We start from the raw sequence: 57,671 nt of genomic DNA on the forward strand, positions 1-57,671 counted from the left end.
CGTTCTTGCATTATCCTTCATTCGAAACGAAAGATCAGCAAACAGCAGCATATTTGTTTTCCGCCAGAAGATGGAATCCCTGTTCTTTAGACTGCGAATCACATAAACACTTAATTGGGTAAACAACAGATAGGTACCTATGATAACCACAATAATAACTGGCACCATAACAACGAAGACAAGGGATCCTTTCGCGATCAAAGCAAAGAAGTAACCAATCCCGAGCAATACAATGGCTGTTATGGTTAAAAAAACAGAGGCCCTTGGTTCTCCTTTGGACTTCTTATCTCCTTTAATCAGGTTGATTAACTTTCCGCTGCGCAGAACATAAGAGACAACAAATGAAATGAACAGAAACAAAGTAGTGAAAGATACAAACGACATGATCATTGCCTTCAATGGCATATAGAAATTCAGCTCAGTTCCGATAATCAGAACGTTTTCAGCTGTTAGTAGAATTCCTTTTGCAAAGACTAATCCAAGAGCTATGCCCCCTATTGTTGCAAAAAATCCGATTAGCATGTTTTCACAAAATACCATCGAACGGATTTGTCTTGTGGACATGCCTAGCATCATCAATAGCCCAAATTCTTTCTTGCGAGATTGCAAAAAAGAGCTCATCGAATACATAACGAAGAAAAAAGAAAAGACATAAATGATGCCTGAAGCCACATTAAGACCAAAGGTTGCTTTGGAATTCACTGCTTCTCCGTTCAGCGCCGGATGGAAAGCAAAGATGGCAAAAGTGAAAAATACCATCACCATGAACATACTACTCAGAAAATAAGCCGCATATAGCCTCTTATTGCGAGTGACGTTATTAAACGCGAATTGACGAAAGGTCATTTGCGTTACCTCCCAATAAAGAGAGTGTATCGATAATCTTCTGGAAGAAAACCTGACGATTATCGCCGCGATGAATTTCGGAATAAAACTTTCCATCTCGGATGAAGACGACTCTGTTGCAATAACTGGCTGCTTGAGGGTCATGCGTTACGAGCATCATCGTTGTCTGTTCGGTTTGATTGATGGATTCAAGCATTTCCATAACATCTTTAGATGCCTTTGAATCCAGATTTCCTGTCGGTTCATCTGCAAGCAATAGCTTAGGTGTATGAATCATCGCCCTGGCAACTGCCGCTCTCTGCGCCTGCCCGCCAGATATCTCGTACGTACGTTTTTTCATAATTTCGGTAATCCCAAGTTTCTTGGCAATTTCATTTGCCTTTTGCTTCATCTCGCTGACTTTTTGACCGTCCAACGTCAAAGGTAGGACAATGTTTTCTTCAACGGTTAACGTATGTAGGAGATTAAAGTCTTGAAACACAAATCCCAGCTCACGCCGGCGGAATTTAGCTAAGTCGTTTTTGCTTAGATGATGCGGATTATGGCCAGCGATTAGGATTTCGCCCGTTGTCGGTTCATCAATGGTTGCGATCATATTGAGTAAGGTTGTTTTTCCGCTTCCAGACGGACCCATAATTCCAACAAATTCACCTGATTCAATGGTCAAATCGATATCCGATAAAGCGCGGTAGGCGATCTTCCCCTCATAAATTTTACTTGCTTGTTTCACTTTCAGCATCATGAAAGCTCCTTTCAAATAATCATCATTCGATCTGTGATTAGTGTACCGCTATCGACCGAGTTCAACTATTGATTCATCTTTCACTTTCCTTACACGGTTGTAAGGTTTTGCGATGACACGAAAATAATTCGAAATGTCGTGCCTTCAGAAACTTTCGTATCAAGTTCTATCCGGTGCCCAAGATGTTCGGCTGCTTCTTTCGTTAAATAAAGCCCCATTCCCGTTGATTCTCTGAATTTACGCCCATTTTCCCCTGTATAAAAAGGGTTGAAAATACGGGTTTTATCGGTATCCGGGATGCCTACTCCGAAGTCAGTTACCTCTAATACCGCTTCTTTATCTTTCTCGTACAGGGAAATGATTAGTTTCTTACTTTTCCCTGCTGAATACTTCACCGCATTATTGACTAATTGTGAGAGCATAAAAAACAGCCATTTTTCATCCGTCTCTACGACGATTCCTTCCTTCATCTCCTGCAGTTGAGGATACACCTGATTACGGATATAGAATCGTTTATTTTCCTGATTCACTTCATTCACGATTTTGGACAGAACGACAGGTTTGACATGAAAATCCTGCTCAATGGTTCGAAGGCGCGCCATATACAGAATCGTATTTAACCCTGTCTTCATTCGTTCCGTCTCTTCGCGAATATAGGAAGAATCCGGTTCATCCAAGTTTCGAGCGGTGAGTTCGATGACGGACAGAGGTGTTTTCATCTGGTGTACCCATTGGTCCATGAACTTCAGATGCTCCTCCTGTCGATGTTCTGCCGTTTTGATTTGTTGCTGGTAATGCTTATACTGATTTCTCAACAGCTTATTGAAAGCTTCCGACACAGGGGTTTGCTCCGTTTTCTGGAAGGAATCATCCAATGACTCAAGCGGGTTGCTGAGGCGCTGATAGAAACTGCGGCGGCTATAGTAATGGTAGAACAGATAACAGCCAAGAAAGAAAAATCCGAGGAAAATGGCATAAAGAGCCGGCGCCATATTGCGATATCCATCGAGCCAGTAAATGCCTAGAATCGTGATAAATTGAATAATCTGCAAGACCAGCAATAGAGAATGCTCTTTGATAAATAACTTCATTGATCTCCCGCCTTCGTCCATGTAACGTTCAGACGATATCCGGCGCCCCTTACCGTTTCCACCGCATCTTCTATGCCTAACTCATGGAACTTTTTCCTGACACGAGTAATGTTTACATTGAGTGTATTTTCATCTACATACGATTGATCGTCCCATAGTTTCTCAAGTAAATCTTCACGGCCAGATACGCGTGGATAGCGCTCCATCAGACTTTCGATGATGTCGGCTTCTTTTTTTGTGAGGGAAGCAGCTTTTGTACCGAATAGGAACTCCAGCCTTTCTGGATAAAGCTTAAGTCCATCTCTTTCCAATACCCGCTCACCAACCTTCACCGCGTATTCCCCGTAAGCACGCCGAAGATGACTGCGAATTTTCGCTAACACAATTTCAGAATGAAACGGCTTCGTAATAAAGTCATCTCCGCCATTTTCCAGCGCCATGACCTGATCCATCTCACCTGTTCGCGCTGATATAAATATCACAGGACAGATCGATTGCGTGCGAATCTGCCGGCACCAATAATACCCGTCATAGCTGGGTAGATTGATATCGAGAAGCACAAGTTCCGGTCTATTTTTATGAAAGTCATCCATTACGTGATCGAAATCAGCTACTGATGTTACGTTATAGCCGTATTTTTTTATGTAAGACTGCAAGAGTTCAGCAATTTTAGGATCGTCTTCTACTATCATAATGGTTTGCATATCTGTCTCTCCTTCTGATTGGCGGCACACTTTTAGTATGAATAAAAAAGATTGCCAAGTAAACAATATCCAAATAAATGACAATATCAGGAGGAATTATCATGGTTGGCATATTGGAAGCAGCAATTACTACAATTAAATCTTTAACAGATGAAGAAAAACCCCAACCTCTTCATGTAGGAGAGGTGATGGCTTGTTGGATTTACTTAGCAGGCCTTGAAGTAGCCAAAGTAACTGTTCAAGCGGGTATAAATACTACGAGTGATGAGGATCTGAAAGCCATACTTAAGGAAGATTTGGAACTCAATAACAATCAACGGGAACGTCTCTATGATTTCATGCTCAAGGAAGGAATAACTTTACCGCCTGCTCATGAAGATATGCCTCAATCAGATCCTAATAGTATTCCGCTTGGCGTTAAATTGACGGATGAAGTACTTGCCAACGAATTATCTTTTAAAATCGTTAGTTTGATTCTCCGTGCCGCAGGTGCCAATGCAGAATCGATTCGGACCGATTTCGGCTTAATGTTTCTTCAATTCCAAGCGGAAAAAGTGATGTTGGGGGCAAAATTAAAACAATTAATGATGAAACGCGGGTGGATTAAAATACCGCCGTTTTACATTCCACCCGGTTCCCAACAAACATCAACTTAACACTTCATGGGGCCACCTTTTAAGTTTTAAACACTTAGGGAAGCCCCTTAAATATTTAGAACTCCGTTTCGCCAATCCACCTCACATCTGTGAGTATTAATACCCCTGTTATTCTCCGCTTATCAAGGATTCCCACCACACTTGCACACAACTCGCCTGTTTCGCCTTTCCAAGAATCCCGACATCAATTACCATCGCACTTCTTCTCCCTTTTAGGACCTCGTGTTTCAATTCCTGTCTTTATGTTTATATTATTACTACGGCTTTTTTGATCGGAGAGGAAATTTCTGATTTAAGGTAGTCTGATTTCAACTAAACAACAGGAGGTAACCATGCACATTGTTGAAGTCAATAATTTGACGAAGGTATTCGGACAAGATCCTCAGAAGGCTCTCTTCCTTCTTGATAAAGGATGGTCCAAAAAGAAAATATACGAAGAAACGAAGCATACCATTGGTGTCAACAAGGTTAATTTCACCATTCAGGCGGGCGAAATCTTCGTCATTATGGGATTGTCAGGAAGCGGTAAATCTACGCTCGTCCGTTTATTGAATCGTCTTATTGAGCCCACCTCTGGAACGATTCTCATTGATGGCGAGAATATTGTGTCGATGAACCATGAACAGCTTCGTCAAGTCAGGCGAAGAAAGATCAGCATGGTTTTCCAGAAATTCGCGTTGTTCCCGCACAAAACGATCATTGAGAATGTGGAGTTTGGGTTGGAGATTCAAGGCGGCTCCAAGCAGGCCAATCGGCAAAAGGCGCTAGAATCACTAGAGCTTGTTGGTTTAAAAGGATTAGAGGACAGCAGTCCAGATCAACTGAGCGGAGGCATGCAGCAGCGGGTTGGACTTGCGCGCGCTTTAGCGAATGATCCGGATGTCCTTCTTATGGATGAGGCATTCAGCGCATTGGATCCTTTAATTCGTAAGGATATGCAGGATGAACTGCTGGAGCTACAGGATAAAATGAAAAAAACAATTATTTTCATTACGCATGATTTGGATGAAGCCTTGCGAATCGGTGACAGGATCGCTCTGATGAGAGATGGTTCTATTGTCCAAATTGGAACTCCGGAAGAAATATTAATGAATCCTGCGAACAAGTATGTGCAGCGATTCGTAGAGGATGTCGATCTGTCCAAAGTATTAACGGCTGCATACGTGATGCGCAGGCCAGAAACAATCACTCTGGAACGCGGACCAAGGGTTGCTTTGCAGTTAATGCAGGATAGTGGCATATCGAACCTGTACGTTGTGGACAAAGCAAAACGGCTCATTGGCGCCATTACGGCAGAAGATGCCGCTATGGCTGTTCAAGGTGGTAAAACGATTGGGGATATCGTTATCCGTGATGTGCCTACCGTCCCGCCTGAGATTCATTTGAATGAATGCTTCGAGCTTATTAGTACTGCCAAAATTCCAGTTACTGTGGTCGATGAAAAGGGACGTCTATTAGGCATTATTGTTCGCGGCGCCGTTCTAGCTGCCATTGCCGGCACCCAGGATACTACTGACAAGAAGGTGAACCCCTAATGATGCCTAAAATTCCTTTGGACCGCTGGGTGGAATCCTTCATCCGTTGGTTGAATACTAACTTAGCATTCCTCTTCGACTTCTTCTCTTCCATCATTAGTGGGATCGTAGGTGGATTTACTTTCCTATTTCATGCCTTTCCCGCTATTGTTGTTATCGTACTGCTAACGCTCCTTGCTTATTATTTTGGCAAGTGGCGGCTGGCGCTATTTACTGTGCTTGGATTGCTGCTAATCCTGAATCTCGGATACTGGGACCCCACGATGGACACATTGGCTTTGGTTTTAACCTCTGCCCTTATTTCCATCATTCTTGGGCTGCCGCTCGGAATCTGGTGTGCCAGAAACCGCTCTGTGAGGAGTACACTGACCCCGGTGCTGGATTTTATGCAGACGATGCCGGCATTTGTTTACCTCATCCCAGCGGTTACTTTTTTCGGTCTTGGTGTGGTTCCAGGCGTTATTGCCTCGGTTATTTTCTCTATCCCGCCGACCATTCGTTTAACGAACCTCGGTATTCTGCAGGTACCTGCCGATTTAGTGGAAGCTGCGGATGCATTCGGGTCAACCCCGGCTCAGAAGCTTTTTAAAGTTCAATTTCCACTGGCATTGCCGACTATATTAGCTGGGATTAACCAGACCATCATGCTGTCTTTGTCGATGGTGGTTATTGCTTCAATGATCGGAGCGCAGGGCGTCGGATCGGACGTATACCGGGCGGTGACGCAATTAAAGACGGGACAAGGGTTTGAGGCAGGACTTGCTGTTGTCGTTTTGGCGATCTTGCTGGATCGACTGACACAGAGCGTTATTAGCAAGAAAAGAAGAGGGAACAAGTCTTTCGCACTTAAAAAGCCAATAATAATCGCAGCCATAGCCGCTTTCTGCATCGTTGCTGTCTTTATAGCGATTGGGAAGAAGGCCCCTGTTTCGACAAGTGCTTTTGTCGGAGACCAGGTGGGTTACAGCATTATTGGCATTGACCCCGGTTCCGGCTTAATGAATGCTTCTGAACAAGCGCTTAAGGCCTATAATCTTACCTCTTGGAAGCTAATTGAAGGATCTAGTACGGCTATGACAGCTGCCCTTGATAGAGCTTATAAAGAAGGCAAGCCAATCATTGTGACCGGCTGGACGCCTCACTGGATGTTCTCTAAGTACGATCTAAAATATTTGGCGGATCCGAAGAACGTATTCGGCGGAGATGAAGAGATTCACTCAATTGTACGTCTCCATTTGCAAACCGATCAGCCTTCGGCCTACCAATTCCTCGATAATTTTCAGTGGAAGCCTGCTGATATGGAGCAGGTGATGGCGAAAATCAAAGACGGCCAGAAACCGGAGGAATCCGCTTCGCAGTGGGTGGAGACTAACCCGGATAAAGTGAATGCATGGATTAACGGTATTCCTACAGTGGAAGGGAAGAAGTTAAAACTTGCCTATGTAGCATGGGACTCCGAAATTGCGAGTACAAATGTGGTTAAATACGTACTGGAGAGCAAGTTGGGATACCAAGTAGATATGCTTCAGGTGGAGGCAGGACCCATGTGGGCGGGTATCGCTAGCGGGGACGCGGACGCCATGGTGGCAGCTTGGCTGCCAACCACGCATAAAGACTATTATGAGAAGTTTAAAGGTAAATTCGAGGACTTGGGACCCAATCTGATTGGAACCAAGCTCGGTCTAGTCGTACCGAAATATATGAACCTTACTTCCATTGAGGATCTGGTTAAAAAATAAAGAGTACGGCATAAACAAAAAGACTGGATAAGTATATACTTGTCCAGTCTTTTTGTTCGAGTGTCACCTTCTCAAATGTTCACCACACTATTTGTTCTATGATGACGAATGCTTCTTTAGGAATATGGATAGTTCTTCACCGGATACAGGTCGGCTAAAAAAGTATCCTTGTGCCTCGTTACATTGTCTCTGCCTAAGGAAATGTAACTGCTCCTGCGTTTCAACACCCTCCGCAATCACTTTTAAATCCAGATTGTGCGCCATATCGATAATGGTATGAACAAGTGCTGCATCCTTTGAATCCTCAAAAATATTGCTTGTAAAAGAGCGATCGATTTTTAAGCTGTCGATGGGGAAAAGCTTCAAATAGCTTAAAGAGGAATAGCCTGTTCCAAAATCGTCAATGGATAGATGAATACCCATGGCTTTTAGTTTTTGCATTGTCGTAATTGCATACTTCGAATCTTGGATGATGCTTTCTGTTAGTTCAAGCTCAAGATATTGAGGGTCAAGTTCCGTTTCTTTTAAAGTTTTACTGACGATCTCAACTAAATTATTTTGCTGAAATTGACGGGAAGAAATATTTACAGCGATGCGTAAAGGAGGATAACCTGCATTTTGCCAAATTTTATTCTGGTGGCATGCCTCATAAAGCACCCATTCGCCTATTGGAATGATTAATCCAGTTTCCTCCGCTAAAGGGATAAACTCATCGGGAGGGATATTTCCCCACTCCGGATGCTGCCAGCGGATCAAAGCTTCTACACCAATTACCTTACCAGAAATGACATCAATCTGCGGTTGATAATAAACCTTAAACTCACCGCGTTCCAAACCTTTGCGGAGTCCCATCTCTAGCTTCATTTTTCGAGATACCGCTTCATTCATATCGGGTGTATAAAATTGGAAATTGTTTTTCCCTTGCTCCTTTACACGGTACATCGCTGTATCCGCGTTCTTGATCAAGGTCTCTATATCCCTGCCATCGGATGGATACAAACTGATCCCAATCGATGGGGTTACAAACATCTCGTGATCGCTTAACACAACCGATCGCGTGAATAAGTTGACTATATTTTGGGCTTTTTTCGTAATCTCATCAGAAGTTGTATTGGGGAGAAGCACAATAAACTCATCTCCACCTTGGCGTGAAACGGTATCCATTTTACCCATACAGTCTCGAAGTCGCTTGGCAACCTCAATCAATAAACGATCACCCATGGCATGTCCTAATGTGTCGTTGATATATTTGAATCGATCCAAATCGATAAACATAATCCCTATGATCTGTTTATTTTCACTTGCCTGATCCAACGCTTGCGTTAGGCGATCATTGAGTAAGCGTCGATTCGGTAGTCCCGTCAAAGAATCAAGATATACCATTTGGTTGATTTTCTCTTCGGCTTTTTTGCGTTCCGTAATATCTCGAATGATGCTGCTGAAGTAGGTGTTTCCATCCTCTACCCAATCAGCAATAGAAAGTTCGATTGGAAATTCACTTCCGTCTTCTCTCAGCCCTTGTAATTCGACGGTTTTCCCAATAACGTGAGGTTTACCTGTGGAAAGGTAACGTTCCATTCCTTTTTTATGAGCTTCTCTGTATCGTTCAGGTATTATGATTTGTAGCATTTTACCTAAAACATCTTTTTCTTGATACCCAAAAATGAGCTGGGCTCCGGTGTTCCATGAAATAATGATACCCTTGCTGTCGGCTAAAATAATGGCGTCGTTAGCGGACTCGATCACGGAACGGAATTTTCTTTCTGAACCTAAAGATTGCGACTCAAACCGATTTTCAACAAAAGTACTGATAAACACCAATCCCAAAATGATCAGCATACCAATTCCAATCGAATACGCTAGAAGGGTATTATCGAACGATGATCCCGACATGCTGATATGTTGATGATCGTGTTTGAACGATGCTGCCGACATTCCCGTGAAATGCATACCCGATATAGCTACCCCCATAATGAGGGCACTTCCTGCTTTTCTCCACCCAAAACCCGGTTTATTCGAGTTTTCTTTCGCCAAAAATAGTAGAAGCAACGCTACTAATGAGACGACAATAGCGATGATGGCAGAAAGAGCCCATAGAAAACGATTATACGTAATTGCTGCTTCCATAACCATGGCTTCCATACCGATATAATGCATAGAAACAATTCCAGTCCCAATGAAAAGGGCACCCGTGATAACTTGAAATTTGCGCATAGAAGGTTGGCTTATAATATATAGTGCTAGCCCCGACGATAAAATTGCAGGAATAATCGAAACAATGACCAACATTACATTGTAGGTAACCGGAATAGACAAATGGAACGCAAGCATAGCTATAAAATGCATAGACCAAATGCCCAACCCCATAGCAAAAGCTCCGCCAGATAACCATATGTAACGTGCATTGCCTTTTGCTTTATATATACGGATTCCTAGATCCAATGCAGCAAACGAAGCAATTATTGCGATAATTATAGAAAGAAGGACTAAGGGGAAGTCATAGGTGTTTGAGAGTGTCTCCATCATGAATATTTAAATCTCCTTATTTGTCTGAGAAAACGACAATATCCAATTATATTCGACTATTATATTCGCCTAGTTTCCTTCTATTCCCTGCTTGAATAATTCTAGCTTTATGAAAGGAACATAAAAGAACAGGCCAGGAAAAAACTCTCCCGACCTGTTCTTTGACTACTTCATTTTCACCAACGAATGCCTTCAGATTTTGATTATATTCTCATCAAAGCTCGTCGCTCCGCTTGTGGTTTACATTGATCACATACGCCTAGTACCTGACCGCTTTCTGATGAATAAAAATAAAGACGCTTGGCTTTTTTTCGACAAAAGCTACAAGTTTGTTTATTCACCGAATTCTTTTTTTGTTTAAGTGATAATTGAACTACTTTCCTTGTCTCCAGTTTGTCTCTAGCCTTGCGTGCAAACATAAACATAAAAAATAGAACGCATATTAATATAATGATTAAAAATAACCAATACATGGCTGATACCTACCTTTGGCATGACCTATTCAGTTATTTTCCTTAAAGCATCATCTAATGCATAGATAACCTTGTCGCACCAACTATCAAATTCCTTATCCTCTGTTTGATGTTCAGGATGGGCTAAAATATAGGCGATCGTTTGCCTAATCCCTTGATCAAATCGCGTGCTTGCAACAAATTCAGGAACAAGTCGTTTCAGCTTTGAATTATCAAATACGACCGAATTAGCCTTATCTCCTAGCAACCCGCCCCTGTAATCCTCCTTACTGCAGGCAGCCAGAAAATCAGATGAAACATGGACAGCTTTGAGCTTTACTCCAAGAGCATCAGCAATGACCCCGTAAATTTGATTCCAGGTAACCGTCTCATCTGAAGTAATATGAACGGACTCACCAATCGCATGAATATTGCCCATTAAACCAATAAAACCTTTAGCAAAATCACTATTGTGTGTCATGGTCCACAGGGATGTACCATCTCCATGAATGATCACGGGTTTGTTCTCCAGCATTCGCTTAGCAACCTGCCAGGTACCCTTACTTCCATGTACACCAAGTGGAATCGAACGTTCACTATAAGTGTGACTTGGTCTTACGATCGTTATCGGAAAGCCATTCTCACGATACTTTCTCATTAAATATTCTTCACACGCAATCTTATTTCTGGAATACTCCCAATAGGGATTTGATAAAGGGGTTCCCTCTGTAATTCTATAGTCGGACAACGGCGTTTGGTAGGCAGAGGCAGAGCTTATAAACATAAATTGTTTCGTTTTACCCTTAAATAAGCGATAATCTCTTTCCAACTGAGCCGGTTCAAATGCTATGAAATCAGCAACGACATCAAACTCCAGGTTCTCAATAAGCTTAGATACTTGGTCTTCATCATTAATATCCGCTTTCATAATATTTACGCCCGCTGGCAAGTCCTCATTCCTTGTGCCTCTATTTAGAAGATAAAGCTCGCATCCTTTTACTAACAACTGCTTAGTGATTGCTGAACTGATCGTCCCTGTACCTCCGATAAATAGCGCTTTCATGTAAAGCCACCTCCGTTAATTTGGATATATGCCATTCGGTTTTGCAGAGCTAGTTACACAAACATTCGACGTTGCTATTACAAAACCTCCCTTAGGAGCCTTGAAAAAAGGACATGTGGTAATCTTACCCACATGCCCAGCAAGCGCTCAATCCATGGGACATGAGCGTGGATACAACGCGGATTAGAGACGAGTAAACCATCTTCCTATCTTCCCTTCTTTTATATTGCAAGGGAAGCAGGAGCATTATAATAGTTTTACCTTCAGCCCCCTTAATTGGGGGTTATTCTGCTTCATAAAACACGTGACACCGCTAGGGGCGAAATCTTCAAAATTTGCCGGATAATCGGCGTAATACCACTGACCATAAACTCAATGGCAATCACCATAACAATGAGCCCCATTAAACGCATTAGCACATTATTGCCTGTTGGCCCAATCCATCGATAAATAGCCGTTGAATGAACAAGAACAATGTATGTAAGCAACAGTACAACCGCAATGACAACGATTAATATAATCTTTTCTATAAAATTTGTCGTAGATTCCATAAGAACAATGCCATTCGTAATTGCACCAGGACCACAAATCATTGGAATAGCCAACGGAGTTATGGAAATATCATTTACATATGTATCGACATCCGCTTTATCAACCTTTGTACGAACAAGTCGTGCCTGAAGCATATCCTGTCCCATTAAAATGAAGATAACCCCACCGACAATCTTTAAACTGTTAATTGAAATGTTAAAAAAGTGAAATACCCATTCGCCCGTAGTTGAAAAAATAAGCAATGTAAAAAATGAAACAATCACTGCTTTACGAGCGGTATAGACTTTCTTCTGAGCTTCCAGGTCGGCTGTCATCGACATAAAGATTGGCATGATGGCAAGTGGATTAATAAGTGTGAAGAATGAAGTGAGACTTAGCAATAAAAATGATGTGTAAAGATCCATGTTGTATCTCCTGACTTGTTAATGTATGAATAGACAAGCATTACCTATTATACCCCCATAACGGTTTAATAAGGACGAATTATTTCAGCCACAGGAAGTATTAGAGCATGCAGGAGTGAATGTAACCATTGCTTGTACTTCAACATGAGGGTTTTTCCCAAGAAAGAAATTGTATGATTTTCCAAATGTGATATCATTGTAATATCATTAAATAGGGTACTGCCGCAAGATGATGAACGAACAACTGCTTTGATCAAAAAGAATAAGGAGTGAAGCCACATGGTGAGTCAAGGTTCAATCACGGCTATGATCATTCAGGTTATTCTAGGAATTGTAATTTCTTTCTCTCTGCTCATTTATTACCGCAGTACACTTAAGATTTCTTACCGTGCTGTCGGTGTAGGAATCCTTATCTTCATCGTTTTCTCGCAGTTATTAGAGCAGGTGCTGCATGTCTATATGTTTTCAGGTAACCAAACAACGGCAGAGTGGCTGAAAAATCCGTGGATGGTAGCCATATACGGCGGTTTAGCCGCGGGTATATTTGAAAACGTGGGACGTTGGCTTGGCTTCTCGTTTCTATTAAAAAAGCGTCAAGAGCGCAAAGACGGCATTGCTGTAGGTATAGGTCATGGCGGTATTGAAGTATTGATAATAGGCGTAGGTACAGGCATACTAGGAATCGCATTAGCAACAATGATTAACGCTGGAACCTTCGAGCAAGCTTTTGGCACCCAAACACCATCCGAGCAAATTACTCTTTTCCAGGGCCTCAAAGACCGATTGATCCATACACCGCAGAGTGAATATTGGTTGGGCGCGTTCGAGCGCATCCCAGCGATATGTATCCAAATTGCACTTTCATTAACTGTTTTGTACGGGATTCGAACACGAAAGGCCGTGTATTTGCTTTATGCTGTTATACTTCATGCTCTAATCGATTTTTTTGCGGGCTTGTATCAAGGTAAAGTTTTACCGTTGTGGGTAGTCGAATGTATAGTATGGGTATGGGGTTTCGGTGCTGTCATTGTGATTGTGAAATCAAAGGAATGGTTTGCAAAATTGGTACCTTCTTCAGAAATAAGAAAGGGTGACTCTCCGGATAAACAACTGTATGGTTGAGAGCACAACTTAATGTGCATCAGAGACCTTTTCGTGAGATAGTCCGACATCCCCTCGCTGCTTACATCCGTATACAAAAAGAGACCCATAGACGAAACACTTTTTTTAAGTGTCCAGTCTATGGGCATCCGCTTATTGATCAATCTGTTCGTATTTCGTCACCAGTTTGAGCACTCACTGGAACAGCCTTGCCAACTCCGAAAACGTAAAAACTAATCACAACAATACCTAAGAAAACAATCCCGCTAATAAGGGAGATGCGTGTATCATCATTAATCCACATACCAACCAATACCATAAGCAAAAAGGCAATGGTTACATAGTTTGTCACTGGGGCGAGAGGCATTTTGAACGGATGATTATCCAATTCAGCTGCCTTTACTTTTCTGAATTTCATTTGACTGATCAGAATAACAAACCACGGTACCATACCGGGAAGTACGCTGGCGCTGTACACATGGACAAACAGATTTTCCGGTGAAATATAGCTTAAAATCACACCAATGCCCAATCCCACAAGCACACCAATCGTTCCCAGCAAGGGCACGCCGTTATGAGATAGCTTCGTAAATATTTTCGGTGCCTGTCCATTTACTCCTAATGTATAAAGCATGCGCCCTGCGCTATAAATCCCACTATTACAACCTGACATGGCAGACGTGATGACGACAAAGTTAATGATCCCCGCGGCTGCAGTAATCCCAATTTTCGCAAACGTTGCCACGAATGGGCTGCCGATTGCCTGTAATTGATTCCAAGGGTAAACTGTTACAATCACAAAAATCGCACCGATATAGAAGATCAAAATACGCCAAATAATACTTTGAGTCGCACTCATTAACGTTTTTTGTGGGTTCTTGGCCTCGCCCGCAGTAATCCCGATAAGTTCAACGCCTTGATAAGCCCCAATCACCAGCGAGAGTGCAAAGAAAAAGCCTGACCAACCACCGGTAAAGAAGCCCCCATGTCGCCACAGATTAGATAACCCGATAGCATTGCCTCCGTTGCCAATCCCAAAGAAAATCACACCAATCCCTGCAACAATCATCAAAACGATGGTTACGACTTTAATCATGGAAAACCAAAACTCAAATTCACCGAATGATTTAACAGAGAAAAGGTTGGCTGCACCGAGAATCACCATTGCGATAATACCTGGTATCCAAGCAGGTAAATCCGGAAACCAGTACTTCATGTATGTCCCAACAGCAATGATTTCCGCCATCCCGACAACGACCCACTGGAACCAGTTGCTCCAAGCCGTCGCATAACCTGCCAAAGGATGAATGTACTTATAGCCAAAGGTCGCAAATGACCCTGTGCTCGGTTCTACGTACTGCATTTCCCCCATTGCACGCATGATAAAAAATATAAAAATCCCTACAATTGCATACGCAATCATAACGGATGGCCCCGTCCATTTTATGGTACTTGCGGATCCCATGAATAGCCCAACACCGATTGTACCGCCCAAAGCAATCATCTGAATATGACGTGCTTCGAGACCCCTCTTCAATTCTTTGTTTTTCACTTCAGTCCCTCTTTCTCTCTGCTGCTCTTAGCTGTTATTTTGGACAAACTGAAATGCCCACAATGATGAAGATCTATCGGTTAATGTGTAAGCGCTCTCCACATCATTATGCTACTTAATAAACATACTTAGTTGCTAGAAAGATTATCGTCTAACCTATGTTACTTCACTGACGAAGTATATTGTAATATTTTTTTCTGATGAAAACAATTGTATTAAATTAGTAAACGAAATTTAAGAGCACCCTTTGGGATGCCCTTAATAGTTGATCGCCTAGTCGTACTTAATATTGTCCTTTAATTACGAAAAACGAGCCCCGAATTGTTCCAGCTAGTTTAGACTTCTGCCTAGCAAACTTAAACTTCCCTTCTAACTCCGCTGGTACCTCCATCCCCTCAGAAAGCTTAAAACCAACGGCCCGCTTCTTAGGGTCATCAACCGTATACATGACATTGATCGCAAGACCATCCTCATAAAAGACGTAGGTAAATTGGATATTTTCCACTTGAAAACGCGACGTTTCTAAAGGTTTGGCTGCAAACGCAATATCACGTTCTTTCAAAATTCGGTTCACATAATCAAGGCTCTCCTGACTTTCGCTAGCCGGTACAACCGTAAATTCATGCTTGTATTTGTTCATGAAGTAACGGCCTTCATTAGCACGTAAACCAGCAAGCGCTTCTGCTACAGGTGAAGACTCTAAACCTACCGTAGACACATTTTTAAAATCAACGATATACGACATTTCCATCCCTCGTTTTCTCTCACTATTTTCTAAACAGAAATATAATCTTCTTTATCTACCAAATATTATACCAAAAAATAATTCAATATAAACGTTCACGTTTGGGATATGATAAATCCCTTAATTTCCCCAATAAAATTTGCGTCATTTATGATAAGGCTCTCCCCGATTTATCCGCATCGCGCGATAAATCTGCTCCACCAGCACCAGCCGCATCAGCTGGTGCGGCAGCGTCATGCGGCCAAAAGACAGCCGCATATCCGCACGGCGCAGCAGCTCGCTCGACAGCCCCAGCGAGCCGCCGATCACGAAGGCCACCTGGCTCCGCCCGTAGGTGGCCAGCTTGTCGAGCGAGCCTGCCAGCTGCTCGCTCGTCCACATTTCGCCGTCGATGGCCAGCGCCACGACGTACACGTCTGCAGCGAGCTTGGCCAACAGCCGCTCGCCCTCTTTAACCCGCACCTGCTGCTCCTCAGCAGGGCTCATGTTCTCGGGTGCCTTCTCATCCGGCACCTCTATCATCTGCACCTTGGCATACGGCCCAAGGCGCTTCACATACTCCGCGATCCCGTCCACGAGATAGCGCTCCTTTAATTTCCCAACGGTTAATATCTGTATATGCATAACCGACAATCTCCCCCTCATTTGCTACATTGGATAAAATACAATCAAATCGAGCTCATTCACCTTGTTTGCCCGCTTTCATTGGAGTTAATCCAACAGAATGCTCCGAAACCAAGTCTTCTGGAATTAAACTAATTAGTAGACACACTGTAATGGAAGACCTGTATACTAAAAATATAAATAAGGTCGAGGTGTGGCATGGGAGAAACGAGAGAAAAACGCAAACATNCAGAGCGTGCGTCCATACGGGTATTCCTATCTTCCGGGCGACGATCACCAAGTCTTCTGGAATTAAACTAATTAGTAGACACACTGTAATGGAAGACCTGTATACTAAAAATATAAATAAGGTCGAGGTGTGGCATGGGAGAAACGAGAGAAAAACGCAAACATTATACGCAAGAGTTCCGGCGAAAAACAATCGAGCATTTGGAACAAACGCATAAGTCGTTGACCCAGTTATCTAGGGAACTGGATATCGGGGTGACGACCCTGAGTAACTGGAAACAAATGTATGGTGCTAATAACAAGGACAAAAGTACTCAGCCACTGGTGGATTACGAGCAGATGAAAAAGCTCGAACAGCAAAACCGTGAACTGAAAGAGGAAAATGAAATTTTAAAAAAGGCGATGCACTTCTTCACCAAAGACCGGGACTGATTTATCCGTTTGTTTACAAACACCGCTCAAAGTACCGGATCGAGAAGTTGTGCATCGTTATGGGTGTATCCCGAAGCGGTTATTACAAGTGGACTCACAAGAAACCAAGTAAAAGTGACAAGCGCATTATAAAACTTAAAGAACGAATTCGTCATCACTTCTACGGATACAAGAAGCGGTACGGCAGTCCCAAGGTCGCAGCCAAGCTGCGTGAAGACGGTTGGAAAGTGGCTACCAAGACCGTAGCACAGCTTATGAAAGAGCTGGGCCTGGTTTCGTGTACCGTTAGGAAATATAAAGCCACAACAAACTCCAAGCATAACCTGCCGGTCTACGACAATGTATTAAACCGCGAGTTCAAGGTAGACAAACCACACAAAGCGTGGGTGTCCGACATCACTTATGTAGCTACATCAGAAGGTTGGGTGTACCTTGCAACTCAAATGGATTTATTCTCCCGCAAGATCGTGGGTTGGGCCATGGGAGAGYGAATTACTAAAGAACTTGTGCTAGCTGCACTTGACGATGCTCACAAGCGTGAGCAACCCTGTGAGGGCGTCATTCACCACTCCGATCGTGGATCCCAGTACGCGTCGAATGATTACAGAGCACAGATCGATCACTACAAGATGGTGGGAAGCATGAGTCGTAAAGGTAACTGTTACGACAATGCTTGCATTGAATCGTTTCACAGTATTCTAAAAAAAGAACTTGTATATCAAACAAAATTTCGCACCCGAAAACAGGCYTATGAAGCCATCCATGGATATATCGAGATCGACTATAACCGAATTCGTATCCATTCTACATTAGGCAATAAGTCCCCGTATTGGTTCGAAAAAAACTACTACAAGCAACTTCAGGCTTCATAAAGTTGTGTCTACTTTCTTGACAGAAGTTCAAAAAAAAGAACTTGTATATCAAACAAAATTTCGCACCCGAAAACAGGCCTATGAAGCCATCCATGGATATATCGAGATCGACTATAACCGAATTCGTATCCATTCTACATTAGGCAATAAGTCCCCGTATTGGTTCGAAAAAAACTACTACAAGCAACTTCAGGCTTCATAAAGTTGTGTCTACTTTCTTGACAGAAGTTCAAAATGTTAGTTTCTATTGGATTTTCTCCAATGAAAGTCGGATATCCAAAGCCCAAATTGATATTTTATTGGATTTTCTCCAATGTAATTCAGAGACCATCATAGCTTGTAAGATCCAGTTTGTCTTAAAATATTTTAGATTTAAAGCGCAAATGGTTGAATTGCTATACAATGAAAAAAATACTAGAATTCAGCGCAATGATCGATAGCTTTAAATGAAATGGGGACCCTACATCGTGCAGATATACAGAAAGTTTCTACGGAATTTATTGTTAAACTATATAATCGGCTCTGGGATCGCTGTTGTTGTGGTAGGTGGAGTCATCATATCTACAACACTATCGATTTCGAATACGGAAATGGTTCGCATATTCTTCATTATGATTACCTCGCTATGCGTGATGATGCTTGCCGAAATCACGGTGTTTCGTAGGCACATGAAGCCGATTCGCGAGATGTTGGAGCAGGAGACTCCAGATCTGGCAGTCATCCGAGAAGCCTATTTGCAAACGCACCGATTTCCGGCGCTTTCGGTGATGCGGATCATGGGACCGCACTTTCTTGGCTTATCGATCCCTGCTATGACGATGGCTAGCATCGGGATTGCTCGAGGTTGGTTATCTCTTCCGGTTTTTTACATTGGACTTGCCGGTATTGGCGCAGTCCTAGTGGCGAGCATGCATGCTTTACTTGAGTTCTTCACGACAGCTCAGGCCATCAGGCCGGTGCTCATACATATTCGGGAATTGGGGCAGCGCATTTACGGAGAAGATGTTTCCTTGGATGGACGAGTGATCGTTTCGATTCAACGAAAGTTTCAGTTAAGTGCTTTTCTAATTGGAACTATGCCGCTCTTTCTGTTTAGTCTAGCAACTCAAATTCGTTTGATATCACAGTCCTCGGATTTGACGGTCGATTATTGGAAATGGGCGGGTATCATTCTACTGCTTGGAGTCGGTTTTTCCTCCTTAGGAGCACGTATGCTGGCAAGAGACATCCAGCAGCCAATTGGAGATTTATATAGGGCAATGAAAGAAGTTCAATCCGGCGACCTGCAGGTAAGAGCCTCAGATTTATATTCAGATGAATTTTCACGGCTTGTCGCTGGCTTCAACCACATGGTAAAGGGTCTTGAAACGCGTGAGAAAATGAATAACCAACTGCTGCAGAGCTACTATTCCACATTAGCTGCTGCACTCGATGCTCGTGACGCTTATACAGCAGGTCATTCGACGCGTGTCGCCAAGTATTCTTTGTTAATTGGACGAGCTGTAGATTTGAACGAGCATGAACTCGATCTTTTGAACAAGACCGCCCTGCTGCACGATATTGGCAAAATTGGTGTGCGCGACGATGTGCTGCTGAAGGAAAGCCGGCTCACCGACGAGGAGTTCGAGCAAATCAAGCTTCACCCCGTTCTCGGCGAATCGATTTTGAAGCAAATCGAGCCCGCTGAGGCTATGGCGCCTCTGCTTCCAGGCGTGCGCTCTCATCATGAGCGCTATGATGGCGGTGGGTATCCGGATGGCCTGAAGGGCCTGGATATCCCTGAGTTCGGCCGCATCATTGCGGTAGCCGATGCCTTCGATGCTATGACCTCCGATCGTCCTTATCGGAAAGGGATGCCGATCGAGAAGGCATTGACCATTCTCGCTGAAGGAAAGGGTACCCGATGGGATCCCCGGTTCGCTCAAAGGTTCATTGATGTTTATAAGGTTTAAAACGTATGAAGGGAAGGTCTCACAGCCGCAGAAGATTGCGGGTTGTGAGGCCTTTTTTTGTTACCACAATAGAAAGAAAGTATAAGTATTGGAACAGACGTTGAGGGTTTTTGGTGCTCTCGCACCGCTCGCGCCAGCAAGACCTCACTGATAAGCCCGATTCGCCCTTCTCAGATCCAAACCCTGAGTTATCGTGAGGAAGTGTTAGCTGAGAGGTCCCTTTCGGCGCTCTCGCACCGCTAGCCCCAGCAAAACCCCGCTGAGAAGCTGATTCGTCCTTCACATGTAGTTAACAAAATCATGAGGATAATATGTTGGGGGTACTTTGGATGTATAGATAGCAATTTGAAATAGGTGAATGTCTAGTATAACCATTTCATATGTCATCTAATATAACATTTAAGCGTTTTCAGAATATAAAAAAACCAAATTAATGTTCGCTTTTTCCATAATATAACTGTAATTTTTCTGTAAAACCGAACAATTAATTAAATAAAACATAATAATGTTCGTGAATTAAAGAGGCGTTTGTTTGTTTTACTAAGTAAAACTACAAATTTTTGTTGAAAAATACGAATTTCTGAGTTACATTAATAGTAATCATTCGTATGTTAGATAATTTGACGTTAAAATTGTAGAGTGTAACGGATACTAAAGGATTTATTAATTAACTAACATTAAATGTCACAATAAAACCGATGCAGGAGCGTGAATCACAATGAAGAAAAAAATTGTTATGGTAGGAAACGGAATGGCTGGAGTCAGTTGTATTGAGCAAATGTTAAAGCTTGCGCCGAACCGCTACGAAATTACAATCTTCGGAAGCGAACCGCACCCGAACTATAATCGCATCCTGCTTTCATCGGTTTTGGCCGGCGATGCCGATATGAAGGACATTGTTATCAACGACTGGTCTTGGTACGAAGAAAATCACATCACATTGTACACGGGACATACAGTCAACAAAATCGATACGGAACGCAAGCTCGTTAGTACTGACGGAGGTGTTAGCGTCCCTTACGATGAACTGATCATCGCAACAGGATCGCTGCCGTTCATGCTTCCACTGCCTGGCGCGGACAAAGAAGGCGTCATCGCCTTCCGGGATATCAAGGATTGCGAAATGATGATCGAGACAGCCAAGAAATACAAGAAAGCAGTCGTGATCGGTGGAGGGCTTCTCGGTCTGGAGGCAGCGCGCGGCCTGCTAAATCTCAATATGGAAGTATCGGTTGTACACATTAACGAATACTTGATGAATCTCCAGCTCGACAGAACAGCTTCTCTCCTGCTGCAGCAAGAATTGGAACGTCAAGGCATGAAGTTTCTGCTAAAGAAAAATAGTGAATCGATTCTAGGGAAAAAGCGTGTTACGGGTCTTCGTTTTACCGACGGCTCGGAAGTTGAAGCGGATCTCGTGGTCATGGCCGTAGGGATTCGCCCTAACATTGCGCTTGCCAAAAGCAGCGGAATTGAGATTAATCGAGGTATTGTCGTCAATGACCTTCTCGAAACGAACGTGCCTAACATCTATTCCGTCGGCGAATGTGCCGAACATCGCGGTGTAGCGTATGGCTTAGTCGCTCCGCTCTACGAGCAAGGCGGGGTGCTTGCCAAACGGCTCGCAGGCATAGAGACCGCTGGTTATCAAGGCTCCGTCGTATCGACCAAGCTGAAAGTATCGGGCGTGGACGTGTTCTCGGCTGGTGAATATGCAGATAAACCTGATACCCGTGCCGTACGCGTGCAGGACGATTTCGAAGGTATTTATAAGAAGGTCGTCATTAGAGACGGCAAAGTCATCGGTGCTGTTTTGTTCGGTGACATCAGTGACGGCTCTCGCCTGTTTGCGATGATTCGTAACGGAGAAGATGTGACAGGCAAAGAAAAGACTGTTCTCCTTGGTGAAGGAGGAGGCAAGGCGAAATCTGGCGCGGAAATGGTCGCTGCAATGAGCGAGGACGAGATCGTGTGCGGCTGTAATGGTGTTTCCAAAGGCGCGATTGTGCAGGCTATCCAGGAAAAAGGATGCTCAAGCGTTAACGATATCAAAGCATGTACCAAAGCGTCCGCTTCCTGCGGCGGCTGTAAACCGTTGGTAGCTGATGTGCTCACTTACGTACTCGGCGAAGACGGCGTGAAAACTATAAAAGAAGGCATTTGCGGCTGTACGACACTCGGACGTGATGAAGTGGTGGAAGCGATCCGCGGTATGAGATTGACGACATCGAAGGAAGTCATGAATGTACTGGAATGGTCGAATACAGAAGGCTGTTCCAAATGTCGCCCGGCGCTCAACTATTATCTTGCCATGGTATGGCCGGAAGAGCACGAGGACGAAAGAGAGTCCCGCTTTGTGAACGAACGTAATCACGCGAATATCCAGAAGGATGGCACGTACTCGGTCGTTCCGAGAATGTACGGAGGTGTAACAACACCGAAGGATCTGAAGAAAATCGCAGAAATCGCAGAGAAATACGAAGTACCGCTCGTTAAAGTGACAGGTGGTCAGCGTATCGACTTGCTCGGTGTTAAGAAGGAAGACTTGCCAGGCATGTGGGCTGATCTAGATATGCCTTCAGGCTATGCCTATGGTAAGTCGCTGCGTACAGTGAAAACGTGTGTTGGCTCAACGTTTTGCCGCTTCGGAACGCAAGATGCTATCGGCATGGGTATTCAGCTTGAGAAGAAGTTTGAGCGTCTGGGTACGCCGGCGAAAGTTAAAATGGCCGTATCGGGCTGTCCTCGGAACTGCGCGGAAGCCACGATCAAAGATTTTGGCGTTGTAGCGATTGACGGAGGCTGGGAGCTGCATGTCGGAGGTAACGGAGGAACAAAGCTTCGCGGAACCGATTTACTGTGCAAAGTGAAAACCGAAGAGGAAGTGCTGGAATGGTCCGGTGCTTACTTGCAATACTATCGCGAAACAGGGAAGTACAACGAACGGACGGCCGAGTGGGTAGAACGTGTCGGTTTAGATACGATCAAAGCTGCGCTGGAGAGTAAAGAAGACCGTACCGCTCTAATAGAGCGCATTGAGAAGGCGCTGGATCTCATGAAAGATCCTTGGAAAGAAATCATTGATCAGCAAGAGCTGCGCAAGACATTCGTTCCGATGGAAGAACAGTCGGCAGAGTCTATTTTGAAATAGAGGGGATGAGACATATGAAACGAGTTCACGTTGGTAACATTTCGGAAATTGCAGAAAAAAGATCGAGGGTTGTCAGGATCGGAGCATTGGAAATCGCCGTATTCAAGTTCTCGAGTGGTACCGTCCGAGCCATTGAGAATCGCTGCCCGCATAAAGCCGGTAAGCTTTCCGAAGGAATCGTGTGCGATCATCACGTATTTTGCCCGCTGCATGACTGGAAGATCAATTTGCACGATGGAGTCGTTCAAGCGCCGGACGAAGGCTGCGTAACGGCTTTCCAGGTGGAAGTGGACGAGAACGGAGATATGTATCTGCATATTTCAGAGGAAAGTATCTTAGCATCCTAGCCGAGGAGAGAGCCTTAATTATGCGACAAAATGGATCCGCGCTTGCGCTAGGGTTATCAACAATGGCAATGATGGCTTCGTTTGTTATCTGGAGTGTATTTTCTCCGATTGCCGGACAAATTCAGGAACTGTTTCATCTCAGTACCATTCAAAAAAGTGTGCTGATCGCCACACCGGTTCTACTGGGGTCGATCCTGCGAATCCCGATGGGGATTTATACGGATCGCTTCGGCGGTAAGCGAGTATTTGCATCAACGATGCTGTTTCTCGTGATTCCTCTGCTGCTAGCAGGATGGGTTCATTCATATTGGCTGCTGCTTTTGTGTGCGCTGTTTATCGGGATGGCTGGAACGACTTTTGCCATTTCCCTGACGTATGTATCACGTTGGTTCCCGCCGGAGAGACAAGGCCTTGTGCTTGGATTAGCCGGACTTGGTAATTTGGGCGGAGCGGCGGCTAGTTATGCTTTGCCCTTTGTCTTTAACAGTTACGGCTTGGAATGGGTATTTTGGAGCCTAGCGATCATGATTGTGATCGTAACCGCGCTCTTTTGGATCGGAACGAAGGATTTGCCTGCACCGGCTAAGGTGAAGACGTTCAAACAATCAATGGTTGTGCTTAAGGAACCATCGACGTGGTATTTATCTACTTTTTATTTTCTGACATTCGGCGGTTTCGTTGCTTTCAGCGTCTACTTGCCAACATTTCTCAAAGATTTATTCCAGTTGTCGGCAACGGAAGCGGGCGTGAAAACGGCTGGGTTTGTTGTTATTGCCACGCTCATTCGCCCTTTAGGCGGATATTTGGCGGACCGCATCGGTTCACGCAGAGTTCTGGTAGTTGTGTTTGCGGGTATCATCATTACGTCGCTCGCTATGTCGGTGTCCTTGCATCAATTTACCGGGTTCAGTGCGAGCTGTCTGACTGCCGCCGCCTTACTCGGAGTTGGGAATGGGGCTGTGTTTAAAATGGTACCGGAAGTCTCTTCGGGCAATACGGGAGCGGTGACGGGCATTGTCGGAGCGGCAGGCGGTGTAGGTGGTTTTTTTCCGCCGATCATACTCGGTATTGTTAAGGATTTGTCAGGCGCATACACAATTGGGTTCGTGATGCTTATGCTTTTTGCATGCGGTTGTCTATATATGAATCATGCGACTAAACGTATGGTGATCAACAAACAGGGCGCGACAGCAGTTTAAGTAGGGAAGTCCCCTTTGGCGGGGATGGAACTTCAGCATGGAAACGTGGAGGTCAAGCATTTATGGGGAAACAAAAACTTGTCTTAATCGGTAACGGTATGGCCGGAGTACGCTGTGTGGAAGAAATTCTGGCGCTTGCTCCGGATCGTTTCGAGATTACGATTTTCGGCGGCGAGCCGCATCCGAACTATAACCGCATCATGCTGTCCAAGGTGCTTCAGGGTGATACAACCGTAAATGATATTACCATCAATGACTGGCAGTGGTATAGAGATAACGGCATAACGCTGTATGCAGGTGATCCGGCTGTCAACATCGATACGGCAAAGCGGCAGGTAATCAGTGAAAAGGGGCGTACTGTCGAGTACGATCAACTCATCCTCGCCACGGGCTCATTGCCGTTTATGCTTCCGCTGCCGGGGGCGGATAAACCGGGCGTGACAGCTTTCCGGGATATTAACGATTGCAACAAAATGGTGGAAGCTTCTAAGTCATATAAGAAAGCTGTCGTTATCGGAGGCGGTCTGCTTGGTTTGGAAGCGGCGCGAGGTCTGCTTAATCTGGGCATGGAAGTCCATGTGGTGCATATTTTCAATTATTTAATGGAGCGCCAGCTGACTCCGACGTCGGCGAATATGCTGCGTAAAGAGCTGGAAAAGCAGGGGATGCGCTTTCTGCTTGAAAAGCAGACGGAAAAAATCATCGGTAAAAAACGGGTGGAAGGTCTGCAATTCAAGGATGGAAGCAAAGTAGAGGCCGACCTTATCGTTATTGCGGTAGGCGTGCGTCCGAACATCAAACTTGCGGCAGACAGCGGCATTGAAACAAATAGGGCAATTGTCGTTAATGATTTTATGGAGACGAATATGCCTAACGTGTATGCTGTTGGGGAGTGTGCGGAGCACCGTGGAATGGTATACGGTCTCGTAGCACCGTTATATGATCAGGGCAAAGTGCTGGCGAAGAGAATTTGCGGCGTTGATACGGAAGGTTATTCAGGCTCCATTTTGTATTCGCAGCTGAAGGTATCCGGGGTTGAGGTGTTTTCAGCCGGTGAGATTCGCGATTCTGAGATTACGACTTCGCTCAAAGAGATTAACGGCGTTCAAAACACGTATAAAAAAATTGCCATTCGCGACAACAAAATTGTCGGTGCGGTCTTGTTCGGAGACAGCAGTGAGGGCAACAAGCTGCTTGGGTACATCAAACAGCAAGCGGATGTCTCTGTGCTAGAGGAAGTAGCGGCAGGAGGAGGCGGTGCAGATGAAGTGTATGCGGCATCGCTGTCTCCTAACGCGACCGTATGCTCCTGTAACGGCGTAACGAAGGGTGCGATCATGGATGCGGTTCGCGAGAATGGCTGCGAAACGGTCGAAGACGTTCGCGCCTGCACGCGCGCATCGAGCACTTGCGGCGGATGTAAGCCGCTCATATCCGCGATGCTGCAGCTAGCGCTGCAGAGCAAGGATGCGCCGGCAGCGCCGAAGGAGACGGTTTGCGGCTGCACGACGCACAGCCATCAAGAGCTGCGCGCTGCTGTGCGCAGCGCAAGGTTTGCCACGGCGCGCGAAGCGATGAGCGCGCTGGGTTGGAGCAAGGCGGAAGGCTGCGCAGCGTGTCGTCCGGCATTGCAGTACTACGTCGGCGAAGCGCTAGGCGCTGTGACCGACGGTGCGGGTGCTGGAGCGGCGGCTGAAGCAGCTCTGGCGGCGAGCTTGCTCGCCGATGGCACGTACGCCGCACGGCCCCGTATGTACGGCGGCGTCACGAGCGCCGAGCAGCTAAGGCGAATCGCGGATGTGGTCGACAAGTACAACATCCCGCTGGTGAAGCTGACCGGTGGCGGGCATCTGGATCTGCTGGGTATCGAGGCAGGGTGTGTACGCTCTGTCGGTGCGGAGCTCGGACAGCCGGATGCAGCGACTCCGATCTACGGCAAAACCATAGCTTCCGTTGCAACATGCACTGGAATCGGATACGATCCCAGCGCTCTGCAGGATTCCATCGGGCTGGGTGCCAGCCTCGAATACAGATTGGAGCGCCTGCAAATGCCGGCTGCCGTGAGCGCAGCTGTCTCTGCAAGTCCTCTCCATCGCGCGGGGACGCTTGTCAAGGATCTTGGCATTGTCGGCGTGCCGGGCGGCTGGGAAATCTATGTTGGCGGCAGCGGGGGAGCGAAGCTCCGTCAAGGAGAGCTGCTGTGTATGGAGTCTTCAGAAGACGCGGTGCTAGAGCTGTCAGCGGCTTTCTTCCAGTGGTATCGTGAAGAGGCAAATTACGGTGAAACGACAGCACAGTGGGTCGAACGCATAGGCATTACAAAGCTGCGCGAAGGATTATTCAATCTCCTGTTCCGTGCTGAACTGATCGCGAGAATGAATGTGGAGCTCCAGGTTACGAAACAGAAGCAAATAAATCTGCAGCCGACGGCTGCTTTGATAAGGTGAGCTGAGCGTATGAGTCAATTATTAGAACAGGAACAAGGTGGTACTGGTTCTCTTCGTGTAATGGATACCCAGTGCCCTTTCTGCAGCGTGCAGTGTAAAATGCAGGTGATAGAAGAACGGGGCGCCGATGATGGGCGTCCGACTTATTCAGTCGTTCCGAAACCGAATGCGGCTTCGGAAGGGCGACTTTGTATAAAAGGCATGAATGCTTACCAGCACGTACTTACAGGAGAGCGTATTCTTCATCCGATGATGAAGAAGGATGGTCATTTCGTCCGTATATCGTGGAAGGACGCGTATGAACAGATCGTGAGCAAGCTTACTGAGCTTCGCGGTCAGTCCGGCAATCATACGATTGGCCTTTACGGAGGGGGCTCTCTGACGAATGAATCCGCTTATTTGTTGGGGAAATTTGCTCGTGTTGCGCTTCAAACCAAATACATTGATTATAACGGCAGATTTTGTATGTCGGCAGCGGCTTCAGCAGGTGTCAAGGTGTTTGGCATCGACCGTGGTTTGACGAACCAACTGTCGGACATTGAATTGGCTGATTGCATGATACTGGCAGGGACGAATATTGCAGAGTGCCAGCCGACACTTATGCCTTATTTTACAAGAGCAAAAGAAAAGGGTGCCTTTATCATAGCGATCGATCCGAGGGAAACGGGTACGACTCGAATCGCGGATCTACATTTGAGAGTGAAGCCGGGTATGGATGCGACATTGGCTAACGGTATGCTGAAGATCCTGCTGGAAGAAGGGTTGATTGATCGAGATTTCATCCAGCAGCGTACCAAAGGCTTTGCGGAACTGCAATCTCACTTGGAATCACTTGATCTCGCTGAGATTGTTGAGTTAACCGGTGTCCCCGCTGAGTTGATCCGCAAAGCGACGCTGGCTTACGGTAAAGCGGCCACAGGCATGGTGTTCACGGCAAGAGGCGTTGAGCAGCAAACCGACGGGCATATGGCGGTTCGCAATTTCCTAAACCTTGTTCTGCTGACAGGGAAAATCGGCAAACCGGGCTGCGGCTACGGCGCCGTCACGGGTCAAGGAAACGGTCAGGGCGGAAGGGAGCATGGACAGAAGGCTGACCAGCTTCCGGGCTACCGCTTGATCGAGAACCCCGAGGATCGCGCTTATGTCGCGAGTGTTTGGGGGATTGATCCGAGCGAGCTGCCTGGCAAAGGTGTTTCCGCTTACGAGATGATGGAGAAAGTTCACGAGCAGGAGATTCGCGCCTTGTTCGTAATGGGCTCCAATCCGCTCGTCTCCAATCCGAACGCTAACTTCGTCGAAGAAGGGCTGAAGAAGCTTGATTTTCTTGTTGTAGCCGACTTCCTGATGTCAGAGACAGCGCTGCTGGCAGATCTCATTTTACCGGTATCTGCTTATCTGGAGAACGCAGGAACACTGACCAACCTCGAAGGACGCGTGCTGTTGAGGGAAGCCGGCCGTCCTGCGCCGGGTGAAGCGAAGCATGATTGGCAGATTCTCTGTGATTTGGCTGATAGGCTGGGCAAGGGTCAATACTTCAACTACGCAGATGTCGAAAACATCTTTGATGAGCTTCGCTTAGCCAGTCGCGGCGGTGCAGCGGATTACTACGGCATAACGTATGACCGTTTACGGAAGGATGAGGGAGTCTATTGGCCATGTCCGGAGCTGGAGCATCCCGGTGCGAAGCGGTTGTTTGAATCGTCATTTCCGCTTCCGGAAGGCAAAGCGCTGCTGACTTCTGTGGAGAATCATTTGCCGAAAGAGCAAGTCAGCGAGGAGTTTCCGCTATACCTGACAACCGGTCGTGTGCTTACGCATTATTTGACTGGCGTGCAGACAAGAAGAAGTCATTCTTTGGCGGCGCAAGACGTGGAGTCTTTCATGGAGATTCATCCGAAGACGGCCATGAAGTACCGCATCGAAGATGCCACTCTCGTCAAATTGGAATCCCGACGCGGCACGATCTATGTGCGCAGCAGGTTCAGCAGCGACATTCGGGAAGACACCGTCTTCGTACCGATGCATTGGGGCGATACGCAGAACGTCAATAAAATTACGCATGACGCGCTCGATCCGACTTGTAAAATGCCAGGTTTTAAAGTTTGTGCAGTTAAGGTGAGTTCGTTAGTTTCGGAATATGCTTAATCTCATGTAAACCGATCCTGTTGAGGCTTTGTTAGCCTCGACCAAGGGTTGGTTTTATCTTGTTTCTAAACTCAGCTATAATAGAGAAAAAAGATGATGCAGGAGGCTCGGTCATATGGATGAGTTACGCTTCCCTATTGGATTGTTTACACACGAAGGTGAAATTTCACGGGAGCAGTTGCAGGAGTGGATGGCTGACATCGAGTCTACGCCAAATAGACTTCGTGAGGCGGTTGCTGGGCTGTCTGACGAGCAGCTGGATACGCCTTATCGCCCAGGAGGGTGGACGCTGCGGCAAGTCGTGCATCACGTCGCAGACAGCCATATGAACAGCTACACAAGGTTCAAGCTGGCGCTGACGGAGGAAGAACCGACGATCAGACCTTACTACGAGGAGCGCTGGGCTGAGCTTAGCGATGGCAAGTCAGCTCCGGTAGAGCTGTCGCTTACCTTGCTGGATGCTTTGCACAGCCGCTGGATGATTGTTCTGCATGCTATGCAGCACGAGCAATTTGCTCGCGCATTCGTACATCCAGAGTCAGGGAAGACGATTCGACTGGATTGGAACGTTGGCAATTACGCATGGCATGGTAATCATCATATTGCCCACATCACGAGCTTGCGCGCTCGCAGGGGCTGGTAAACAACGAAAACCCGTTAAGTCACAGGACTTAGCGGGTTTTTCCGACTCTGCCATTATCCACTTCATCACTGAAGCTTGATTCAGCCTGATCATCATTCAAATAGCGGCCGACTTTATCGATCCACTCTTGTACGTAGTGATCGGTTGCCCACTGTGCCATAACGAGCTTCTCACCGGGCTGGAGGTCCAAGGTTAGTTGTGGATCATTTCCCGGCGCTTGCCCGTAAGGGTAGAACTTGAGCTTACCGTTCTCGAAGATGACGATCATATCATTCATTGGCGATGTTAACGCATCGGTCGCTAACGGCCAAGAGGACTGGATAGAACTCCATGAGCAGCAAAGATCATCGTGATTGATGACTTTATCAGGCAGCTCTCGCGGGAAGTCGTGCAGAATGTAGCTATCAGGCGTTGCTGCGCTAATTCGCGGCGTCTCCGCGATCTTGCCGACCCAGCGGCCTGGTTCACGCTGGACGGTCCAGCTTTGGCCTGTAATCTCACCAAGCAATTTGGCAGAGCTGCCCGGTACATTTGTAAGGATGCTGCTACTGCTGCTGCCATATAAATCGGTGATCGAAACATGGTTCTTGTCCACCGGTTTGTTATAGAACTGCACAGTATGCCCTTCTTTTAATTGCGGGAGGGTACGAACCCAGATACGTTCCGCTTGATAAGGGGCATTACCTCGCCAAGCCTCCTCCGATTCAGCAATGGAAACATATTGATTCCCAGCAAATAACAGGGTCTCCACGCGATTTAACTGTTCGTCAGCTTGATCGGGGAACGCTTCTGGTTTCACGGGTTGATCAGCTAGATGAGCAGATAAATAGTGGAACTCGTCTGTTTTCGTTTTATGAACCAAGGATTCGATTTTCCAAAAATTTTGCTTATAGGGCATCAGAATTCCTGTGCCCTCGGATGTCTTCTGCAGTTGGCCTCGAACCGGTGCTATAAGCATTGTTCGATAAGTACTATAACGAATGGGTCCTAAAGCATGCTGCGCCTCAGTATTGTTAGATTCACGCTCGGTCCTTAGCCCAATAAGCAGTGCGGTGCTTATTGGGGCAGGAGACGAACTAGTGGACGCTGCAGTCGTAACAGAAGCATCCATTGCAGGAGCTGCATCACTTTGCGTATGGATTGAACTCCACGGAAAGAGCAATAATGCAGCAGCAATCGCACCGAGTCCGGCGAAACAGAATATGGGCTTTACCTTCGGCTTCGCTCGTTCCTTCCGCTCAATGGCTTCCTCGATCTCGCCCTGAAGCTTGGAAGAAAAGCCAGATTGCTTAAGCGGTCCTGATTCCAATTGCTTATGTAAATCATCCGGATCAGGAGTTTTCAAGCGCTTCACGCTCCTTCAAACTGATCACCTTGAGTCTGGCGTGGTGAAGTCGGGATTTAACGGTTCCCTCCGAGATGTTAAGGATGGCAGCCATTTCTTTCGTTGAGAGCTGATAATGGGCATGCAAAATTAAAATTTCTCTGTATTTTGGGGACAGAGATATCACTTTTTTCCATATATCACTAGCATATAATTTCTCCATCGCTTCTGTTTCTGCTGATTGTGATGTGCCTGCAGATTGAATGAAGCCAACAAGTGTAACTTTGCGCCAAAATGCTTTGCGTAGGTAGTCATAAGCAGTATTACGTGTAATGGTAAGCAGCCAGGTTTTGACCGAAGCTTCACCACGGAATGTAGTAAGATTGCGATATACTTTCAGGAAAGCATCCTGCGTAATGTCATCTGCTAAATCTGAATTGCGGCAAATACTAAACGCATAATTCCATACATCATTACCATAGGTTTCCATTATATTGCGAAGAATCACTTTCTGATCCGTTGTTTCAGATACGTACTTTAAGTAATCAAATACATGGACACCGGTCGTCTCCATTCTCTCACCTCTCTGAATTAGACGTTACAAGTACAAAAAAAGTTCGGATTTTTATAAAAAAATCATGCCTTATAGGATTCGAGAGCGAACTGGCAGATGAGTCTAACTTCTACATGTAATTTTTAAAATGGCTATAGCTCGAAATCTGGAGGAGATTTGCTTCGAGGGAGAGAATCGAAGAGAGACAACACTAAAGAGATTATTCAGGAATACCAAGAGAACAAGAGGCCGAGAAAGTAAGCTCGTTCTTGATGTGTCTTGACAATAGAAGGCCTTAACACGCAATATGAAGAAAGGACACAGGATGAAAGATCAGGTCCTTCGGAGAGGAAGAACACCATGAATTTCGTTGAGCATATAGTGGATCATTTGCGGTCTGGACAAATTAAGAACTATCCGCAGCCGATTGCTCTGAACTTGGGCTTAGTTTATACAGTTAAACTGGAAGACAGGAAGACGAATTTAATTTGGCTGCCTTTCGAATTTACAGGTCTCGCTTACATTGATATGGGGCAACTAGTGAACGTACATCCCTATTATCGAGGCGTTATTATCGAGGAAATCGAACTCTCGCGCGGAACGGATCTGCATAAGCCGCAAACGGAGGAAGCTTTCATTAAAGCCATATTTATTAAAAGCTGGGAGATGCATCAACTGTTGCAGGAGGAAAAGTATGCGAGTCTGCAGGGTAATGCTCCAGATTTCCTGACCAAAATGTTATACATAACAGATTGGCTGCGCTATTATAATTCCGTTATAACAGTGGGTGCTGGCAAAAAGATCGGCTAAATGTGCCGTTTTTCGTTGGAAAGTAAGGATTATGTTTTCTACATGTGTAGAAAGCATGGTCCTTTTTTGTATCCATCCCTATGGCTATAGTCCCATAGTTGATAGTTCTTGGCACCTTGGATCACTAGGCTTTAAGCCTGTTCTCAAAGCATTGTAGAAGGCTTATCCTAAAGACTGGTGTAAACGATGCCAAAAACTCATGGAGAAGCGGAGAGTAAGAAAAATGTTACAGCTCAATAAATGGCTTACAATTGCAACAGTTTGTTGCGTAATGACAATAGGTGTCGTACAAGGGAAGAGTGAAGCTGCCGGTATGACGGATGTTCGAGGCCATTGGGCGGAGCAGACGATTAGTCAAATGGTGCAGCAGGGATTACTGGACGGCTTTCCTGATGGGACTTTTCGACCAGATGATACTGTGACTGCTGATCAATTTGTGAAAATTGTATTGCTTGCTTTTACAGATAAATATCCTAATGGCGAGCGCAAATGGAAATCGAGCTTTTTGCAAACGCTCAGCGCAAGCAACCAAAGTATTTTGCAGCAGGATTATCGGGATTTCACGTTCAAACCGAACACAGTTGGATATTGGGCAAAGCCATATTTGGATTTGGCCAGTGATCTTCATTTTATAAGCAAAGGTCAGTTCAGTGACTACAAGGCGATGCTAAAGCGCGAAGATGTGGCTGAAATTCTATACTATTTACTCAAAGAAACTGAGTATTTGGAAGACGAAGTGTACAGTCTCAAAGCAGCTTCCCAATTCGGTGATCTTCAAAGTGCGACGGCCAGACAGCAGAAATTCATCGGCGAGGCCATGACGAAGGGAATCATGGAAGGCTACCCGAACGGGTACTTCGGCGTTGGACGACCGGTTACCCGAGCTGAAGCGCTGCAAATCATTGCTCGTTTGCAGACGAAGTCGAAGCGCATCAGTGTGAACAGCGGAAGTGAAGCGTTCATCAAAGTCGTGCCTACGAAAGATGGCAGCTATAAGAAGCTGGTATTCCCCGATCAGCGAATGCTGCAATCCTACGATGTGATGGAGGAAGCGGGTAAGCTGCGAGGCGCGAATTATGACCTTGAAGAAACAACGCTGCGCTTATTCCGAGATGCCGAGGCCAAAGGGCTGGCGATGAGCGGTGCGACCACCGAGGTGCGCAACAGTAATGAAGCATCCTTATGGTTAGATCCGCAGTTTATGACCTATGGTGTGACTGTCCACCTAGAAAACGGGGCACTGGCCCGTAATACGGAGAGTATCCGGAAGTTCACGGATTTCCTTTTTGGCTATGACGCAGACATCTTCTATCGCCAGTTTACTGACGCTTGTGAACGCGCAGCCGCTAAAGGTGTTCTCGAAACCACAACGAAACAAATCGGCAGCTACTCTGTTGAAACACGGTTAGAAGCGGATGGAAAAACGATCATTTTTTCCATTATTCATTCCTAGACCGAGCATATTCTCCGAGCCTAATCGGTATAATCCGAATCCGACTCGCCCTTTTTTTGCATTTGGGTAGGAAGGTTATCTTTTGGTATGATAAGCAGGTAGGATTGATTTGGGGAAGAGGGATGATGAGAGATGTTTGCGAAATCAAGTTATGAGGGAACAAGAGAAAATAATTATGCCTTGCTGATTCAGCAAGCTGAAGCTTTGATACATGACGAACCGAATCGCATTGCGAATTTGGCTAACGCCGCTGCGCTGCTCGGGCAGTTTCTGAGTGATGTGAATTGGGTAGGGTTTTATTTATTAGATGAAACAAGTGACAAGAAGGAGCTCGTGCTGGGGCCGTTCCAAGGACTTCCGGCTTGTGTGCGGATTCCACTGGGCAAAGGTGTTTGCGGTACATCGGCTGAACGTCGGGAAACGGTGCTTGTTCCAGATGTGCATGCATTTCCAGGTCACATTGCCTGCGATGCGGCATCACAATCGGAGATCGTGATACCGATCCTTGTTGGAAATGAGCTCGTCGGGGTGCTGGATATTGATAGTCCTATCAAGAACCGATTTGATGATATCGATCAGATGTACTTGGAACAATTTGTACAGAAGCTTGCAGCTGCTATGTAATCTCGTAGGTGGTAGAGAAAATATCTGCCATATCTTCATCAGAACAGAAGCTGCAGCTGGCCAGCATGTTGTTATGTTTTAAACGAGCACCTAATAAGATCAGATGACTGGTAAGCTGCTGTTCCATAATTGGATCTGCGATGCTGAATTCAATCCCGTATTCATAGAGGGATGGACTCAGCATCGTTTTTCGTGTGAGGACACCTAATACTTTGATCTCTTGATGAAAAAGATGAAAAGTGAATTCCAGCAGCAAGCTCATATCGATAGGAAGATTCAAGGGGGTGTGGATACGTATACCGCCTGAGCTAATATCTCTTATCATAATTTTAGAATGTTTGGTGTCAGCTGCCTTGTTTTTGATACCAATGATTTTGAACAAGGCTGATAAAGGAATTTGAAGGTTGAGTCGGAAGCTGGAGCGCTTATTTGCTTGTGACATACGAACTGCTCCTCATGGTTGATAGGCCTATTATACTATATTGATGATTAATTTGAACTACCTTTCACTTGATAAATTTGAAAATAAAGCTACTTAATCGTGTGCAGAAAGCTTGCGAATGAATGATTTCAGGCCTTCTTCTCCATTGATAAAAAGCCTTTTGAGCAGGTAAGGGGACTGCTGGTTTGTTGCAAAGCCTTGTTCAATCGTAAAAGCATAACGAAATCCATGATCCTTAAGAAGCTTCAGCGTCGTTTTGTTATATTCGCCATAAGGGTAGCAATATACATCGGCTTTGGTTCCGAGGTTTTCCTCGATTTGTTTTCTGGCTTCTAACATTTCGAAGGCTTGTTGATCCACGGAAAGCTGGGGGAGATGGGGGTGTGTCATCCCATGAGGTTGAATGTCCCAGCCGGCTTCTTGCAGCTTCTTGATCTGTTCCCAGTTCAGGTAACCTTCCTGATCGCTCATACCTGGTGAGATAAAGAGGGTAGCCGGGAAGGCATATTTGGCAAGAAGTGGCATCGCTTGCTCATAATTATCGATGTATCCATCGTCAAAAGTTAACAGCACTGGTTTCTCAGGAGCTGCCTCGACATCTTTTCCTTCGATAAGACTAATAAAAGTAGTGAGAGAAACTGGGGTGTAACCATGGTCGTTAAGATATATCAGCTGCTCTTCCAGTTTGGCTGGGGAGATAACGACAACATTCCCTGGATCAATCGTGACACTGTGGTAGTTGAGGACGGGTATGCTGATTTTGGATGGCAGAGGTGTTGGTCTTGTTGTAGACTGAACTGCGCCCGAAACTGCGGAAGCATTCGGGGGAGCGGGGACGTAAGTATTCAAAGTAACCGTTGAGACTGCAGGCAATTTGGGTTCTTCTAGGAGAGGCGGGTCTGGCGTTATTTTTAAGCTTGGAGCGGGCTTGTCCAGGGCAAAAGGATAGACCTCGACCGGAGCTTGGGATGGAGACTCGACGATCTGAGCATCGACCTGATGAGGGATCAATGCCGGAGTTGATGAGGATCCCTGTAATTGGTACCCCGAGGAGTCTAGGCTGAAGGATACGAGTATGAGAAGTATAGTAAGTAGACCTGCTAGCACCGAATAAAAAAGGATTCTCTTTCTTTGGTAGTTCATAGGCACACCAACCATTTCTAGAGGAATAATCTATTACTCTATTTGTAAGCAAAGGTTGGGAGAAATATACCTAGTTTAGCCAGCTAGTGAGATTCCCTCATATAAAAAACTGCTATCCAAACTGTCTCCAGTTTGAATAGCAGTATTTGGCGGGTGCGTTAAACCGCATTGCTGATGATGGCAGCTAGAAGCTTGCGCATCGATCGAGTTCCGACTTTATCCATAATTTTATCAATATGGACTTTAACAGTTTTTTCGCTAATGTTGCAGTGATCAGCTATTTCTTTATTACTATAGCCGTGGAGCGCGATAAGACCTATAATTTCGGCTTCTCGGTTCGTAAGTAAATGTTTGGCTGCAAATTGGGTTGTAATGGATTGCACACTCTTATGATGAAGGTTCTTTGCCGGATTCTCTTGCACATGCTGCATGCTTGAACGACCTCAATATCTTAATTAATGTATGGCATACAGTTCATTGTACCAGAGTTAACCCCTATAGGATTCACATGAGATTGTCTAATTTTAAAATTTTTTGCTTAATCTTTACTTTGGATAACGAGTAATAAGCCAGTGTGGAGTTCGATGAGACCTTCCGATTCGTTAAGTACATTACTAATCCCAAGGGACTGTCCAATCTGAAGAGTCGCTTGCTGGAGCGGATATTGGAAACCATGCAGTGTAATTCCAGTTACTTCCAAGCTAAGCGGCAGCAGGGATATATGTGTATAGCTCCCCCGTAATATACGAGTGGATTGGTTAATGAGAATGATTTGATTGTTGGCATCGACAATGGAACAGGAAACGCCTTGCTCTGTGCCTTTGCGTAGCAGATGTACATTGGCTAACGAGTGATCAAATCGGGTGCCGAGCGCTCCGAGCAGAACGATATGATCAGGCTGCTGATCCAGTGCCCAGTTAAAGGCCATTTCGGTGTCGGTTAAATCCTTGAAGACCGGGTCGCAATCGATGAAAGTGAGACTAGAAGCGCGAATACGGCTTAACTCTTCGGCAGTGACAGAATCGAAATCACCGAGTGAAATATGCGGCGTATAGCCATGTTGAATCAGATATAAGGCACCACGGTCCGACCCTACGAGAACGTCATCTTCATGAATGTCTCCAAGAGCCCAGTCCCCGAGTGTCCCTCCAGTTACAATGATAATTCGTTTTCCGTTCATGCTTGTTCCCCCAGCGCTTGATATATCATCCCCATAGTATATCATACGCAGGCAAAAACCGAGCTGCATTCATCGCAGCCCGGTTCTATGATTAGGTTCTAGCGTCCACACGCTTGCGCATAGGGTTAAGCTCAGATTGGTCATGATCAATCACGGCTTCATCGGCGAAGCCCTTCATTTCCCAAGTCGTTCGTCCCAAAACAAGATCGGCGGGAAACTCGTCGCCGCGCTTGAGCGTAACCTCTCGTCCTGCTTCATTGGCATAAATACCGTCCGTCTCAACCGTGTCGCCAGTCATGGGATCCATCGATTTGTCATTCGACATGCTGTATTCCTCCTTTCCTGTTGCTTATTCATACCATTTCCAACGATGGAGGAAATTATGAGCGGAATCATGTAGAATGAGAAGGTTGTCACAGACTTTAAGGCAGAAAGGGAATGAATCAGCATGGCTTTATGGGGGACGATTGTGAATGCAATCGCCATTATGATTGGGGGATTATTAGGAATGATGCTGCCCCGCATCTCGGAAGGCATAAAAAGCACAGTTATGCAGGGCCTTGGGCTCGCCATTACTGTGCTGGGCATTACTATGGCATTAAAGTCGAATCAAATCGTACTAGTTATTATGAGCGTGGTTATTGGAGGTATCATTGGAGAACTGCTGCGAATCGAATACAGGCTAGAGCAGCTAGGTGACTGGTTGCAGGCACTGCTGCGCAAAGATTCTTCTGCTCATCCTACAAGCAGTATCTCGCAAGGCTTCGTAACATGCACCTTGGTTTATTGCATTGGAGCTATGGCTATTCTGGGTCCACTGGATGGCGGCCTTAGGCATAATCATGATATTTTATATACCAAATCATTGCTGGACGGGTTCTTATCCATTATCTTCGCGTCTACCCTTGGAATAGGCGTGATTTTCTCGGCGGTGTCCGTGTTCGTGATGCAAGGGGTCATCGCTCTGGCAGCGACATTTATTGCCATGGCTTTTAGCCAAGCGTCGCTAGATGCTATGATCGTCCAAATTACAGCCGTGGGTGGCGTCCTGGTTATTGGCGTAGGCGTCAACATTCTTCAAATTAAAAAAATGAATGTAGCCAACATGCTTCCGGCACTTGTCATAGCGGCAGCAGCGGTTCCTCTGCAGCATTATTTTACCGTATGGTTTAGCCGACTGTTCTAAACAGCCGAACCGTTAAATTTATATCCGACACCGCGAACCGTAATAATGTAGCGAGGCTCTGCTGGGTTAGATTCAATTTTCTTACGCAGATTACTAATATGTACAATAAGTGTTCGTGGATCGCCCATGCTATCTAGGCTCCATATAAGTTCAAACAGGTGCTCGATTTTGTACACCCGATTAGGGGTCTTAGCCATTAAGGAAAGCAAATCGAATTCTTTGGCCGATAAGGATATGGTCTGTCCATTCACGCGAACGATATGGCTAACCAGATCGATTTCGAGGCCGGGGAATTTCACCAGCTGAGGATCATCCTGATGCTGCTCTCGAATGGAATTTCGACGTAAATGAGCTTTGACTCTAGCGACGAGCTGACTAGGGCTGAATGGCTTCGTCATATAATCATCGCCACCCATGCTTAATCCGAGAATAATATCAATATCCTCGCTCTTACAGGAGATGAACAGGATCGGCGTATTGCTCGTTTTGCGAAGCTGTCGGCAAACTTCTATACCATCAAGTCCTGGCAATAGAATGTCCAGAATAATAAGATCGGGCTTATGTTCTTTTACGATCTCAAATACATCGTGACCGTTATTGGCGCTAATGACTTTATAGCCTTCCCGCGCTAGGTAGAGTTGAATCAATTGGACAATTTCTTGCTCGTCATCTACGACTAAAATAGTTTCTCCTGCCATACTTGAAATCCTCCTCAGTAACGGAACAGCTTGGTAGAAAGAACGGTGTTCCCGCTCTTACATGTTATCTTCATTATAGAACGATTCTCTTAGACATTTCTATCCTTTTATTGACAGATAAAGAGATTTGGTACGATTCTTTCCTCGAAGTAGGTACTTTGATCTGCTTCTAAATCCCTGTATCTATGAAAAATGTGAAAAAATAGTCATATTTCGACTTAAATTGACGAAAAATTTGGATGAACTTAATTGAATCTTTATGTTCCTATGCTAAGCTACCTAAGTCTCTATGTAAAAAGTACGAGAGGGGCTGCGAAGTAATGAGTCATAAGGCTGATTCAGATTTTGCGAAACATTCATCGTTACTGAAGGATACATTCGTATGCCAATTCATCGAGCAGGCTTGGGATCTGTTTAGCATATTTGATGTTTATGGAAATTTGACCTATGCCTCCAAGAATTTTAGTGAAGTGATAGGATTTATACCTGCTGACTTTCAGCAAGTTGTGGACTTTATTGATTCGGAATACGGTATGGATTTACATAAAATGTTTATCAAAACCTTGCAAACTTGCAGCAGCAGTAAGCTGGAATTTCGAGCAAGAGGTGTTAATAAGAATATTATCTGGTTCGAATGTACCGCGATTCCAATTCGTAATGATGAGGGTGTTCTAGTCGAGATTTCTTTCGTGCTTACTGATATCACGCTGCGCAAAAATCAAGAGAGCCGTCTTATCGCCATGGCTTATCATGATCCTCTGACAGGTTTGCCTAATCGGCGAATGTTTAAGGAGCATCTGCAGCAAATGCTTTTGCAAGCAAATCGAACGAAGAGACCGTTTGGACTTCTATACTTAGACATAGATGATTTCAAAGTGATAAATGATACGATGGGTCATGATGTAGGAGACGCATTCTTGCAGGATTTCACTCACCGCATCAAAGGTTGTCTCCGTGAGGTTGATATGTTCGCCCGCATGGGAGGCGACGAGTTCACCATTTTATTACCCGCGGTGGATTGTAAGGAGCACGTGGAAAGCGTCGCCCGGCGGATCATTCAGTGTTTTGAACAGCCATGGGACATACAGGGGCAGCAGTTTCGCGCAACAGTTAGTATGGGGATAACAATGTACCGCTCAGGTGAAACCGATGCGACTAGTATGTTGAAAGAAGTAGATATTGCCCTATATAAAGTGAAGGGCAAAGGCCGTAATCACTACCAGTTTTATTAGAAACCGTTACTCGGAGCTGAATGCTCTAAAGTAACGGTTTTTTGGTATCCCCAATATTTACTCCTAGCACATTCAAATTCTATCTAGCAAAATAGAGGAAGCAGCTAGATGCTAGAAATAGGGGGTGGGCCGATGAAGAAAACCAAAAATCGATGTAGAAAATTCGTGATTATAATAGCCGCGGCGGGGCTTTTGACGATAGCAACAAGCTCAGAACCTAGTGTTAAGGCTGAAGCTAGCTCGTCTCAAGGAAAGTTTACGATGTCTTATCTCTTCTTCGGCAATTCAAATTTATATACCTCACAAGTGGATAAAAGCGGTCAGACACTGGATGTCGTCTCGCCTAGCTACTTTCATATCCATACAGATGGTAGTTTGCAACTATCCGATTCTCTACAGGACTCGTTCATTACCGACATGCATCAGCGAGGGAAGAAGGTTGTCCCTTTTCTTAGTAACGATTTCGATAGGACGCTAGGTGAGAAAGCCATCGATAATCGAGAAGCGCTTGTTAATCAAATTGTTGCGGCAATCAAGGACCATAAGTTGGACGGCATTAATATGGATATCGAGAATGTGGATGCAGCTTACCGGGATAAATATACGGATATGGTCAAAATGCTGCGCGATAAACTCCCGAGCGGGATGGAAGTATCAGTGGCTGTAGCAGCGAATCCTACAGGGGCGACGAGAAGCTGGATTGCTTTGTATGATTACAAGGCATTAGCCGCGGTGAGTGATTACTTAATGGTTATGGCTTATGATGAAAGCTATCCTGGAGATCCAACCCCGGGACCTGTAGCAAGTTTACCCTTTGTCGAGAAATCGATTCAATACGCAGTAGCACAGGCACCAGCGGATAAAATAGTTCTTGGTGTTCCGTTCTACGGGAGGTACTGGAATCAAAATGCTGCCGCTAATGGCTCAGGTGTATCCGCTCAGAAACTAATGCAGCTGATTGACACCTATAAAGGGAGTGTGCGGTATGATGCTGCTAGCCAATCACCGGTAGCTACTTTCACAATCAGTCCAACCAATGCAGCGTCTAGCGAATATAGTGCCGGCGACTACACAGTGTGGTTCGAGAACGAGCAGTCGTTGAAGGAAAAGCTGAAATTGGTAGGCAAGTACAATTTGAAGGGGACAGGAAGCTGGAGCTTGAATCAGGAGACCGCGAATACCTGGGACTATTACAGCCTATGGTCCGATGGGTTTTATTTCGCCGACATGCAGAAGCATTGGGCGCAAGCTTATGTGCTAGCCGCTGCGAACCGAGGCTGGATGCTCGGCATAGCCTCTGACCGGTTCGCGCCGGACGCGGCGCTCACACGGGCTGAAGCCGCGACGATAATCGTGCGCGTGCTAGGGTTGAAGGGCGAGGCGGCTGCAATCGGCGCCTCGTTCAGTGATGTCCCTGCCACCCATTGGGCGTGGCAGGATATCCGGCTCGCGAAGCAGAGTGGGCTGATCCAAGGGATCAGCAGCGATCACTTCGCGCCGGATCAGATCATGACGCGGGAGCAGATGAGTGTGCTGCTGTCCCGCGCTTTGCAGTTAACTTCGCAGGCTGGCGGCGGAGCCGCTGCGAAGAGCTTCACCGACGTGCCAGCAGGCAGCTTGTCGGCAGGGGCCATCGCTGCGATGAGCAGCAATGGCCTTGTCGACGGCTTCGCGGACGGCACGTTCCGCCCGAGCGCGTCGCTGACGCGCGGGGAGATGGCGGCGCTGCTCAGCCGCGCCCAGCCGCTGCTCACGAAGTGAGCCGGCTTTAGCAGAGAACCGCACCCTACTCCGGCTTGCCGAGTGGGGTGCGGTTCTCTGTTTTGCTTAACCGTAGCTGCTAGTGCTTAGGATAGGCTATTGCATAGCCTCGTCGCTAATTCTCGGCAGCCACGTGTTAACTTGTATTTGCTATATAATTACGGAAGATAGTGCCTCCAACGCAAGATAGCTAGCAAAAAAGCAAATAGTGCCTTCAACGCAAGATAGCCAGTAAAGCAGATAGTGCCTCCACCCCCAGGACCAGCAAAGAAGCTGATACTGCCTCCACCGCCAAGTAACCACGTTTCCAGTAATACTCGCTCGCCGCAGTTAAAACAAATTTGATTTATCGTCGTTCATTAGTTTTTGAGGTTATGAGGATTATGGGCAATAGTGGTTGCCAATGTTGTAATTACTACAACAATTCGCAAGCCAAAAGGCCATTTAGCAGCTTGAAGTTGCATTTCGTACAACAATTCTAACCCATTTCTTGCGAAATCGCCTGAATAGGTCAAGATTGTTGTACGTTATACAACATTGAAGAGGGAGAGGCGGGATCAGGGCCGCAATTGTTGCACTTACTACAACATCATTCGACCGAGGATGTGGGTGCACATATACATTCATTCATTTTTTTTCATTCATTCATACATTCATTCATACATTCATTCATTTTTTCATTCATCCAGCTACCTCACGCGAGCATATATGGCGATGGATTCCGATTTTAGAAACCTCAATGTAGAACAAGATTGGATGAATAGACGCTCTCCTAAAGTTACTGCTGGGGATTCGCTTCGAAGAAGCCAACGCCTTCTTCTTTGCCTAGTTTGACAAAGGTTGTCTTTTCTTTGGGGCCGGGTTTATCTGTGACGAACTGGCGGATGTTTTTGATGCGGGTTTCGCCACTGGTGATACGATTACAGCCGATCTGCAATATAGAGGAAGAGGAAACGCCAAGAATACGGATATTCTGCACACGAATAAATGAGCCTAAGTTATCCACACACATTGTGAAGGGTTCATGAGGCTGGGGGATGGGAAAGGGTCTTTGATAAAAGGGATAAGCCTTGAAGCTTCCCTCATTCCCATAATAGAAGGGAACTTCACGCTGGACAGCGAAGACTCTTGTTTTTAGAGCTGTGTTGATGTTATCACCAACATGCATGATACTGCTCGAGCTTAAGTCATTGATATAGACATTGCCGACGATGGATAAGCGAACCATAGGTCACCCCTCCGATGGAAGAGGTACGAATGGAGAAATGATGACCGATTCGGGAGGGGTGTCGAACATGGAGGACAATGAAATGACTTCCGTATCGCCAATAAGAAATACAGAAGAACTGGCGACCCCGATGATTCGCACATCACCTACGAAAAGTTGCTTGTTTTCTACATGTAAGTTCAGCATAGTTATCCTTCCTTCCTTGGTAAATTGGATATGTAACTGTCAATTGCACTTAGTATGTCTTGTTTAGTTTTCTCGATGATGCTGGTGGTCACGGCTTCCATCGGTTCTTTGAAACCAACGCTGCGGTACTGATTGATATAAAGCTGAATGCGGGTGTCTAGCTGTTTACGGATATCATCGATAATGAGGGCTTTGTAATCCTCGTCCAATGGATACTGATATTTGTTTTCGAGATTGTGCATATCGGCATGAACACCATATTGCAAGTATTGTTCTATCCCGCTAGAGACTTCCTGCTGAATGCCAAAACCTGTGGGATTTCCTTTCCCCTGTTCTTGCCCTTGATTCCCCGCCCCTGGACCTTGCTTTTGTTCTTGCTCTTGTGGTCTCTGCCCTATTCCTTGCCATTGACTTAGTCCTTGACCTTGCATTTGCCCTTTCATTTGTCCTTGCCCCTGAAAAAATGCATTCGCATCAGCACCAGCATATTTGCCCATCGAGGCACCATTCACTGATAAGTCATCGATTTGGTCAAGTAAGCTGGGGCTGATACCGATTGTTAAGGTCCCGTCCAGCTTTTCGACTTTGAGTTGATCGAATTTATATTCGATTTTATCGATGTGGACGCCCTTCTGATTTTTCAAGGCGTTAAGGTCCGTTTGCAGTTTGCTTACGGTTTGTTCAAGCGTATCGATTCTCTGTTTCTGCATCTCAATATAGGCGGAGACCTGCTGGGCCCATTGCTGCCAAGTTATACAATTATGCATCTAGGAAAGGCACCTCCTTCCGGTTTCATTCAGCTTGTAACGCCCGAGTTGGGGGATATTAAGTTGGCGGTGGCAAAGGAACCAGTGAGACTGGGTTCGTTGCGCTTGCTCCCATCTGTGGAGCGGATTCAACGAAGCCGCCGGTATTGTACAGATTAGATAAGGATCGGATAGATCCGGCGGTGCCAATTTGCAGAACGGAGGAGTTAGCCACTGAGTCCACTTTTAAATGCTGAATCATAATGGTCTGATGGATGGTCCAGTTCATTTTGGATGAACACCTCGCTCAGGTTAATAAATGAATGAATATTAAATGATAATTCCGCTGGCATTGTTTTCGATAAGGTCGGAATCGTTGGTTACAGTTGTGCTGTAGGCATTATAAATGCGAGGAAAATCCCCGGTATTAAATGAGCCTGCTCCGGCAAAAGTTTTGGAGGAGCTGTTAGGTGCGATGATAAAGGAATCGCCGAAGTGGACGACGGAGCTCGGCCCCACGCTGATGATTTTGACATTCCCTACGATAGATGGCATACTCGACCCCCTTGCACTTATCACAACTATAGTATATGAGGGTATTCGCCTAGAGGTGCCCTGTTTTTCATTTGGGTGTCACATCAGGGAGTAGGCACATATACTGCTAGTGAAAATGAGGTGATGAGCTTGAACGGGTTTAATCGCCATCCTTGGCTAAAATGGGAGCAAGTTGAGAAGTTCCTTGGGCAAAAGCTGCCTTTCGGTGAAAAAGGGCAGACCTTTCTAGATAATATGACGTGGGCCGAGGGATATGTACAGGACATGCTGAAAAAAGCGATGCCGGGTTTGGATGCCACTCTCTCTTCCCAGGGATTTGCGGGCTCTGAAATCTTTGAGACGCATGAACATGTCATTATTAAAGTGAAGATTGCCAAAGATGAAGATCCAAAAGCGCTGCAGGTGTTTGTGAAATCCAATCAGATTAAGCTGACCGGCTTTCTCAGCGGCAAGAACCGAATCATTAAGCTGCCGACCCTTGTGCAGCCGAGGACGGCTAGAGTGAGCTACAAACAACGTCTGCTGCAGATCAAGGTGCGAAAGCGAGGCTTGAGGGAGAACTATGTTGAGGCGTACATCCGTTACTAGCTAGTTAGTAGGGCGGAATATATTACGGCTTGCAGATTCCTAGGTGAAAAACAAAAACCCTCAAGCCATATGGCTGAGGGTTATCCTTATTAAACTATAGGACGCGGCGAGCGGTCATGTAACGGGATGACCAAGTCCCGCTGTGAATGTTAGTAATGCGGACTCCGCCTGCGCCGTATGTCTGCAGTAGGTTACCGTTGCCCATATAAATGGCTACATGGTTAATGACGCCGGGTTTGCCCGGAATAGAGAAGAACACAAGATCACCTGTGCGAAGGTTGCTTCTGGATACATATGTTCCGACATGGGATTGCTGTTTAGATGTCCGCGGCAGGTTTACACCAACCCGCTTGAACACGTATTGGGTGAAGGAAGAGCAGTCAAATGTTCGCGTTTGACCCGATTTTGCACCGAATTGATAAGGTCTTCCCAAATAGTTTTTACCGATCGAAATCACTTGACTGGCACGAGAAGTTGCTGTGATTGATGCATCGATAGCTGCTGCTGCTCCGGCTTGATGAGGCGCACTTACCATTCCTGCAGAAAGTCCTATGGAAACGGTCAATGCCGCAATGACTAATTTCTTATACCACGTTTTTTGATGGTTTTTCATCTGGATTGCCTCCTTAGAGTTTTCGTAAGTAAACTTACGTTGTAAGCCTATGCTAAGTTTTCATTAGAAAACTTGATTTGCAAGACTCTTCTACTGAGCTAACTTGTGGATTGTTCGTCCAACAGCCCAAGTATACCAGATGAAATTCCACCTAACATTTACCTTGCAGCCCTATGGCCAGTGGTATCAATGGTGTTAAGATCAATTCTGAGAATATGATGAGAATTCCATTATAATATTTTTATTGACACGTTTTTGGCAGCGTAATCAAAGCGGTAGTTCCTTGACCTAAGCAGCTTTTGAGCTGAATGGTCCCCTCGTGCTTCTGAACGATATGCTCCGCAATAGCCAGTCCTAGACCGACTCCGCCTTGCTTGCGATTCCTTGCTTTATCCGTCCGATAGAAGCGGTCAAAAAGGTGCGGTATGTCACTTTCTGCAATACCGATGCCTTGATCAATGACTTCGATGGTAACCCACTTGTTCTCTGTGATGCCGATTTTCAACACGACCATTTGCTGGCTGTATTTGAGCGCGTTATCTAGCAAAATAATGAGAAGCTGCCTGATCTTATAAGGATCTCCTGTCATATGAAGCTCTTTCAGATCTTGCGCAATCTGCACCTCAATCTCTCTGCTAGAGGTGACTCTAAGCGAGGCTGCGGTTTGCTGGGCAATCGGAAGGAGGTCGAAGGTGCTCTTTTGTTCACAGTCTTCTCGCTCTTTATCGGTAAGGGAGAGCAGATTTTGCGTGAGAATCTTCAGCTGGGCTGATTCGGAGATGATGGCTTCGAGCGCTTCTTCACGCAGCTTATCGTCCCGGAAAGCCCATCTTCGCAATAAGCTAGCGTAGCTCTCAATGATCGTGAGCGGCGTACGCAGCTCGTGTGAGGCATCCGCAAGGAATTGCTCTTGCTTTTGAAACATTCCCTTTAGCCTATCAATCATTTTATTAAATGTTGCACTAAGCATAGTTAACTCATCATTCGTGAGCTTGTCGGGCAGCGGGATGTGTCTAAAAGAGCCGCTTTTCTCAATATTTTGCATGGTGGTTACTAATTGCTGAAGCGGCCGAAAGAGCACATTCGTATAGAAATAACCCCCAAGGAGAGCTAGGATCAGCGCACCCGTGGAAGTTAACAAAAGTATAGAGATGAGCATGCGGGAGTATTCACCCAACCTCCGCAGGTTGCGTCCAATTTCTAAAATAGCAACCTGATGGCCTTCTTTGAACACAGGCATTTTCACGAATATAAAAATTCCGTCGGGCGCTGTTTCTAAGATAACCGTTTCTTTGTCTACATATTTGGGAAAAAAGCGGAGCAGCTTGGGGTCGGAATATATTTGGTAAACAACCTTCGAATCAGGAGCAATATACCGCACCATTTCTTGCGGAATGAGGAGCTCTTCCATCTGCGAGCTATTCTGCCAATACTCCGGATGATTAGGTAAATCCTTCAGAATCAGGGTGCGGGCTTTTTCTTTCAGCAGCTCCAGTTCGCCATTGGTTGTAACCCGAATGAACATATAGTAGACAAAGGTGAAGCTGAAAAAAAGGATCAACATCAGTCCTGCGGAAACCCACAGTGTGATTTTCAGCTTAAGGCTCATGAGGGCGTCTGCCCGTCTTTGGGAACAGCTTCACCAGCTGAATCGTCCGCCTCTTTGCTTGAGGAAGGTTCAACCTTCAGCAAGTAGCCGATACCGCGCATCGTCTGAATGAGTTTGGAGGAGAAGGGCTTGTCCACCTTTTGCCGCAAATATCGGATATACACGTCAACCACGTTCGTATCTCCTACGAAATCATATCCCCAAACCTCTGAAATGATCTGCTCCCGCGACATCACTTCATCCTGGTGCTGAATCAGGAAGCGCAGTAAATCAAATTCCGTAGGCGTTAATTCGATCGGTGTACCTTCTCGGGTAACGGCTCTACTCTTTAAATCCATGGTTAGATCATCCACCTTAAGTAAATGAGGCTGCTCTGCTGACTGGTCCTGAAAGCTTCTTTGGCGGAGCAGACTGCGAATGCGGGCGAGCAATTCGATCGTGGCAAAAGGTTTCGTCACATAGTCGTTAGCGCCTTGGTCAAGTCCGCTGACTCGGTCGGGGACGGCATCACGTGCCGTCAGCAGGATAATGGGAAGGGTAGCGGTTACCTGCCGTATGCGGCGAAGCACCTCTAGACCGCTCAATTCCGGCAGCATGACGTCAAGCAGGATAAGCTCCCAGTCCTCCGACTCGTCTAAGGCTGCATTTAGTCCAGAGCGCCCATCTGCTCTTATATGTACCTCATAGCCCTCATGCTCCAGCTCCAGCTGAAGCACCCTAGCGATGCGTTCTTCGTCCTCAATTAGCAATATGCGGCTCATGGCGGATAGATTTCACTCCTAACGGGTCGCTGATGGTCAGCGGTGTCGATTCGTTCTTTATTTTCTCTATTCGGTACATTTACATACATATGTGAAAAGCCCAGTCTTTGGGGAGTGTCTCGTTAGCGTTCATTAGCCTAGTCCGCGTTCCGCCTTTGTGACATAAAATAACGCATAGAAGACTGATGAAGGAGTAGGACAAATGAGCATAACTCCAAAAAAGAAAGTGCGCATCAAAACTAACCAAAAAGTAGCGATTTTACTGCAAGACCACGATGCTACCGCAAAAGTCTATGTAGAGATTCAAGGGGAGTTCAAATCCCGGGAGGTTATGGTTGAGGCGCTAAAACGTTTAGAAGACGGATTGATCTACGCAGACGAGAATTGTACAGAGTTAATCGAGAGTGAGTATATTGAAGTTTTCCCTAAAAAAACCCCGTATCGCCGAGAAGAAGAGGATTTCATCTTCCTCATTGACCGTGCGTATGCAGAAGACTACGTCGTATCAGCCAAAATTATCAAATAAGGTTAAGGCATATGAAAAACCCCCTATCGATAGATCTAAAGGCCAAAGCCTTCGAGAACTGTCAATAAGGGGTCTTTTTAATTGAGAATATTAGTTTTTATGAACAATAGGAGCCGTTTCTACGGAAGTCAATCGGTCATAGAAATCTACAAAGTTATTTCTTTCATCTGAGCTAAGTTGAGCCATAGCCGTACGCGGATGCTCATCAAGCGCTCCTACGATCATGTAAGGAATGAGATAGCCCCAATCCCATTTTTGGCGCATAGTAATCATGTGTTTCTCGATAATTTCTAGTACTGGACGAATGTCGTAACGTGCTCCTTTTAAATAGCTAAGAAGTAGTTCCGTCGTACAGTTTCCTGCTGCGCGGCCCATTCCATATACGGAGGAATCAAGGAAAGACACGCCTTTGGAAGCACCTGCAATTGTGTTTGCGAAAGCAAGCTGCAGGTTGTTGTGCATGTGTAACCCAAGTTCTTTCTCAGGAAGCAGACGTTGGAACTTCGTTACGAGGTAGTCAATGTCTTTATGATCCATGCTGCCGTAGGAGTCTACGATATAGACAACGTCAACAGGGCTTTTATTAATTTCTTCGAAAGCTTCAACCAGTTCATTTTCCATTACGTGGGAAAGCGCCATAATGTTAATGGATGTTTCGTAGCCCATGTTATTGAACTTTTGAACAAGCTCAAGGCCTTTATCAACGTCTTTGATGTAACAAGCAACGCGGATCAGGTCAAGTAAGCTGTCTTCACGAGGTAAAATGTCGTTCTCATCGACACGGCCGATATCTACGAGAGCAGATAATTTTGTATCGGTTTTTTTGGTAATAACGTCACGAAGGAAGGACTCATTCAAGAATCTCCAAGGACCGGACGCTCCGCCTTTGAGCAGCTTTTCCGAGTTTTTATAACCAATTTCCATATATTCTACACCGGCTGCGCTTAAGCCGCGATACATGTCTTGTACAAATTCCACGCTAAAATCCCAATCATTCACCAAACCGCCGTCCCGAATCGTACAATCCAAAATCTTGTGTTGATGCTGCTTAACCATACTCGTATTGCCCCTTTCGACTGCTTATATCGCTTCTGATTTTGCTATATTATCACTTATGTAGAGGCTGCTTGTCAATGCAGCAGTGTGCGTTTGCGACAACTTTTGCAGGGAGGATATGGTAAAATATGAGGAGGAGTACTAGATTACTTGAAGGGGCCTAAGTGAATGAATCGTAATGAGTGGTCATTAGCAAGAGAGGTTGCTGTTAAAGCTGCAACGAAAGCAGGAGAACTGGCGAGAGAGCGTTTCGGAGGTAAGCTGACCATTCAGCATAAGGATGATCGCGGTGATTTGGTCACCGAAGTAGATGTGCAGGCGGATCGTTTGATTGTGGAAGACATCCTTGCGGTGTTTCCGAGTCATCGTATATATAGTGAAGAAGCGGGTGAAGGAGGGGCAGTCAGCGATTGGGTTTGGCATGTCGATCCGCTGGATGGAACGAATAATTTCGCCTTGGGCATACCGCTTTATGGCGTTTGCATCTCTTTGAGTTATCAGGGACAAATTGTCCTTGGGGTAATCCGTGATTCGGTTTTGGGGCTAAATTATGTTGCTGTTAAAGACGAAGGTGCTTGGCAGGAGGATGTTGAACTTGAGGCGAAGCCGAAAGGAATGTTGGTCAAGTCCACAATTTCATGGATTCAAGGCCATGGGGTTGGCAAGGACGATCATAGAGCGTTGGGACTAAGGCATCATCTAGAGCATTCGGTTAAAAGAGTGCTGCGCATGTGGGCGCCGTCATTGACCTGGGCGATGCTCGCTAGAGGCGACCTTCATGGTGTCGTGCTATACAACTCCGAAGGTGAGGACTTGTACGCGGGTTTGCTGCTCGCGCAGGAGGCCGGCGTGAAGGTGACGGATTTCGCGGGTAATCCGGTAGCTATGCTTGCCGGTGCGGGTGCTGTGGTGGGTATAAGGATAAGTGCGAGTGCGGGTGCAGGTGCAAGTGCAGAAATAAGTACGGGGACAAATTCAGGTAGAAATGGAGATACAATTGCAGGTACAAATGCGCGTACAAATGAAGGGACAAATGCAGGTGTGAGAACAAGCTTCGAAGAGGGGAGAGAGATGGCACAGGCGGTTTACCTGGTGGCTGCTGTGCCAGAATATCATGCGGAGCTGCTGGCATTCGTGCAGGAAGCCATCAACGCAGAATAAAGTGGGAACAATTTGTAGATGATAATGGCATACTTTGCATGTTGAGGAAGAAAGGATGCTGTGCGATGAAGAGCTTTGTTCCTATATTTTTTGAATTTGAGAAGGAGCGGGATGCGCTCCTAGCGCTTGATACGCTGGACGAGCTCGGCTACAAGCCGGAATTACTGGGTGGAGAGATGTCTACGGTGCATATCCATCTTGATGCACAGGAGATAACCTCTGCGCTAGAAATTGCGCAATCACACGGCGGGCGCTTAGTGGATCGCCCGCAGGCTGAGTCAGAGCAAGCGATATACTCTATGGCGTACGATCTGGAGGGTTCCATCCGCATTCCGGCTCACACCGTGAATGAGGATTGGTCCGAGAGCTACGCTGAGGCGAACGCATCGCCCGTAACCGACGCAGTGCCGAGCGAGGAAGAGGCAGCCTTTGACCCGTCTGCTGACGACTACAACCATTTCAGCGCCGGTATTCGGATGTGAAATGGAGCGGGAGTCGGCGCTGAAGCTAAAGTGAGCGAATTCCGTGCGAATGAGCGAGCTTATGAGTCGAATGAACGAGGTGCAGCCAGCGAGGGGCAACCGACGCATGGCGCAAGAAAACCGAGCTGGTCGCGCGAAAGCAGAGCCATAGCGATGAAAAACATCGCTAATTCGCGCTCGTGGTCGAGGAACCCTGCCATAAGGATGATAAACATCCTTATGTTTGTTGAAACCCACGCGAGGCGCGAGAAAGCAGAGCCATAGCGATGAAAAACATCGCTAACTCGCGCCCGCGGCCGAGGAACCCTGCCATAAGGATGATAAACATCCTTATGGTTGTTGAAACCACGCGAGGCGCGTGAAAGCAGGGCTTTAGCGATGAAAAACATCGCTAACTCGCGCCCGCGGCCGAGCAAGCCCTCCATAAGGATGAAAAACATCCTTATGGTGGTTGAAACCCACGCGAGGCGCGTGAAAGCAGAGCAATAGCGATGAAAAACATCGCTAACTCGCGCCCGCGGCTGAGCAAGCACTTCATAAGGATGAAAAACATCCTTATGAGGGGCGAAACCCACGCGATACGCAGGAAAGCATAGCCATAGCGATGAAAAACATCGCTAACTCGCGCTCACGGCCGAGCAAGCCCTTCATAAGGATGAAAAACATCCTTATGTTGGTTGAAACCCACGCGAGGCGCGGGAAAGCATAGCAATAGCGATGAAAAACATCGCTAACTCGCACCCGCGGCCGAGCAAGCCCCTCATAAGGATGAAAAACATCCTTATGTTGGTTGAAACCCACGCGAGGCGCGGGAAAGCATAGCCATAGCGATAAAAAACATCGCTAACTCGCGCCGCGGCCGAGCAAGCCTGCTATAAGGATGAAAATCATCCTTATGTTGGACCAGATTCACCTACCCTCACAATCCACGTGTCCATTATCCGTGGACGTCCCCAAGCACTAACCCGAACTGGGTTAGTGCTTTTTTGGTAGGGAATAGAAAATGGGGAATTAGGAAGCCAAGTTGTACAACGTACAACAATTTCCATGATTTCTTCTGGGTAAGCTAAGAATGTTGTATGTTGCACAACAATTTAGCCTTTTTATAGACAACAGAGCCACTTTTGGCTGGAACTGTTGTATTTTATGCAACATTCGCGTGGAAAACGTGGAATAGCTTGCCTATTGTTGTACAAGGGTACAACATTTCACGGATAAGCAATCGAATGTTACACATTTTCGTCTTAGGCGTAACTTGTTGTGCATAAACTTTTGCAAACACTCTCGCTCAAGGACTGTAAGCCGAGTACTTCAGCTTATTTATTCACTTCTTTCACTGCTGCTTTCTAGGCATGAGCCTTTTTATTGTAGATACCACAGAATGCGTAACCTTTACCATCATTACCGCGTCTGGTGAAATAAGGAAGTAAATTTGTGGAGGAGTGATTCGGATGAGACGCATGGTGGAGATGGTTTTGGTGGCAGCAATAATAAGTGTGATGACTGGATGTATGGGTGATCAAACAAAAGGTGCCACGGGTACAAGCAATAGCAGCAGCCCCCAACCGACATCAATGGTCCCTCCGACAGTAGCTCCTACTGCATCATCTACGCCAATCTCACCAACACCAACACTCACACCGACTTCAACCGCACAGGTACCAAGCACAACAACAACTACTCCTAGTATCAAACCAAGTCCAACTTCGTACGCCAAAGAAGCCGACGCGAAAAAAGCAATCGAAAGCCGAGCCAAAGAAACGATACAAGCGCTGAAAGAGAAGGATCTGAAAAAGCTAGCTGAGCTAATCCATCCAAAAAAGGGTGTGCAATTCTCGCCGTACTCCTATATTCATGTGTCGAGTGATGTCCAGGTTCTAGGCAGCGGGCTTGCAACCCTTTGGGCAAATACCAGTACGACACATTGGGGCGATTACGACGGTTCAGGTGACCCCATTGATCTCACTTTTCCCAACTATTGGAACAAGTTTGTATATAACGAAGATTTTGCAGCCGCACCGCAAATCAGTTATAACATTATTCTTGGCAAAGGGAATATGATTAATAATGTATTCAGTGTATATCCGACGACTTCAGCGATTACGGTTGAATATCATTATCCCGGTCTAGATCCACAGTTTCAGGGGATGGATTGGACCAGTCTGCGGCTTGTTTATGAGAACTCAGGCACTCAGTGGTATCTAGTTGCAATTGTCCATGACCAGCATACGATGTAGCTCCGTTCCATTTCTAATTCCAAGAAACGTCTAAAAACCGTATTAAATCTCGATTATTCCGGGGGATAGTTCGGTTTTTTCGTTATTTTTGAAAATTTATTATTGACAGCTTCCGTTTAATGTCATATTCTTATCCCATAAAACCGAGTAACATCGTAGGAATTAAGGAGATGATTCTAGTGAATAACAATTTAGTGACGGCATTTCAAACCAACTGGGTCAGCCTAGTCGTATCCATTATCATTATCGGGGTCCTCTTCTTATTGGCGAAAAAGAGAGTAAGCTTTGGTAACCGTGTTTTCATTGGTTTAGGACTTGGTTTAGTAGCAGGGGTAGTTTTTAATCAACTGGGGCTTCAGTTTAAAAGTGTGAGTACGATCGGAACGATCTATGTAAATTTGATCAAAATGCTCGTAATGCCTTTAGTACTTATTCTAGTCATAAACAGTATTTCATCGTTATCCAGTCTAGGCCAGCTCCGCAAACTGGGTTTGAAAACGATCGGTTGGTTCTTGCTAACAACAGGCATCGCGGCACTGATCGGTTTGGTTGTTGCCTTGGTGATTGATCCGGGTAACGGAATTGCACAGGCTGTACCGAAAGATTTTAAAGCAAGAGAAATTCCTACGTTTTCACAGGTTATTCTGGACTTAGTACCTTCTAATCCAATTAACGATATGGCAACTGGGAAAGTTGTACCGGTTCTGATCTTCGCGATTTTTGTTGCTGTAGCAATTGTACATGTCGGCTCAAAAAAGCCAGAAAGTGTAGCAGCAGTTAAATCGTTTATTACATCAGCAACAGCTGTAGTCCACCAAGTAGTTAAGTATGTTATTCGTCTGACACCTTATGGGGTGTACGCGTTAATCGCAGCAATGGCTGCCAAATATGGTCTGGATACACTTGCTCCTCTGGCTAAAATTATCCTAACTTCTTATGTAGCTTTGATCATTCACTTCGTGTTGATCTTCGGTGGTTTGGTACTTTTCGTGGCAAAAGTAAACCCAATCAAATTCTTCAAAAAGGCTTATCCGACAATTGCTGTCGCATTCACAACACGAAGCAGCTATGCAACGCTGCCTGTGAATTTGGAAGTAATTACGAAGCGCCTTCGTGTATCACCGCGTATTGCAAGCTTCGTGGCACCGCTTGGGGCAACGATGAACTTCAACGGCTGCGGTGGGGTTTGGCCGGCGGTTGTGGCGATATTCGTAGCGAAGGTTTACAATCTTCCGCTTGGCATTTCCGAATACATTATTCTTATCTTAGTTAGTGTGGTTTCCTCCATTGGTGTGGCCGGCGTTCCAGGTCCAGCCGCGATTTCGACAACAGTTGTACTTACAGCTTTAGGCTTGCCTTTGGAAGGTATGGGTCTTGTGCTTGGTGTTGAAGCACTGATCGACATGGGCCGTACAGCAGTTAATGCTACAGGAACAACAGTTACGGCATTGCTAGTAGCTGAGTCTGAGGGAGAATTCGATCGTGCAGCATTTGATCGTGACGAAGAAGACGACCTTGAATTGGCTACAGCTTAATCGATGAACATAAAGGAAGAAGGACCTGCATCTTAGGATGCGGGTCCTTCTTTTTTAGTAGAAAAGAAAGTATAAGTTTTATTACACTTCGCGTCATCAGTCTTGACAAACGCGCTCGTCCCAGAAGGACGACGGAGTCGTTTATCCTTGCACCTGCTGAGCAGCATTCTTGCCAGCCATATAGCCAGTAGAAAATGCCGCGGTAATGTTATAACCGCCCGTATAGCCGTGAATATCGAGGATCTCACCGCAGAAATAAAGCCCATTCACGAGCTTAGACTGCATGGTGCTCGGATCGATTTCTTTAAGCTGAACGCCGCCGCCTGTGACGAAGGCTTCCTCTATAGAGAGTGTTCCTTTGACGATAACGGGGAAGGCTTTCATCAGTTTGCATAGCTCTAGCCACTTTTGCTTTGGGATGTTGTCGTACGTAAGCTGATCATCTAAGCCAGACTTCTCAAGCATGATCGGGATTAGGCGATCGGATAAAAGTGGCTTAAGCACGTTTTTGATTGCTTTTTTAGCTTCAGCTTTCGCGAGAGCCATGCTTTGGTTGTACACGTCGTCCGTGCTTTGATCAGGGAAGAGGTCAACGGTTAAGAGTACTTCATTGCGCTCTGATTTGGCGAGCTCTTTCACGACGAATTGACTACAGCGCAGCGCAATCGGCCCTGACAAGCCAAAGTGAGTAAATAACATATCGCCGCGGTGGGAGATGATCGATTTCCCTTTGGCGTTCCACACGCTGAGTGTCACGTCCCGCAAAGAAAGTCCTTGCAGCTCACGGCTGCGTATAAAAGCTTCCTTCGAGGTTAACGGAACCTCGGTCGGGAACAGCTGCGTGATGGTATGCCCGCCAGCTTCGGCCCAAGCATAACCGTCTCCTGTCGAGCCGGTATGCGGCACAGAGCATCCGCCGGATGCAATGATGACAGCTTTGCTGTTCATCGTTTCGCCGGAATGCAGACGAACGCCTTGGACGCTACCGTCCTTGTATAAGACCTGCTTGACCGGACTATTCGTCCGGATCTCGACACCCTGTCTGCGAACTTGGCCGATCAACGCGTCTACGACGGTTTTGGCCTTGTCGCTGATGGGAAACATTCGACCGTTGTCTTCTTCCTTCAGGCGGATGCCGAGATTTTCAAAGAAATCAATGATGTCCTTGTTGCTGAAATGGGTTAAAGCACTATATAAGAAGCGCCCGTTGCCCGGAATATGCTTGATCAATTCATCCATGTCTTTGTTGTTCGTTACGTTGCATCTGCCGCCGCCGGATATCCCGAGCTTACGCCCCAGCTTGTCCCCTTTATCCACCAAAAGCACCTTCGCGCCATCCATACTCGCGGCAATGCTGGCCATGAGACCAGCGGAACCGCCGCCGATTACAATTACATCATATGTCATTCGAATAAAGCCCCTACATCGCATATTTTGACACCATCATAGCATGCAAGGCGTCTTAAAGAAAAATAACACCGACTAAGCCGCTTAATATGCCAAGCGCTACTACTGAAACGGTAACAAACAGAATGACTTTCTTAGGAAATGATTTCGAAATCATTAGCAAAGAAGGCAAACTGACGGAAGGCAGCGTAAGCAATAATGCAGCTGCGGGACCTGTCCCAAGGCCAAAGGTCATTAAAGATTGGATAATCGGAATCTCTGCTGCGGTAGGGATTACGAACAGCATACCTGCAATAGCGAAACCAATAATAAGAAGAATACTATTTCCGGCAGTTTCCCCGACTGCAGGAAATAACCAGGCTCTGCTTGCTCCTAATAAAAGTACCGCGATGATGTAGGCTGGAACAATATGAAGAATCATCAACCAAATACTTTTCAACCATCTTTGTAAGAATGAGCCAGATTGTTCTTCTGTTATTTCCTCTGGTTTAACGGTTAGATTCTCTGGAAGTTTCGTTTTTCCAGCAAAAAGGTTGGCGTAATAGCTTACACCAAAGGTTAATATTAAACCAAATACTAGTCGGATTAAGGTGAACTTCCAAGACAAAACAAAGGTCATAAACACCAAGGTTGCCGGGTTAATGGTCGGGTTTCCAAGCCAAAAAGCTAGGCTTGCGCCTACGGATACATTCTTTTTGCGTAATCCTACTGCAAGAGGCGCTGCGCAGCATGTGCACATCATACCTGGTATGGAGGAAATTCCTCCGATTAAAGTACTTTTGAAAGAAGTTTTACCAAGCATCCTAAGAAGCCACGTAGACGGTAGA

Annotated in this window: 54 protein-coding genes and 1 pseudogene (2 of these 55 cut by a window edge); 25 read left to right on the top strand and 30 right to left on the bottom strand. The window is 45.9% G+C overall.

Annotated features, from left to right (window positions below):
- The 4 genes from ASD40_RS12585 to ASD40_RS12600 form a co-directional block, all read right to left on the bottom strand.
- Positions 1-846, bottom strand: partial view of an ABC transporter permease gene (locus ASD40_RS12585; RefSeq protein ID WP_057303623.1) — the start only. The gene continues 1,038 nt to the left of window position 1, outside the view; the window shows 846 of its 1,884 coding nt (coding positions 1-846); its start codon is at positions 844-846; its stop codon lies off the left edge, out of view.
- Positions 821-1,585 (bottom strand): ABC transporter ATP-binding protein, encoded by a 765-nt coding sequence (locus tag ASD40_RS12590; RefSeq protein ID WP_057303624.1) that lies wholly within the window; start codon positions 1,583-1,585, stop codon positions 821-823. The genes ASD40_RS12585 and ASD40_RS12590 overlap by 26 nt, the downstream gene beginning before the upstream one ends.
- Positions 1,586-1,677: 92 nt before the next feature.
- On the bottom strand, positions 1,678-2,679 hold the full coding sequence (locus ASD40_RS12595) for a sensor histidine kinase (RefSeq protein ID WP_057303625.1): 1,002 nt from the start codon (positions 2,677-2,679) through the stop codon (positions 1,678-1,680).
- On the bottom strand, positions 2,676-3,383 hold the full coding sequence (locus tag ASD40_RS12600; protein WP_057303626.1) for a response regulator transcription factor: 708 nt from the start codon (positions 3,381-3,383) through the stop codon (positions 2,676-2,678). The genes ASD40_RS12595 and ASD40_RS12600 overlap by 4 nt, the downstream gene beginning before the upstream one ends.
- A 101-nt stretch (positions 3,384-3,484) precedes the next feature.
- Here ASD40_RS12600 and ASD40_RS12605 point away from each other — a divergent pair, with 101 nt between their 5' ends.
- From ASD40_RS12605 to ASD40_RS39225, 3 genes are all read left to right on the top strand, one after another.
- Positions 3,485-4,039 (top strand): DUF3231 family protein, encoded by a 555-nt coding sequence (locus ASD40_RS12605; RefSeq protein ID WP_057303627.1) that lies wholly within the window; start codon positions 3,485-3,487, stop codon positions 4,037-4,039.
- Positions 4,040-4,371: 332 nt separating this feature from the next.
- A complete protein-coding gene (locus tag ASD40_RS12610; RefSeq protein ID WP_057303628.1) occupies positions 4,372-5,574 on the top strand; it encodes a quaternary amine ABC transporter ATP-binding protein in 1,203 nt (400 codons plus the stop codon).
- Positions 5,574-7,313, top strand: coding sequence for a glycine betaine ABC transporter substrate-binding protein (locus ASD40_RS39225; RefSeq protein ID WP_057303629.1), 1,740 nt, complete (start codon positions 5,574-5,576; stop codon positions 7,311-7,313). The genes ASD40_RS12610 and ASD40_RS39225 overlap by 1 nt, the downstream gene beginning before the upstream one ends.
- A gap of 96 nt (positions 7,314-7,409) precedes the next feature.
- On the opposite strand, the gene ASD40_RS12620 is transcribed toward ASD40_RS39225, so the two are convergent.
- The 3 genes from ASD40_RS12620 to ASD40_RS12635 form a co-directional block, all read right to left on the bottom strand.
- Positions 7,410-9,839 (bottom strand): bifunctional diguanylate cyclase/phosphodiesterase, encoded by a 2,430-nt coding sequence (locus ASD40_RS12620; RefSeq protein WP_235549238.1) that lies wholly within the window; start codon positions 9,837-9,839, stop codon positions 7,410-7,412.
- A 498-nt stretch (positions 9,840-10,337) separates the two neighbouring features.
- Entirely contained in the window at positions 10,338-11,354 is a 1,017-nt protein-coding gene (locus ASD40_RS12630; protein WP_057303631.1) for an SDR family oxidoreductase, read from the bottom strand.
- 293 nt (positions 11,355-11,647) lie between these two features.
- Positions 11,648-12,310, bottom strand: coding sequence for a MarC family protein (locus tag ASD40_RS12635; RefSeq protein ID WP_057303632.1), 663 nt, complete (start codon positions 12,308-12,310; stop codon positions 11,648-11,650).
- Between the two features lie 279 nt (positions 12,311-12,589).
- Between ASD40_RS12635 and ASD40_RS12640 the strand changes: the two genes are divergently transcribed.
- Complete coding sequence (locus ASD40_RS12640; protein ID WP_057303633.1) at positions 12,590-13,432, top strand: YhfC family intramembrane metalloprotease; 843 nt, start codon at positions 12,590-12,592, stop codon at positions 13,430-13,432.
- 139 nt (positions 13,433-13,571) lie between these two features.
- Here ASD40_RS12640 and ASD40_RS12645 read toward each other — a convergent pair whose 3' ends face one another.
- From ASD40_RS12645 to rlmH, 3 genes are all read right to left on the bottom strand, one after another.
- Positions 13,572-14,963 carry an amino acid permease gene (locus tag ASD40_RS12645; RefSeq protein ID WP_057303634.1) on the bottom strand — a complete coding sequence of 464 codons (1,392 nt, stop codon included), beginning with the start codon at positions 14,961-14,963 and terminating at the stop codon, positions 13,572-13,574.
- A 283-nt stretch (positions 14,964-15,246) separates the two neighbouring features.
- The gene (locus ASD40_RS12650) at positions 15,247-15,708 is read right to left on the bottom strand and encodes a hypothetical protein (RefSeq protein ID WP_057303635.1); all 462 of its coding nucleotides are present in this window, start codon (positions 15,706-15,708) and stop codon (positions 15,247-15,249) included.
- Positions 15,709-15,852: 144 nt separating this feature from the next.
- Positions 15,853-16,332 carry a 23S rRNA (pseudouridine(1915)-N(3))-methyltransferase RlmH gene (rlmH, locus tag ASD40_RS12655; protein ID WP_057303636.1) on the bottom strand — a complete coding sequence of 160 codons (480 nt, stop codon included), beginning with the start codon at positions 16,330-16,332 and terminating at the stop codon, positions 15,853-15,855.
- A gap of 363 nt (positions 16,333-16,695) precedes the next feature.
- On the opposite strand from rlmH, the pseudogene ASD40_RS12665 reads away from it, so the two are divergent.
- The 9 genes and pseudogenes from ASD40_RS12665 (at position 16,696) to ASD40_RS12700 (ending at position 29,748) form a co-directional block, all read left to right on the top strand.
- Positions 16,696-17,864, top strand: a pseudogene (locus tag ASD40_RS12665) (IS3 family transposase).
- 4 nt (positions 17,865-17,868) lie between these two features.
- Complete coding sequence (locus ASD40_RS39380) at positions 17,869-18,066, top strand: IS3 family transposase (RefSeq protein ID WP_442952660.1); 198 nt, start codon at positions 17,869-17,871, stop codon at positions 18,064-18,066.
- A 265-nt stretch (positions 18,067-18,331) separates the two neighbouring features.
- Positions 18,332-19,816 carry an HD domain-containing phosphohydrolase gene (locus ASD40_RS12670; protein WP_057303639.1) on the top strand — a complete coding sequence of 495 codons (1,485 nt, stop codon included), beginning with the start codon at positions 18,332-18,334 and terminating at the stop codon, positions 19,814-19,816.
- Positions 19,817-20,534: 718 nt separating this feature from the next.
- Entirely contained in the window at positions 20,535-22,967 is a 2,433-nt protein-coding gene (nirB, locus tag ASD40_RS12675; RefSeq protein WP_057303640.1) for a nitrite reductase large subunit NirB, read from the top strand.
- A gap of 14 nt (positions 22,968-22,981) precedes the next feature.
- Positions 22,982-23,314, top strand: coding sequence for a nitrite reductase small subunit NirD (nirD, locus tag ASD40_RS12680; protein ID WP_057303641.1), 333 nt, complete (start codon positions 22,982-22,984; stop codon positions 23,312-23,314).
- Between the two features lie 20 nt (positions 23,315-23,334).
- Positions 23,335-24,513, top strand: coding sequence for an MFS transporter (locus ASD40_RS12685; RefSeq protein ID WP_156389987.1), 1,179 nt, complete (start codon positions 23,335-23,337; stop codon positions 24,511-24,513).
- Positions 24,514-24,575: 62 nt separating this feature from the next.
- Positions 24,576-26,960 (top strand): nitrite reductase large subunit NirB, encoded by a 2,385-nt coding sequence (gene nirB, locus ASD40_RS12690; protein WP_057303642.1) that lies wholly within the window; start codon positions 24,576-24,578, stop codon positions 26,958-26,960.
- 9 nt (positions 26,961-26,969) lie between these two features.
- Complete coding sequence (gene nasC / locus ASD40_RS12695) at positions 26,970-29,105, top strand: assimilatory nitrate reductase catalytic subunit NasC (protein WP_057303643.1); 2,136 nt, start codon at positions 26,970-26,972, stop codon at positions 29,103-29,105.
- A gap of 115 nt (positions 29,106-29,220) precedes the next feature.
- Positions 29,221-29,748 (top strand): YfiT family bacillithiol transferase, encoded by a 528-nt coding sequence (locus ASD40_RS12700; protein ID WP_057303644.1) that lies wholly within the window; start codon positions 29,221-29,223, stop codon positions 29,746-29,748.
- 28 nt (positions 29,749-29,776) lie between these two features.
- On the opposite strand, the gene ASD40_RS12705 is transcribed toward ASD40_RS12700, so the two are convergent.
- Both ASD40_RS12705 and ASD40_RS12710 read right to left on the bottom strand, forming a co-directional pair.
- Entirely contained in the window at positions 29,777-31,093 is a 1,317-nt protein-coding gene (locus tag ASD40_RS12705; protein ID WP_057303645.1) for a hypothetical protein, read from the bottom strand.
- Positions 31,080-31,646 (bottom strand): RNA polymerase sigma factor, encoded by a 567-nt coding sequence (locus tag ASD40_RS12710; RefSeq protein WP_029196193.1) that lies wholly within the window; start codon positions 31,644-31,646, stop codon positions 31,080-31,082. The genes ASD40_RS12705 and ASD40_RS12710 overlap by 14 nt, the downstream gene beginning before the upstream one ends.
- Positions 31,647-31,985: 339 nt before the next feature.
- Between ASD40_RS12710 and ASD40_RS12715 the strand changes: the two genes are divergently transcribed.
- From ASD40_RS12715 to ASD40_RS12725, 3 genes are all read left to right on the top strand, one after another.
- A complete protein-coding gene (locus tag ASD40_RS12715) occupies positions 31,986-32,435 on the top strand; it encodes a hypothetical protein (protein WP_057303646.1) in 450 nt (149 codons plus the stop codon).
- 223 nt (positions 32,436-32,658) lie between these two features.
- Complete coding sequence (locus ASD40_RS12720; RefSeq protein WP_057303647.1) at positions 32,659-33,888, top strand: S-layer homology domain-containing protein; 1,230 nt, start codon at positions 32,659-32,661, stop codon at positions 33,886-33,888.
- Positions 33,889-34,020: 132 nt separating this feature from the next.
- Positions 34,021-34,512, top strand: a complete 492-nt coding sequence (locus ASD40_RS12725) for a GAF domain-containing protein (RefSeq protein ID WP_057303648.1) — start codon at positions 34,021-34,023, stop codon at positions 34,510-34,512.
- Here the strand turns inward: ASD40_RS12725 and ASD40_RS12730 are convergent.
- The 5 genes from ASD40_RS12730 to ASD40_RS12750 form a co-directional block, all read right to left on the bottom strand.
- Positions 34,505-34,954, bottom strand: coding sequence for a PilZ domain-containing protein (locus ASD40_RS12730; RefSeq protein ID WP_057303649.1), 450 nt, complete (start codon positions 34,952-34,954; stop codon positions 34,505-34,507). The two genes, ASD40_RS12725 and ASD40_RS12730, sit on opposite strands and share 8 nt — an antisense overlap.
- Before the next feature lie 93 nt (positions 34,955-35,047).
- Positions 35,048-36,097, bottom strand: a complete 1,050-nt coding sequence (locus ASD40_RS36345; protein ID WP_082562206.1) for a polysaccharide deacetylase family protein — start codon at positions 36,095-36,097, stop codon at positions 35,048-35,050.
- Between the two features lie 158 nt (positions 36,098-36,255).
- Positions 36,256-36,528: a response regulator transcription factor gene (locus tag ASD40_RS12740; RefSeq protein WP_057303650.1), complete on the bottom strand. Its 273-nt coding sequence runs from the start codon at positions 36,526-36,528 to the stop codon at positions 36,256-36,258.
- A gap of 107 nt (positions 36,529-36,635) precedes the next feature.
- A complete protein-coding gene (locus ASD40_RS12745) occupies positions 36,636-37,277 on the bottom strand; it encodes a thiamine diphosphokinase (protein WP_057303651.1) in 642 nt (213 codons plus the stop codon).
- A 91-nt stretch (positions 37,278-37,368) separates the two neighbouring features.
- The gene (locus ASD40_RS12750; protein ID WP_057303652.1) at positions 37,369-37,602 is read right to left on the bottom strand and encodes a hypothetical protein; all 234 of its coding nucleotides are present in this window, start codon (positions 37,600-37,602) and stop codon (positions 37,369-37,371) included.
- A gap of 123 nt (positions 37,603-37,725) precedes the next feature.
- Here ASD40_RS12750 and ASD40_RS12755 point away from each other — a divergent pair, with 123 nt between their 5' ends.
- Entirely contained in the window at positions 37,726-38,463 is a 738-nt protein-coding gene (locus ASD40_RS12755; protein ID WP_057303653.1) for a DUF554 domain-containing protein, read from the top strand.
- Here ASD40_RS12755 and ASD40_RS12760 read toward each other — a convergent pair.
- The gene (locus ASD40_RS12760) at positions 38,460-39,161 is read right to left on the bottom strand and encodes a response regulator transcription factor (RefSeq protein ID WP_056833708.1); all 702 of its coding nucleotides are present in this window, start codon (positions 39,159-39,161) and stop codon (positions 38,460-38,462) included. The genes ASD40_RS12755 and ASD40_RS12760 overlap by 4 nt on opposite strands.
- A 320-nt stretch (positions 39,162-39,481) precedes the next feature.
- On the opposite strand from ASD40_RS12760, the gene ASD40_RS12765 reads away from it, so the two are divergent.
- Complete coding sequence (locus ASD40_RS12765) at positions 39,482-40,393, top strand: sensor domain-containing diguanylate cyclase (RefSeq protein ID WP_057303654.1); 912 nt, start codon at positions 39,482-39,484, stop codon at positions 40,391-40,393.
- A gap of 132 nt (positions 40,394-40,525) precedes the next feature.
- Positions 40,526-42,154: a glycosyl hydrolase family 18 protein gene (locus tag ASD40_RS12770; RefSeq protein ID WP_063870774.1), complete on the top strand. Its 1,629-nt coding sequence runs from the start codon at positions 40,526-40,528 to the stop codon at positions 42,152-42,154.
- 778 nt (positions 42,155-42,932) lie between these two features.
- Here ASD40_RS12770 and ASD40_RS12775 read toward each other — a convergent pair.
- From ASD40_RS12775 to ASD40_RS12795, 5 genes are read right to left on the bottom strand one after another with little or no spacing between them, the layout of a single operon-like run.
- Positions 42,933-43,382 carry a spore germination protein GerPE gene (locus ASD40_RS12775; RefSeq protein WP_057303655.1) on the bottom strand — a complete coding sequence of 150 codons (450 nt, stop codon included), beginning with the start codon at positions 43,380-43,382 and terminating at the stop codon, positions 42,933-42,935.
- 3 nt (positions 43,383-43,385) lie between these two features.
- Positions 43,386-43,568, bottom strand: a complete 183-nt coding sequence (locus ASD40_RS12780) for a hypothetical protein (RefSeq protein ID WP_057303656.1) — start codon at positions 43,566-43,568, stop codon at positions 43,386-43,388.
- Between the two features lie 2 nt (positions 43,569-43,570).
- Positions 43,571-44,335 (bottom strand): spore germination protein GerPC, encoded by a 765-nt coding sequence (gene gerPC, locus ASD40_RS12785; RefSeq protein ID WP_057303657.1) that lies wholly within the window; start codon positions 44,333-44,335, stop codon positions 43,571-43,573.
- A 58-nt stretch (positions 44,336-44,393) separates the two neighbouring features.
- A complete protein-coding gene (locus tag ASD40_RS12790; protein WP_057303658.1) occupies positions 44,394-44,603 on the bottom strand; it encodes a spore germination protein GerPB in 210 nt (69 codons plus the stop codon).
- Between the two features lie 41 nt (positions 44,604-44,644).
- Complete coding sequence (locus ASD40_RS12795; RefSeq protein WP_047678721.1) at positions 44,645-44,869, bottom strand: spore germination protein; 225 nt, start codon at positions 44,867-44,869, stop codon at positions 44,645-44,647.
- Positions 44,870-44,998: 129 nt separating this feature from the next.
- On the opposite strand from ASD40_RS12795, the gene ASD40_RS12800 reads away from it, so the two are divergent.
- Complete coding sequence (locus ASD40_RS12800; RefSeq protein WP_057303659.1) at positions 44,999-45,457, top strand: Hsp20/alpha crystallin family protein; 459 nt, start codon at positions 44,999-45,001, stop codon at positions 45,455-45,457.
- Positions 45,458-45,551: 94 nt separating this feature from the next.
- On the opposite strand, the gene ASD40_RS12805 is transcribed toward ASD40_RS12800, so the two are convergent.
- From ASD40_RS12805 to ASD40_RS12815, 3 genes are all read right to left on the bottom strand, one after another.
- Positions 45,552-46,070, bottom strand: coding sequence for a C40 family peptidase (locus ASD40_RS12805; RefSeq protein WP_057303660.1), 519 nt, complete (start codon positions 46,068-46,070; stop codon positions 45,552-45,554).
- A 241-nt stretch (positions 46,071-46,311) separates the two neighbouring features.
- Positions 46,312-47,679, bottom strand: coding sequence for a sensor histidine kinase (locus ASD40_RS12810; protein WP_057303661.1), 1,368 nt, complete (start codon positions 47,677-47,679; stop codon positions 46,312-46,314).
- Entirely contained in the window at positions 47,676-48,440 is a 765-nt protein-coding gene (locus ASD40_RS12815) for a response regulator transcription factor (protein WP_057303662.1), read from the bottom strand. Before ASD40_RS12815 ends, ASD40_RS12810 begins: the two co-directional genes overlap by 4 nt.
- 202 nt (positions 48,441-48,642) lie before the next feature.
- Here ASD40_RS12815 and ASD40_RS12820 point away from each other — a divergent pair, with 202 nt between their 5' ends.
- The gene (locus ASD40_RS12820) at positions 48,643-48,966 is read left to right on the top strand and encodes a hypothetical protein (protein WP_057303663.1); all 324 of its coding nucleotides are present in this window, start codon (positions 48,643-48,645) and stop codon (positions 48,964-48,966) included.
- A gap of 90 nt (positions 48,967-49,056) precedes the next feature.
- On the opposite strand, the gene ASD40_RS12825 is transcribed toward ASD40_RS12820, so the two are convergent.
- Positions 49,057-50,022, bottom strand: coding sequence for an aldolase catalytic domain-containing protein (locus tag ASD40_RS12825; protein WP_057303664.1), 966 nt, complete (start codon positions 50,020-50,022; stop codon positions 49,057-49,059).
- Between the two features lie 168 nt (positions 50,023-50,190).
- Here ASD40_RS12825 and ASD40_RS12830 point away from each other — a divergent pair, with 168 nt between their 5' ends.
- Together ASD40_RS12830 and ASD40_RS12835 are read left to right on the top strand one after the other, a co-directional pair.
- A complete protein-coding gene (locus ASD40_RS12830; RefSeq protein WP_057303665.1) occupies positions 50,191-51,183 on the top strand; it encodes an inositol monophosphatase family protein in 993 nt (330 codons plus the stop codon).
- A gap of 38 nt (positions 51,184-51,221) precedes the next feature.
- On the top strand, positions 51,222-51,665 hold the full coding sequence (locus tag ASD40_RS12835; RefSeq protein WP_235549239.1) for a hypothetical protein: 444 nt from the start codon (positions 51,222-51,224) through the stop codon (positions 51,663-51,665).
- Positions 51,666-51,724: 59 nt separating this feature from the next.
- Here the strand turns inward: ASD40_RS12835 and ASD40_RS12840 are convergent, their stop codons facing one another.
- The gene (locus tag ASD40_RS12840) at positions 51,725-52,090 is read right to left on the bottom strand and encodes a hypothetical protein (protein ID WP_057303667.1); all 366 of its coding nucleotides are present in this window, start codon (positions 52,088-52,090) and stop codon (positions 51,725-51,727) included.
- Positions 52,091-53,116: 1,026 nt separating this feature from the next.
- Between ASD40_RS12840 and ASD40_RS12845 the strand changes: the two genes are divergently transcribed.
- Positions 53,117-53,902, top strand: coding sequence for a hypothetical protein (locus tag ASD40_RS12845; protein ID WP_057303668.1), 786 nt, complete (start codon positions 53,117-53,119; stop codon positions 53,900-53,902).
- Positions 53,903-54,081: 179 nt separating this feature from the next.
- Positions 54,082-55,437, top strand: coding sequence for a dicarboxylate/amino acid:cation symporter (locus ASD40_RS12850; RefSeq protein WP_057303669.1), 1,356 nt, complete (start codon positions 54,082-54,084; stop codon positions 55,435-55,437).
- Positions 55,438-55,578: 141 nt separating this feature from the next.
- Here ASD40_RS12850 and ASD40_RS12855 read toward each other — a convergent pair whose 3' ends face one another.
- Complete coding sequence (locus tag ASD40_RS12855) at positions 55,579-56,844, bottom strand: NAD(P)/FAD-dependent oxidoreductase (protein WP_057303670.1); 1,266 nt, start codon at positions 56,842-56,844, stop codon at positions 55,579-55,581.
- A gap of 55 nt (positions 56,845-56,899) precedes the next feature.
- Positions 56,900-57,671 carry the 3' portion of a permease gene (locus tag ASD40_RS12860; protein ID WP_057303671.1) on the bottom strand. 305 nt of this gene lie beyond the right edge of the window, so 772 of the gene's 1,077 nt are visible here — the last part of the coding sequence; the start codon falls outside the window, past its right edge — the gene reads right to left on this strand; its stop codon occupies positions 56,900-56,902.

It is taken from the genome of Paenibacillus sp. Root444D2 (assembly GCF_001426375.1).
GTDB lineage: Bacteria > Bacillota > Bacilli > Paenibacillales > NBRC-103111 > Paenibacillus_E.

What these genes read in the sequence shown, in the direction of transcription:
- ASD40_RS12590 (WP_057303624.1), bottom strand. Translation starts at nt 1,585, where the DNA reads ATGCTGAAAGTGAAACAAGCAAGTAAAATTTATGAGGGGAAGATCGCC.
- ASD40_RS12595 (WP_057303625.1), bottom strand. Translation starts at nt 2,679, where the DNA reads ATGAAGTTATTTATCAAAGAGCATTCTCTATTGCTGGTCTTGCAGATT.
- ASD40_RS12600 (WP_057303626.1), bottom strand. Translation starts at nt 3,383, where the DNA reads ATGCAAACCATTATGATAGTAGAAGACGATCCTAAAATTGCTGAACTC.
- ASD40_RS12605 (WP_057303627.1), top strand. Translation starts at nt 3,485, where the DNA reads ATGGTTGGCATATTGGAAGCAGCAATTACTACAATTAAATCTTTAACA.
- ASD40_RS12610 (WP_057303628.1), top strand. Translation starts at nt 4,372, where the DNA reads ATGCACATTGTTGAAGTCAATAATTTGACGAAGGTATTCGGACAAGAT.
- ASD40_RS39225 (WP_057303629.1), top strand. Translation starts at nt 5,574, where the DNA reads ATGATGCCTAAAATTCCTTTGGACCGCTGGGTGGAATCCTTCATCCGT.
- ASD40_RS12620 (WP_235549238.1), bottom strand. Translation starts at nt 9,839, where the DNA reads ATGATGGAGACACTCTCAAACACCTATGACTTCCCCTTAGTCCTTCTT.
- ASD40_RS12630 (WP_057303631.1), bottom strand. Translation starts at nt 11,354, where the DNA reads ATGAAAGCGCTATTTATCGGAGGTACAGGGACGATCAGTTCAGCAATC.
- ASD40_RS12635 (WP_057303632.1), bottom strand. Translation starts at nt 12,310, where the DNA reads ATGGATCTTTACACATCATTTTTATTGCTAAGTCTCACTTCATTCTTC.
- ASD40_RS12640 (WP_057303633.1), top strand. Translation starts at nt 12,590, where the DNA reads ATGGTGAGTCAAGGTTCAATCACGGCTATGATCATTCAGGTTATTCTA.
- ASD40_RS12650 (WP_057303635.1), bottom strand. Translation starts at nt 15,708, where the DNA reads ATGTCGTATATCGTTGATTTTAAAAATGTGTCTACGGTAGGTTTAGAG.
- rlmH (WP_057303636.1), bottom strand. Translation starts at nt 16,332, where the DNA reads ATGCATATACAGATATTAACCGTTGGGAAATTAAAGGAGCGCTATCTC.
- nirB (WP_057303640.1), top strand. Translation starts at nt 20,535, where the DNA reads ATGAAGAAAAAAATTGTTATGGTAGGAAACGGAATGGCTGGAGTCAGT.
- nirD (WP_057303641.1), top strand. Translation starts at nt 22,982, where the DNA reads ATGAAACGAGTTCACGTTGGTAACATTTCGGAAATTGCAGAAAAAAGA.
- ASD40_RS12685 (WP_156389987.1), top strand. Translation starts at nt 23,335, where the DNA reads ATGCGACAAAATGGATCCGCGCTTGCGCTAGGGTTATCAACAATGGCA.
- nirB (WP_057303642.1), top strand. Translation starts at nt 24,576, where the DNA reads ATGGGGAAACAAAAACTTGTCTTAATCGGTAACGGTATGGCCGGAGTA.
- nasC (WP_057303643.1), top strand. Translation starts at nt 26,970, where the DNA reads ATGAGTCAATTATTAGAACAGGAACAAGGTGGTACTGGTTCTCTTCGT.
- ASD40_RS12700 (WP_057303644.1), top strand. Translation starts at nt 29,221, where the DNA reads ATGGATGAGTTACGCTTCCCTATTGGATTGTTTACACACGAAGGTGAA.
- ASD40_RS12710 (WP_029196193.1), bottom strand. Translation starts at nt 31,646, where the DNA reads ATGGAGACGACCGGTGTCCATGTATTTGATTACTTAAAGTACGTATCT.
- ASD40_RS12715 (WP_057303646.1), top strand. Translation starts at nt 31,986, where the DNA reads ATGAATTTCGTTGAGCATATAGTGGATCATTTGCGGTCTGGACAAATT.
- ASD40_RS12720 (WP_057303647.1), top strand. Translation starts at nt 32,659, where the DNA reads ATGTTACAGCTCAATAAATGGCTTACAATTGCAACAGTTTGTTGCGTA.
- ASD40_RS12725 (WP_057303648.1), top strand. Translation starts at nt 34,021, where the DNA reads ATGTTTGCGAAATCAAGTTATGAGGGAACAAGAGAAAATAATTATGCC.
- ASD40_RS12730 (WP_057303649.1), bottom strand. Translation starts at nt 34,954, where the DNA reads ATGTCACAAGCAAATAAGCGCTCCAGCTTCCGACTCAACCTTCAAATT.
- ASD40_RS36345 (WP_082562206.1), bottom strand. Translation starts at nt 36,097, where the DNA reads ATGAACTACCAAAGAAAGAGAATCCTTTTTTATTCGGTGCTAGCAGGT.
- ASD40_RS12740 (WP_057303650.1), bottom strand. Translation starts at nt 36,528, where the DNA reads ATGCAGCATGTGCAAGAGAATCCGGCAAAGAACCTTCATCATAAGAGT.
- ASD40_RS12745 (WP_057303651.1), bottom strand. Translation starts at nt 37,277, where the DNA reads ATGAACGGAAAACGAATTATCATTGTAACTGGAGGGACACTCGGGGAC.
- ASD40_RS12750 (WP_057303652.1), bottom strand. Translation starts at nt 37,602, where the DNA reads ATGTCGAATGACAAATCGATGGATCCCATGACTGGCGACACGGTTGAG.
- ASD40_RS12755 (WP_057303653.1), top strand. Translation starts at nt 37,726, where the DNA reads ATGGCTTTATGGGGGACGATTGTGAATGCAATCGCCATTATGATTGGG.
- ASD40_RS12760 (WP_056833708.1), bottom strand. Translation starts at nt 39,161, where the DNA reads ATGGCAGGAGAAACTATTTTAGTCGTAGATGACGAGCAAGAAATTGTC.
- ASD40_RS12765 (WP_057303654.1), top strand. Translation starts at nt 39,482, where the DNA reads ATGAGTCATAAGGCTGATTCAGATTTTGCGAAACATTCATCGTTACTG.
- ASD40_RS12770 (WP_063870774.1), top strand. Translation starts at nt 40,526, where the DNA reads ATGAAGAAAACCAAAAATCGATGTAGAAAATTCGTGATTATAATAGCC.
- ASD40_RS12775 (WP_057303655.1), bottom strand. Translation starts at nt 43,382, where the DNA reads ATGGTTCGCTTATCCATCGTCGGCAATGTCTATATCAATGACTTAAGC.
- ASD40_RS12780 (WP_057303656.1), bottom strand. Translation starts at nt 43,568, where the DNA reads ATGCTGAACTTACATGTAGAAAACAAGCAACTTTTCGTAGGTGATGTG.
- gerPC (WP_057303657.1), bottom strand. Translation starts at nt 44,335, where the DNA reads ATGCATAATTGTATAACTTGGCAGCAATGGGCCCAGCAGGTCTCCGCC.
- ASD40_RS12790 (WP_057303658.1), bottom strand. Translation starts at nt 44,603, where the DNA reads ATGAACTGGACCATCCATCAGACCATTATGATTCAGCATTTAAAAGTG.
- ASD40_RS12795 (WP_047678721.1), bottom strand. Translation starts at nt 44,869, where the DNA reads ATGCCATCTATCGTAGGGAATGTCAAAATCATCAGCGTGGGGCCGAGC.
- ASD40_RS12805 (WP_057303660.1), bottom strand. Translation starts at nt 46,070, where the DNA reads ATGAAAAACCATCAAAAAACGTGGTATAAGAAATTAGTCATTGCGGCA.
- ASD40_RS12810 (WP_057303661.1), bottom strand. Translation starts at nt 47,679, where the DNA reads ATGAGCCTTAAGCTGAAAATCACACTGTGGGTTTCCGCAGGACTGATG.
- ASD40_RS12815 (WP_057303662.1), bottom strand. Translation starts at nt 48,440, where the DNA reads ATGAGCCGCATATTGCTAATTGAGGACGAAGAACGCATCGCTAGGGTG.
- ASD40_RS12820 (WP_057303663.1), top strand. Translation starts at nt 48,643, where the DNA reads ATGAGCATAACTCCAAAAAAGAAAGTGCGCATCAAAACTAACCAAAAA.
- ASD40_RS12825 (WP_057303664.1), bottom strand. Translation starts at nt 50,022, where the DNA reads ATGGTTAAGCAGCATCAACACAAGATTTTGGATTGTACGATTCGGGAC.
- ASD40_RS12830 (WP_057303665.1), top strand. Translation starts at nt 50,191, where the DNA reads ATGAATCGTAATGAGTGGTCATTAGCAAGAGAGGTTGCTGTTAAAGCT.
- ASD40_RS12835 (WP_235549239.1), top strand. Translation starts at nt 51,222, where the DNA reads ATGTTGAGGAAGAAAGGATGCTGTGCGATGAAGAGCTTTGTTCCTATA.
- ASD40_RS12840 (WP_057303667.1), bottom strand. Translation starts at nt 52,090, where the DNA reads ATGGAGGGCTTGCTCGGCCGCGGGCGCGAGTTAGCGATGTTTTTCATC.
- ASD40_RS12845 (WP_057303668.1), top strand. Translation starts at nt 53,117, where the DNA reads ATGAGACGCATGGTGGAGATGGTTTTGGTGGCAGCAATAATAAGTGTG.
- ASD40_RS12855 (WP_057303670.1), bottom strand. Translation starts at nt 56,844, where the DNA reads ATGACATATGATGTAATTGTAATCGGCGGCGGTTCCGCTGGTCTCATG.